At 63.8% G+C, this 55,353-nt stretch carries 54 protein-coding genes, 1 tRNA gene and 2 pseudogenes (2 of these 57 cut by a window edge); 39 read left to right on the top strand and 18 right to left on the bottom strand.

Features of this window, described 5'->3' with window-relative positions; genetic code table 11:
• Both PVZ77_RS17145 and PVZ77_RS17140 read right to left on the bottom strand, forming a co-directional pair.
• Positions 1-1,750, bottom strand: partial view of a ribonucleoside-diphosphate reductase subunit alpha gene (locus tag PVZ77_RS17145; protein WP_273807728.1) — the 5' portion only. It extends 1,166 nt beyond the left edge of the window; only the first 1,750 of its 2,916 coding nucleotides appear in the window; it begins with the start codon at positions 1,748-1,750; its stop codon lies beyond the left edge, outside the window.
• Positions 1,751-2,357: 607 nt separating this feature from the next.
• Positions 2,358-3,098: a 4'-phosphopantetheinyl transferase family protein gene (locus PVZ77_RS17140; protein ID WP_273807727.1), complete on the bottom strand. Its 741-nt coding sequence runs from the start codon at positions 3,096-3,098 to the stop codon at positions 2,358-2,360.
• Positions 3,099-3,474: 376 nt separating this feature from the next.
• On the opposite strand from PVZ77_RS17140, the gene PVZ77_RS17135 reads away from it, so the two are divergent.
• Positions 3,475-4,821 carry a dicarboxylate/amino acid:cation symporter gene (locus PVZ77_RS17135; RefSeq protein WP_273807726.1) on the top strand — a complete coding sequence of 449 codons (1,347 nt, stop codon included), beginning with the start codon at positions 3,475-3,477 and terminating at the stop codon, positions 4,819-4,821.
• A gap of 439 nt (positions 4,822-5,260) precedes the next feature.
• Here the strand turns inward: PVZ77_RS17135 and PVZ77_RS17130 are convergent, their stop codons facing one another.
• From PVZ77_RS17130 to fabA, 3 genes are all read right to left on the bottom strand, one after another.
• Positions 5,261-6,475 (bottom strand): sugar MFS transporter, encoded by a 1,215-nt coding sequence (locus tag PVZ77_RS17130; protein ID WP_273807724.1) that lies wholly within the window; start codon positions 6,473-6,475, stop codon positions 5,261-5,263.
• Between the two features lie 254 nt (positions 6,476-6,729).
• The gene (gene fabB, locus PVZ77_RS17125) at positions 6,730-7,947 is read right to left on the bottom strand and encodes a beta-ketoacyl-ACP synthase I (RefSeq protein ID WP_133862490.1); all 1,218 of its coding nucleotides are present in this window, start codon (positions 7,945-7,947) and stop codon (positions 6,730-6,732) included.
• A gap of 11 nt (positions 7,948-7,958) precedes the next feature.
• Entirely contained in the window at positions 7,959-8,474 is a 516-nt protein-coding gene (gene fabA / locus PVZ77_RS17120; protein ID WP_058761548.1) for a 3-hydroxyacyl-[acyl-carrier-protein] dehydratase FabA, read from the bottom strand.
• 233 nt (positions 8,475-8,707) lie between these two features.
• On the opposite strand from fabA, the gene PVZ77_RS17115 reads away from it, so the two are divergent.
• Genes PVZ77_RS17115 through PVZ77_RS17090 form a run of 6 tightly spaced genes read left to right on the top strand, consistent with a single transcriptional unit; the run spans position 8,708 to position 12,706 of the window.
• Complete coding sequence (locus PVZ77_RS17115) at positions 8,708-9,730, top strand: NAD(P)H-dependent glycerol-3-phosphate dehydrogenase (RefSeq protein ID WP_273807721.1); 1,023 nt, start codon at positions 8,708-8,710, stop codon at positions 9,728-9,730.
• Positions 9,731-9,761: 31 nt separating this feature from the next.
• Complete coding sequence (locus PVZ77_RS17110; protein WP_158891732.1) at positions 9,762-10,061, top strand: DUF4389 domain-containing protein; 300 nt, start codon at positions 9,762-9,764, stop codon at positions 10,059-10,061.
• Positions 10,058-10,513 (top strand): phosphohistidine phosphatase SixA, encoded by a 456-nt coding sequence (sixA, locus tag PVZ77_RS17105; protein ID WP_273807720.1) that lies wholly within the window; start codon positions 10,058-10,060, stop codon positions 10,511-10,513. Before PVZ77_RS17110 ends, sixA begins: the two co-directional genes overlap by 4 nt.
• A 20-nt stretch (positions 10,514-10,533) precedes the next feature.
• Positions 10,534-10,971 (top strand): hotdog fold thioesterase, encoded by a 438-nt coding sequence (locus tag PVZ77_RS17100; RefSeq protein WP_187979950.1) that lies wholly within the window; start codon positions 10,534-10,536, stop codon positions 10,969-10,971.
• Positions 10,972-11,008: 37 nt separating this feature from the next.
• The gene (locus tag PVZ77_RS17095; protein WP_273807719.1) at positions 11,009-11,890 is read left to right on the top strand and encodes an alpha/beta fold hydrolase; all 882 of its coding nucleotides are present in this window, start codon (positions 11,009-11,011) and stop codon (positions 11,888-11,890) included.
• Between the two features lie 6 nt (positions 11,891-11,896).
• On the top strand, positions 11,897-12,706 hold the full coding sequence (locus PVZ77_RS17090; protein WP_273807718.1) for a DUF4892 domain-containing protein: 810 nt from the start codon (positions 11,897-11,899) through the stop codon (positions 12,704-12,706).
• Here PVZ77_RS17090 and PVZ77_RS17085 read toward each other — a convergent pair.
• Complete coding sequence (locus PVZ77_RS17085) at positions 12,703-13,893, bottom strand: CynX/NimT family MFS transporter (protein WP_273807717.1); 1,191 nt, start codon at positions 13,891-13,893, stop codon at positions 12,703-12,705. The genes PVZ77_RS17090 and PVZ77_RS17085 overlap by 4 nt on opposite strands.
• 343 nt (positions 13,894-14,236) lie before the next feature.
• Between PVZ77_RS17085 and selD the strand changes: the two genes are divergently transcribed.
• The 5 genes and pseudogenes from selD to PVZ77_RS26130 all read left to right on the top strand — a co-directional run.
• Positions 14,237-15,271 (top strand): selenide, water dikinase SelD, encoded by a 1,035-nt coding sequence (gene selD / locus PVZ77_RS17080; protein ID WP_273807715.1) that lies wholly within the window; start codon positions 14,237-14,239, stop codon positions 15,269-15,271.
• Positions 15,271-16,371 (top strand): tRNA 2-selenouridine(34) synthase MnmH, encoded by a 1,101-nt coding sequence (gene mnmH, locus PVZ77_RS17075; protein WP_273807714.1) that lies wholly within the window; start codon positions 15,271-15,273, stop codon positions 16,369-16,371. The genes selD and mnmH overlap by 1 nt, the downstream gene beginning before the upstream one ends.
• A gap of 78 nt (positions 16,372-16,449) precedes the next feature.
• Positions 16,450-16,740: a hypothetical protein gene (locus PVZ77_RS17070; RefSeq protein ID WP_133862481.1), complete on the top strand. Its 291-nt coding sequence runs from the start codon at positions 16,450-16,452 to the stop codon at positions 16,738-16,740.
• A gap of 149 nt (positions 16,741-16,889) precedes the next feature.
• Positions 16,890-17,957 (top strand): annotated as a pseudogene (locus PVZ77_RS26135) (HAMP domain-containing protein); the annotation flags it as partial.
• Between the two features lie 369 nt (positions 17,958-18,326).
• Positions 18,327-18,848 (top strand): annotated as a pseudogene (locus PVZ77_RS26130) (methyl-accepting chemotaxis protein); the annotation flags it as partial.
• 9 nt (positions 18,849-18,857) lie between these two features.
• On the opposite strand, the gene PVZ77_RS17060 reads toward PVZ77_RS26130, so the two are convergent.
• Genes PVZ77_RS17060 through PVZ77_RS17045 form a run of 4 tightly spaced genes read right to left on the bottom strand, consistent with a single transcriptional unit; the run spans position 18,858 to position 22,332 of the window.
• Positions 18,858-19,592 (bottom strand): YciK family oxidoreductase, encoded by a 735-nt coding sequence (locus PVZ77_RS17060; protein WP_273807712.1) that lies wholly within the window; start codon positions 19,590-19,592, stop codon positions 18,858-18,860.
• An 8-nt stretch (positions 19,593-19,600) separates the two neighbouring features.
• Positions 19,601-20,272, bottom strand: a complete 672-nt coding sequence (gene mupP / locus PVZ77_RS17055) for an N-acetylmuramic acid 6-phosphate phosphatase MupP (protein ID WP_273807710.1) — start codon at positions 20,270-20,272, stop codon at positions 19,601-19,603.
• Between the two features lie 3 nt (positions 20,273-20,275).
• Positions 20,276-20,974: a bifunctional 2-polyprenyl-6-hydroxyphenol methylase/3-demethylubiquinol 3-O-methyltransferase UbiG gene (gene ubiG / locus PVZ77_RS17050; protein WP_059315629.1), complete on the bottom strand. Its 699-nt coding sequence runs from the start codon at positions 20,972-20,974 to the stop codon at positions 20,276-20,278.
• A gap of 32 nt (positions 20,975-21,006) precedes the next feature.
• A complete protein-coding gene (locus PVZ77_RS17045) occupies positions 21,007-22,332 on the bottom strand; it encodes a TRZ/ATZ family hydrolase (RefSeq protein ID WP_273807708.1) in 1,326 nt (441 codons plus the stop codon).
• A 118-nt stretch (positions 22,333-22,450) separates the two neighbouring features.
• Here PVZ77_RS17045 and mtnA point away from each other — a divergent pair, with 118 nt between their 5' ends.
• The 4 genes from mtnA to pheA all read left to right on the top strand — a co-directional run bounded on the left by mtnA (position 22,451) and on the right by pheA (position 28,777).
• Complete coding sequence (mtnA, locus tag PVZ77_RS17040; RefSeq protein ID WP_273807707.1) at positions 22,451-23,524, top strand: S-methyl-5-thioribose-1-phosphate isomerase; 1,074 nt, start codon at positions 22,451-22,453, stop codon at positions 23,522-23,524.
• 233 nt (positions 23,525-23,757) lie between these two features.
• Positions 23,758-26,595, top strand: coding sequence for a DNA gyrase subunit A (gyrA, locus tag PVZ77_RS17035; RefSeq protein ID WP_273807705.1), 2,838 nt, complete (start codon positions 23,758-23,760; stop codon positions 26,593-26,595).
• Positions 26,595-27,680, top strand: a complete 1,086-nt coding sequence (serC, locus tag PVZ77_RS17030) for a 3-phosphoserine/phosphohydroxythreonine transaminase (protein ID WP_273807703.1) — start codon at positions 26,595-26,597, stop codon at positions 27,678-27,680. Before gyrA ends, serC begins: the two co-directional genes overlap by 1 nt.
• Before the next feature lie 2 nt (positions 27,681-27,682).
• Positions 27,683-28,777, top strand: a complete 1,095-nt coding sequence (gene pheA, locus PVZ77_RS17025) for a prephenate dehydratase (RefSeq protein WP_158892948.1) — start codon at positions 27,683-27,685, stop codon at positions 28,775-28,777.
• 24 nt (positions 28,778-28,801) lie between these two features.
• On the opposite strand, the gene PVZ77_RS17020 is transcribed toward pheA, so the two are convergent.
• Entirely contained in the window at positions 28,802-29,278 is a 477-nt protein-coding gene (locus tag PVZ77_RS17020; RefSeq protein WP_273807702.1) for a DUF4124 domain-containing protein, read from the bottom strand.
• 288 nt (positions 29,279-29,566) lie between these two features.
• Here PVZ77_RS17020 and mgtE point away from each other — a divergent pair, with 288 nt between their 5' ends.
• Positions 29,567-31,012, top strand: a complete 1,446-nt coding sequence (mgtE, locus tag PVZ77_RS17015; protein ID WP_405046248.1) for a magnesium transporter — start codon at positions 29,567-29,569, stop codon at positions 31,010-31,012.
• Positions 31,013-31,062: 50 nt separating this feature from the next.
• On the opposite strand, the gene PVZ77_RS17010 is transcribed toward mgtE, so the two are convergent.
• The gene (locus PVZ77_RS17010) at positions 31,063-31,377 is read right to left on the bottom strand and encodes an Arc family DNA-binding protein (protein ID WP_007160462.1); all 315 of its coding nucleotides are present in this window, start codon (positions 31,375-31,377) and stop codon (positions 31,063-31,065) included.
• A 257-nt stretch (positions 31,378-31,634) separates the two neighbouring features.
• Here PVZ77_RS17010 and PVZ77_RS17005 point away from each other — a divergent pair.
• From PVZ77_RS17005 to PVZ77_RS16965, 9 genes are all read left to right on the top strand, one after another.
• Positions 31,635-31,711, top strand: a tRNA-Arg gene (locus PVZ77_RS17005).
• A gap of 245 nt (positions 31,712-31,956) precedes the next feature.
• Positions 31,957-32,979 carry a glycosyltransferase gene (locus PVZ77_RS17000; RefSeq protein ID WP_273807700.1) on the top strand — a complete coding sequence of 341 codons (1,023 nt, stop codon included), beginning with the start codon at positions 31,957-31,959 and terminating at the stop codon, positions 32,977-32,979.
• 47 nt (positions 32,980-33,026) lie between these two features.
• Entirely contained in the window at positions 33,027-34,091 is a 1,065-nt protein-coding gene (locus tag PVZ77_RS16995; RefSeq protein WP_443218016.1) for an FAD-dependent oxidoreductase, read from the top strand.
• Entirely contained in the window at positions 34,072-35,703 is a 1,632-nt protein-coding gene (locus PVZ77_RS16990; RefSeq protein ID WP_273807697.1) for a hypothetical protein, read from the top strand. Before PVZ77_RS16995 ends, PVZ77_RS16990 begins: the two co-directional genes overlap by 20 nt.
• 5 nt (positions 35,704-35,708) lie before the next feature.
• The gene (locus PVZ77_RS16985) at positions 35,709-36,497 is read left to right on the top strand and encodes an NAD(P)-dependent oxidoreductase (RefSeq protein ID WP_183629080.1); all 789 of its coding nucleotides are present in this window, start codon (positions 35,709-35,711) and stop codon (positions 36,495-36,497) included.
• Positions 36,497-37,330 carry a sugar phosphate isomerase/epimerase family protein gene (locus PVZ77_RS16980; RefSeq protein ID WP_273807696.1) on the top strand — a complete coding sequence of 278 codons (834 nt, stop codon included), beginning with the start codon at positions 36,497-36,499 and terminating at the stop codon, positions 37,328-37,330. Before PVZ77_RS16985 ends, PVZ77_RS16980 begins: the two co-directional genes overlap by 1 nt.
• Entirely contained in the window at positions 37,327-37,683 is a 357-nt protein-coding gene (locus PVZ77_RS16975; protein WP_027598043.1) for an SMR family transporter, read from the top strand. Before PVZ77_RS16980 ends, PVZ77_RS16975 begins: the two co-directional genes overlap by 4 nt.
• 13 nt (positions 37,684-37,696) lie before the next feature.
• Positions 37,697-38,545 (top strand): glycosyltransferase family 2 protein, encoded by an 849-nt coding sequence (locus PVZ77_RS16970; RefSeq protein ID WP_183629084.1) that lies wholly within the window; start codon positions 37,697-37,699, stop codon positions 38,543-38,545.
• Between the two features lie 44 nt (positions 38,546-38,589).
• Entirely contained in the window at positions 38,590-39,945 is a 1,356-nt protein-coding gene (locus PVZ77_RS16965) for an MFS transporter (protein ID WP_273807694.1), read from the top strand.
• A 42-nt stretch (positions 39,946-39,987) separates the two neighbouring features.
• Here PVZ77_RS16965 and PVZ77_RS16960 read toward each other — a convergent pair whose 3' ends face one another.
• The 4 genes from PVZ77_RS16960 to flgA form a co-directional block, all read right to left on the bottom strand.
• On the bottom strand, positions 39,988-40,722 hold the full coding sequence (locus PVZ77_RS16960) for a flagellar brake protein (RefSeq protein WP_183629094.1): 735 nt from the start codon (positions 40,720-40,722) through the stop codon (positions 39,988-39,990).
• Positions 40,723-40,810: 88 nt separating this feature from the next.
• Complete coding sequence (locus PVZ77_RS16955; RefSeq protein WP_208692069.1) at positions 40,811-41,281, bottom strand: flagella synthesis protein FlgN; 471 nt, start codon at positions 41,279-41,281, stop codon at positions 40,811-40,813.
• Between the two features lie 54 nt (positions 41,282-41,335).
• Positions 41,336-41,647 (bottom strand): flagellar biosynthesis anti-sigma factor FlgM, encoded by a 312-nt coding sequence (flgM, locus tag PVZ77_RS16950; protein ID WP_273807693.1) that lies wholly within the window; start codon positions 41,645-41,647, stop codon positions 41,336-41,338.
• Between the two features lie 164 nt (positions 41,648-41,811).
• Complete coding sequence (flgA, locus tag PVZ77_RS16945) at positions 41,812-42,540, bottom strand: flagellar basal body P-ring formation chaperone FlgA (protein ID WP_273808042.1); 729 nt, start codon at positions 42,538-42,540, stop codon at positions 41,812-41,814.
• Between the two features lie 99 nt (positions 42,541-42,639).
• On the opposite strand from flgA, the gene PVZ77_RS16940 reads away from it, so the two are divergent.
• Positions 42,640-43,572, top strand: a complete 933-nt coding sequence (locus PVZ77_RS16940) for a chemotaxis protein CheV (protein ID WP_044340938.1) — start codon at positions 42,640-42,642, stop codon at positions 43,570-43,572.
• Positions 43,573-43,614: 42 nt separating this feature from the next.
• Positions 43,615-44,442, top strand: coding sequence for a CheR family methyltransferase (cheR, locus tag PVZ77_RS16935; RefSeq protein ID WP_208692067.1), 828 nt, complete (start codon positions 43,615-43,617; stop codon positions 44,440-44,442).
• Positions 44,443-44,845: 403 nt separating this feature from the next.
• Here the strand turns inward: cheR and PVZ77_RS16930 are convergent, their stop codons facing one another.
• Entirely contained in the window at positions 44,846-45,193 is a 348-nt protein-coding gene (locus PVZ77_RS16930; protein ID WP_007159148.1) for a helix-turn-helix domain-containing protein, read from the bottom strand.
• 320 nt (positions 45,194-45,513) lie between these two features.
• Between PVZ77_RS16930 and PVZ77_RS16925 the strand changes: the two genes are divergently transcribed.
• Positions 45,514-45,789 (top strand): hypothetical protein, encoded by a 276-nt coding sequence (locus tag PVZ77_RS16925; protein WP_273807690.1) that lies wholly within the window; start codon positions 45,514-45,516, stop codon positions 45,787-45,789.
• Positions 45,790-45,836: 47 nt separating this feature from the next.
• Here the strand turns inward: PVZ77_RS16925 and PVZ77_RS16920 are convergent, their stop codons facing one another.
• Positions 45,837-46,949, bottom strand: coding sequence for an STY4528 family pathogenicity island replication protein (locus PVZ77_RS16920; RefSeq protein ID WP_273807688.1), 1,113 nt, complete (start codon positions 46,947-46,949; stop codon positions 45,837-45,839).
• 506 nt (positions 46,950-47,455) lie between these two features.
• Here PVZ77_RS16920 and PVZ77_RS16915 point away from each other — a divergent pair.
• From PVZ77_RS16915 to flgJ, 10 genes are all read left to right on the top strand, one after another.
• Positions 47,456-47,725: a hypothetical protein gene (locus tag PVZ77_RS16915; protein ID WP_273807687.1), complete on the top strand. Its 270-nt coding sequence runs from the start codon at positions 47,456-47,458 to the stop codon at positions 47,723-47,725.
• A 720-nt stretch (positions 47,726-48,445) separates the two neighbouring features.
• Positions 48,446-48,868, top strand: coding sequence for a flagellar basal body rod protein FlgB (flgB, locus tag PVZ77_RS16910; RefSeq protein ID WP_273807686.1), 423 nt, complete (start codon positions 48,446-48,448; stop codon positions 48,866-48,868).
• A 2-nt stretch (positions 48,869-48,870) separates the two neighbouring features.
• A complete protein-coding gene (gene flgC, locus PVZ77_RS16905; protein ID WP_273807685.1) occupies positions 48,871-49,308 on the top strand; it encodes a flagellar basal body rod protein FlgC in 438 nt (145 codons plus the stop codon).
• Positions 49,309-49,324: 16 nt separating this feature from the next.
• Entirely contained in the window at positions 49,325-50,047 is a 723-nt protein-coding gene (locus tag PVZ77_RS16900; protein ID WP_208692062.1) for a flagellar hook assembly protein FlgD, read from the top strand.
• 28 nt (positions 50,048-50,075) lie between these two features.
• The gene (gene flgE, locus PVZ77_RS16895) at positions 50,076-51,386 is read left to right on the top strand and encodes a flagellar hook protein FlgE (RefSeq protein WP_208692061.1); all 1,311 of its coding nucleotides are present in this window, start codon (positions 50,076-50,078) and stop codon (positions 51,384-51,386) included.
• A gap of 150 nt (positions 51,387-51,536) precedes the next feature.
• Complete coding sequence (locus PVZ77_RS16890; protein ID WP_208692060.1) at positions 51,537-52,277, top strand: flagellar basal body rod protein FlgF; 741 nt, start codon at positions 51,537-51,539, stop codon at positions 52,275-52,277.
• A gap of 46 nt (positions 52,278-52,323) precedes the next feature.
• Positions 52,324-53,109, top strand: coding sequence for a flagellar basal-body rod protein FlgG (gene flgG / locus PVZ77_RS16885; RefSeq protein ID WP_273807684.1), 786 nt, complete (start codon positions 52,324-52,326; stop codon positions 53,107-53,109).
• A 26-nt stretch (positions 53,110-53,135) separates the two neighbouring features.
• Complete coding sequence (gene flgH, locus PVZ77_RS16880) at positions 53,136-53,831, top strand: flagellar basal body L-ring protein FlgH (RefSeq protein ID WP_208692058.1); 696 nt, start codon at positions 53,136-53,138, stop codon at positions 53,829-53,831.
• A gap of 11 nt (positions 53,832-53,842) precedes the next feature.
• Positions 53,843-54,946 carry a flagellar basal body P-ring protein FlgI gene (locus PVZ77_RS16875; protein ID WP_208692057.1) on the top strand — a complete coding sequence of 368 codons (1,104 nt, stop codon included), beginning with the start codon at positions 53,843-53,845 and terminating at the stop codon, positions 54,944-54,946.
• Between the two features lie 13 nt (positions 54,947-54,959).
• Positions 54,960-55,353 carry the start of a flagellar assembly peptidoglycan hydrolase FlgJ gene (flgJ, locus tag PVZ77_RS16870; protein ID WP_273807683.1) on the top strand. It continues 878 nt past the right edge of the window, so only the first 394 of its 1,272 coding nucleotides appear in the window; its start codon is at positions 54,960-54,962; its stop codon lies beyond the right edge, outside the window.

Below are 55,353 nucleotides of genomic sequence, written 5' to 3'. Positions count from 1 at the left end.
GGTTGGAGCTGTGCACCACGCCCACGTGCTGCTGCGGGCTGCGCAGGTTGCACGGGTCCTTGAAGGTCAGCCACGGGTGGCCGGTCTCGAACAGCATGGACAGCATCTTGCGCCAGAGGTCCTTGGCCTTGATGGTCTTGTGCAGCTTGAGCTTGCCGTACTCGGTCAGGGCTTCGTAGTACTCGTAGCGCTCTTCGAAGGCCTTGCCGTAGAGGTCGTGCAGGTCGGGCACGTCGGCGGGGGAGAACAGGGTCCAGTTGCCATCCTCGAAGACGCGCTTCATGAACAGGTCGGGGATCCAGTTGGCGGTGTTCATGTCGTGGGTACGCCGACGGTCATCACCGGTGTTCTTGCGCAGCTCGAGGAATTCCTCGATGTCCAGGTGCCAGGTTTCCAGGTAAGCGCAGACCGCGCCCTTGCGCTTGCCACCCTGGTTGACCGCCACGGCGGTGTCGTTGACCACCTTGAGGAAGGGCACGACGCCCTGGCTCTTGCCGTTGGTGCCCTTGATGTAGGAGCCCAGGGCGCGCACCGGGGTCCAGTCGTTGCCCAGGCCGCCGGCGAACTTCGACAGCATGGCGTTATCGTGGATGGCGCCATAGATGCCGGACAGGTCATCGGGGACGGTGGTCAGGTAGCAGCTGGACAGCTGCGGACGCAGGGTGCCGGCGTTGAACAGCGTCGGGGTGGACGCCATGTAGTCGAAGCTGGCCAGCAGGTTGTAAAACTCGATGGCGCGGGCTTCCTTGTCCTTCTCCATGTGCGCAAGACCCATGGCCACGCGCATGAAGAACAGCTGCGGCAGCTCGAAGCGGGTGCCGTGGCTGTGCAGGAAGTAGCGGTCGTACAGGGTCTGCAGACCCAGGTAGGTGAACTGCTGGTCACGCTCGTGATCAATGGCGGCGCCCAGGCGCTCCAGGTCGAAGCTGGCCAGTTTCGGGTCCAGCAGCTCCAGCTCCACGCCCTTGGCGACGTAGGCAGGCAGGGCCTTGGCGTAGAGGTCGGCCATCTCGTGGTGGGTGGCGGATTCGGCGACGCCGAGGAAGCTCAGGCCTTCGGCGCGCAGGCTGTCCAGCAGCAGGCGGGCGGTGACGTAGGAGTAGTTGGGCTCACGCTCGACCAGGGTGCGGGCGGTCATCACCAGAGCGGTGTTGACGTCCTTCTCGGCCACGCCGTCGTACAGGTTCTTCAGCGTCTCCTTCTGGATCAACTCGCCGTTCACCTCTTCGAGGCCTTCGCAGGCTTCGGTGATGATGGTGTTCAGGCGGCCCATGTCCAGCGGCTGGGTGGTGCCGTCGGCCTTGGTCACGCGGATGCTCGGGTGCGGCTCGGCGATGTCGCTGACGGCGCCTTGCTTGCGCTCCTGGCTGCGGGCTTCACGATAGATCACGTAGCTGCGGGCAACCTTCTGCTCGCCAGCGCGCATCAGCGCCAGTTCGACCTGGTCCTGGATCTCCTCGATGTGGATGGTGCCACCGGAGGGCATGCGGCGCTTGAAGGTGCTGCTGACCTGGTCGGTGAGCTGCTTGACAGTGGTGTGGATGCGCGAGGAGGCCGCGGCGGTACCGCCTTCCACGGCGAGGAAAGCCTTGCTGATGGCCACGGTGATCTTGTCGTCGGTATAGGGGACGACGGTACCGTTGCGCTTGATGACGCGCAGTTGACCGGGGGCGGTGGCGCCCAGGTCCTGGCTGTCATCTTGCGCCGGGCGGCCCTGCTGGGCTTGCTCGCGGGTCAGGTCGGTGTGCATGCGGAACTCCCTTGATCGGAAAGAGGGGTCGTCGGCGAGCCGGCGATCCGGAAAAGTGTTGGTCTGGGCCTGCGCGACGACTGCCGATCGCGTCTTTACCCCTGAGGATTCCAACGAAAAGCCGTACTGTCGCCGATTCCCGAGGGAACCGGCGTTCGGGGTCAGGGACCCTGGAAATTCATGATTCGGGCAACAGGATAAGCCCTCCTCGCTAGGGAAGACAGTCTTGACAGAGGGGTGTTTCGCCGTCCCGGGTCATACCGACGAACTGCTATATATGGTGGTATGGGGGTGCAAGGGCCACTAGATGTCGCGTTTGTCACGTTTCCGGCTGTGGATAAGACGTGGATAAGCTGTTCGGGACTGGGGGGTATCCTGGGGGTGGTACCTGGCCAGTGCGCGTGAAGGCTGGGCTCAGAGCCGAGTGGTCAAATAACGTACAACCTGACAGGGCCGGTGAGACGAAAGCGTCAGGGGATATACCGGTTCGCTATGAACACCCTCTCCACCATAAGAAAACGTTCGATGGCCAGTGCGACGTTCTGCCCCGGCAGACGGCTATGCACCTGATCGACCAGAGAGCGCTTCCTCCATATGGCGTCATCTCTCAGTGACGAGGCGCGACCAGCGTCAACAGCCGATCTTCCTCGTCCAGGCGGAAGTGGCCGCGCAACGCGGTCCCGGCGGACCAGTGCGGCGACAGCGCGATCAGCAGCCGGAGATCGAAGGTACCGCTGGGATCCATCGTCAGGATCTCGGCGTCCTGGAAGAAGAACATCTGCCCGACCTGGGGATGCAGCGCCTTGAACAGACTCTCCTTGGCGGAAAAGGCCAGGGTGATGGCAAAGGCCTGCTGCCTTTCGTCCAGCGGCTGCAGGCGTTCCCGTTCGGCCGGGGTGAGGATCTGCTCGGCCAGGCGCAGGGCCTTGTCCGGTTCGAGCAGGGTTTCCACGTCCAGGCCAAGGCCCAGGTAGTCCCCTGCCTTGCCCGCCACGGCGGCTGCCCAGCCATGGCTATGGGTAATGGCACCCACCCAGCCGGACGGCCAGGCGGGCCCACGGTCCGTAGTGCGATGGCCGGGGACGACGGGGGTGCCGCTCAACTGGCGCAGGGCCTCGCGGGCGCAGAGACGACCGGCCAGGTATTCGGCCTGGCGCTTGGCCACGGCGCGGCGGATATTGTCCGGCGGCAGGGCGCCGAGGCGCAGGGCGTCGCGCTCGAAGCTCACCTGGGCGGGATCGAAGCGACAGTGCCGCAGGGCCAGGGCGCCGAGCTCGACCGCCAGGGGCGGCAGCGGCTCGGGTGGCGTGCAGCAGCCGGGCAGGTCGGAGGCGGGCAGGGCAGGCATCTCAGCCGACCACTCGGGGAGGACAGCAACGGATCACGACGGGCTCCGACGAAAAGGCGCGCAAAGAATAGCCGACTACCGACTCCGGCTGGCGGAAAACCGCCTCGGGCCCGGGGGGATTTCCGCCGGTTTCCGTCGGATGGCGGGGTTCCGCCCGCCGCTGGCAACTAGACTTTCGACTGAAAGGTGCATGAAAGCTGGCCCTTTGATTGCGCACCAGGATGTGGAACGGCGATTGCTTATATCAAGCCAGATGCTGGTGTCACCGTCGCACGGCCACCGGATCCACAACAAAAAGCTCTCAGGATGAGAGAGCCACTTTCAGTCAGTGCCCACTCAGACAGGACGTCAGGCAGTGGCCACAAGGGATCGAGCCATGACAGCAACCGTCGATACAACAACTACTACAGCTCCCGCGCCCAAGGTGCCCGTCAAGCAGCCGCTCTACAAGAGTCTCTACTTCCAGGTGATCCTGGCGATCGTCCTGGGTATCTTGCTCGGCCACTTCTATCCCCAGACCGGCGCTGCCATGAAGCCTCTGGGTGACGGTTTCATCAAGCTGATCAAGATGGTCATCGCACCCATCATCTTCTGTACCGTGGTGACCGGTATCGCCGGCATGCAGAACATGAAGGCCGTGGGCAAGACCGGCGGCATGGCGCTGCTGTACTTCGAGATCTTCTCCACCATCGCGCTGCTGATCGGCCTGATCGTGGTCAACATCGTCCAGCCGGGCGCCGGCATGAACGTCGACGTCAGCACCCTGGACACCAAGGGCATCGCGGCCTATGCCGCGGCCGCGGAAAAGCAGACCACCATCGATTTCCTGCTGAACATCATTCCCTCGACGGTCGTCAATGCCTTCGCTACCGGTGAGATCCTGCAGGTCCTGTTCTTCGCCGTGCTGTTCGGCTACGCCCTGCATCGCCTGGGCGAGACCGGTCAACTGGTGTTCAACTTCATCGACCGCATCTCCCACGTCTTCTTCAACATCATCAACGTCATCATGAAGCTCGCCCCCATCGGCGCCTTCGGTGCCATGGCGTTCACCATCGGCAAATACGGCGTCGGCACCCTGGTGCAGCTGGGCTACCTGATGGCCTGCTTCTACATCACCTGCCTGCTGTTCGTGCTGCTGGTGCTGGGCGCCGTGGCGCGCATGCACGGCTTCAGCATCCTCAAGTTCATCAAGTACATCCGTGAAGAACTGCTGATCGTGCTGGGTACCTCGTCTTCCGAGTCCGCCCTGCCACGCATGCTGACCAAGATGCAGAAGCTGGGCGCCGAGAAGTCGGTGGTTGGCCTGGTGATCCCCACCGGCTACTCCTTCAACCTCGACGGTACCGCCATCTACCTGACCATGGCCGCGGTGTTCATCGCCCAGGCCACCAATACCCAGATGGACATCACCCACCAGATCACCCTGCTGCTGGTGCTGCTGATCTCCTCCAAGGGCGCTGCGGGCGTCACCGGTAGCGGCTTCATCGTGCTGGCCGCCACCCTGTCCGCCGTCGGTCACGTACCGGTCGCCGGCCTGGCACTGATCCTGGGTATCGACCGCTTCATGTCCGAAGCCCGCGCCCTGACCAACCTGGTCGGCAACGGCGTGGCCTCCATCGTGGTCGCCAAGTGGTGCGGCCAGCTGGACGAGCAGACCCTGAAGACCGAACTCGCTCGCGGCCCGAACGCCGTCGAAGTCGAGGAAGCTCGCCAGACTGCCTGAGGCTGATGCAAGGGCCGCTCCTGGAGCGGTCCCTGCGGTCACTACCAGACGCCCGTATCGCAAGATGCGGGCGTTTTCTTTTGTGCCGGATTCGGAGCGGGGAGGGCGGCGGTGGCGTGCCTGGCCGAGAGTGCCGAGCGGTCAATCGACGGGGGCTCAGGGTGACGGCCAAGGCGTCAGGGCGGCAGCTCCATCACGGGTGGAGTGGCAGCCGGGCTACGGCGAAGGGCGGCAGGGCGCCCTGGGCGGGTCTTGCGAGCGCCCTCTTGCCGAAGGGCTGGTAGGGCTGAGGGAATGACTCGCGAGCGTCGGACGGGCGCGTACGACCCGCCAGGCAGCCTGGTCGCAGCCGGGTTGTCGAGGCAGAGGGATAGGAGGGGAAGCGGGTAGCGGCAGGGGGGGTGAAGCGCTGGCAGACCGCCAGCGCTTCGGGGGTGGATCAGCGACGCAGGGTGGGGCGATAGCCCATCACGCCGTAGAACAGGATGTAGAGGTAGCAGACCAGCGGGATCAGGAAGGAGGGCAGCAGGCCGATGGTGTCGGCGAAGTAGCCCTGGATGGCCGGCACCAGCGCGCCACCCACGATACCCATGCACAGCAGGCCCGAACCCTTGGAAGTGAACTTGCCCAGGCCCTTGAGCGCCAGGGAGAAGATCGTCGGGAACATGATGGAGTTGAAGAAGCCGATGGCCAGCAGCGCCCACATGGCGACCTTGCCACCCTGCAGCACGGCGATGGCCAGCAGTACGCCAATGGCAATGGCGTTGAAGGTCAGCACCAGGTTCGGCCGCACCTTGGTCATGATCACGCCGCCGATGAAGCGACCGATCATGGCGCCACCCCAGTACAGCGACAGGTACTTGGCGGCGGTGGCGGCGTTCAGGCCGGCCACGTCCGGGCTTTCCATCAGGCTCACCAGGTAGCTGCCGATGGAGACTTCCGCACCCACGTACATGAAGATGCCGACCACGCCGAGCAGCAGGTGGCGATAGGCCCAGACGCTGCTGGCGGTCAGGGCGTTTTCGTCAGTAGCGTTGTCCTGTTCGGTGTCCTTGATCTGCGGCAGGCGGAAGAGACCGATGATCACCGCCAGGGCCACCAGCATGCCGGCCAGGATCAGGTAGGGCAGCTGCACCGAGTGGGCGGCGGAGTCTTCACCGACCAGTGCCAGGATGGTCACCGCGCCCACCAGTGGGCCGACGGTGGTACCCAGGGAGTTGAAGGCCTGGGTCAGGTTCAGGCGCGAGGCCGCGGTTTCCGGCTTGCCGAGGATGGTGACATAGGGATTCGCTGCCACCTGCAGCACGGTGATACCGGCCGCCAGTACGAACAGGGCCGTCAGGAAGAAGCCATAGGACTGGGCTCCGGCTGCCGGGTAGAACAGCACGCAACCGACGCCGGCGGTAAGCAGGCCGACGATGATGCCCTTCTTGTAGCCCAGGCTTTCCACCAGGCGACCCGCTGGGAAGGACACGATGAAGTAGGCGGTGAAGAAGCAGAACTGGATCAGCGAGGCCTGCAGATAGCTGAGGGTGAAGACCGCCTTGAGGTGGGGAATGAGGATGTCGTTCAGCGAGGTGATCAGCCCCCACATGAAGAACAGCATGGTGAGGACGATCAAGGGTCCGCGGTAGCTCTGGTTTTGATTGTGCATTGGGGCTCCATGGGTACTACAGTTTCTTGTTTCTGTCCGGCATGTCCAGACAGCGCTGTCTATGGCGGCTGCGCAGACACAGCGAAGCGGCGCGAGATTAAGCTATTCACGCTGCTGAATCCATTCTTCCTGGAGGTTCGCAGGCGAAGTGCCGGCGCCTTCGACCGCAGGGCCTGTGACCGGTTCAGCCGGGCAGGGGGCAGAAATGAAAAACGGCGCCAGAGGCGCCGTTTGGGTCACACAAGCGAGGGCTATCAGCCCTGCCAGCGCTTCAGGACCAGGGTGGCGTTGGTGCCGCCGAAGCCGAAGCTGTTGCTCATGATGAGGTCCAGCTTGGCGTCTTCCTTGGTCTCGCGCAGGATCGGCAGGTCGGCGACCTCCGGATCCAGCTCGTCGATGTTGGCCGAGCCGGCGATGAAGTTGCCTTCCATCATCAGCATGCAGTAGATGGCCTCGTGGACACCGGCCGCGCCCAGGGAGTGACCGGACAGGCTCTTGGTGGAGCTGATGGCCGGAGCCTTGTCACCGAACACGGCGCGCACGCCCTTGATCTCGGCCACGTCGCCCACCGGGGTGGAGGTGCCGTGGGTGTTCAGGTAGTCGATCTCGCCATCGACGGTGGACAGCGCCTGCTGCATGCAGCGGATAGCGCCTTCGCCACTCGGGGCGACCATGTCGTAGCCATCGGAAGTCGCGCCGTAGCCGACGATCTCGGCGTAGATCTTGGCGCCACGGGCCAGGGCGTGCTCGAGTTCCTCGACCACCACCATGCCGCCGCCGCCGGCGATGACGAAACCGTCACGCTTGCTGTCGTAGGCACGGGAAGCCTTTTCCGGCGTCTCGTTGTAGTCGCTGGAGAGCGCGCCCATGGCATCGAACAGCATGCTCTGGGTCCAGTGCTCTTCCTCGCCGCCGCCAGCAAAGACGACGTCCTGCTTGCCGAGCTGGATCTGCTCCATGGCCAGGCCGATGCAGTGGGCGCTGGTGGCGCAGGCCGAGGCTACGGAGTAGTTCAGGCCCTTGATCTTAAAGGGGGTGGCCAGGCAGGCGGAAACCGTGCTGCTCATGGTCCGGGTCACGCGGTAGGGACCGACGCGCTTGACGCCCTTCTCGCGCAGGATGTCCAGGGCTTCCATCTGGTTGAAGGTGGAAGCGCCACCGGAACCGGCGATCAGGCCGGTACGGGGATTGGAAACCTGGTCTTCGGCCAGGCCGGAGTCCTTGATCGCCTGCTCCATCGCCAGATAGGCGTAGGCAGCGGCATCGCCGACGAAGCGCTTGACCTTGCGGTCGATCAATTCTTCGAGGTTCAGGTCGATGGAACCGGAAACCTGACTGCGCAGACCCATCTCGGCATATTCCGGATTGTGACGGATGCCGGCACGGCCTGCGCGCAGGTTGGCGGAAACGGTGTCTTTATCATTGCCCAGGCACGAAACGATACCCAGACCGGTAATGACGACGCGACGCATGCGAAAAGCCCTTAGAAGCTATCGGTGGAAGTGAACAGGCCAACGCGCAGACCTTCGGCGGAGTAGATCTCGCGGCCGTCCACGCTTACGGTGCCATCGGCGATGGCAAGAATCAGCGACCTGTTGATGGTGCGTTTGATATGGATATTGTAGGTGACCTTCTTGGCGGTCGGCAGTACCTGGCCGAAGAACTTCACTTCGCCAGAGCCCAGGGCGCGACCGCGACCCGGATTGCCCTGCCAGCCAAGGTAGAAACCAACCAGCTGCCACATGGCATCCAGGCCCAGGCAGCCCGGCATCACCGGGTCACCTTCGAAATGGCAGCCGAAGAACCAGAGGTCGGGACGGATATCGAGTTCCGCCACCAGTTCGCCCTTGCCGTATTTCCCGCCTACCTCACTGATATGCACGATCCGATCGATCATCAGCATGTTCGGTGCGGGCAATTGGGCATTGCCCGGACCGAAGAGCTCGCCACGGCTGCAGCGCAGCAAGTCTTCGTAGGTAAAGGCGTGTTGTTTGGTCATGCAAGCTCCTGTAGCTGGCCTAGGTCCAGGCTCTGGCGACTCCAATGGTCGCTCTGGGTATGGCTTCGTGTAGCAGTAGACTGCCGGGGCATGGGGAAAGTCACAGGCCAGCGCCCCGCTCGTTAACGGACCATTGTGCACTTTCCGCAGTCAATTCTCCATCCTGGGCCGCGCGAGCGGCTACCGTATACTGGCGACGAGGCCGCGCGATCGCGGTGAAGCCGAGAGTTTCGATGACAGTCCAATCCCCCATCGCCGTCCTGGGCGGCGGCAGTTTCGGTACCGCCCTGGCCAATCTGGTCGCCGAGAACGGGCTGCCGGTGCGCCTGTGGATGCGTGATCCGCAACAGGCCGAGACCATCCGTCGCGAGCGCGAGAATCCGCGCTATCTGAAGGGCATCAAGGTGCACGCCGCGGTCGAGGCCACCAGCGACCTGCAGGGCGCCATCCAGGGCTGCGAACTGATCCTGGTGGCGCTGCCGTCGAGCGCGCTGCGCCAGGCGCTGGCGCCCATCGCCCAGCAACTGGAAGGGCGTTTTCTGGTCAGCACCACCAAGGGCATCGAGGCGCATTCCTTCATGCTGATGAGCGAGATCCTCGCGGAAATCGTGCCGCGGGCGCGCATCGGCATCATCTCCGGGCCCAACCTCGCCCGCGAGATCGCCGAGCATCAGCTCACCGCCACGGTGGTGGCCAGCGAGGACGAAGCCGTGTGTCGGCAGGTCCAGGCGGCGCTGCACGGCCGTACCTTCCGCGTCTATGCCAGCGCCGACCGCCTCGGCGTGGAGCTGGCCGGTGCCCTGAAGAACGTCTACGCCATCATCGCCGGCATGGCCGCGGCCCTGGCGATGGGCGAGAACACCCGCAGCATGCTGATCACCCGGGCCCTGGCCGAGATGACCCGCTTCGCCGTGCAGCGTGGCGCCAATCCCATCACCTACCTGGGCCTGGCCGGGGTGGGGGACCTGATCGTGACCTGCTCGTCGGAGAAGAGCCGCAACTACCGCGTTGGCCATGCCCTCGGTCGGGGACTGACCCTGGACGAGGCGGTGGCGCAGATCGGCGAGACCGCCGAGGGCGTCAACACCCTGCGCGTGCTCAAGGAAAAAGCGGATGAGCTGGGCGTCTACATGCCCCTGGTCAACGGCCTCTATGCGATCCTGTTCGAGGGTCGCAGTCTGGGGCAGGTGATCGAGGCCCTGATGGGCGGTGAGCCCAAGACCGATGTCGATGTGGCGGACGCCCCTTTTAATTGAGCCGCTACACTGTCTGAAAAGAGGAATTCCCATGTCTCAACCCGAGCATTCCCGCGAGCTGCTGGGCCTGCGCCTGATCTGGATGCTGCTGTTCCTGTTCGTCTGGCTGGGTGCGCAGTACGTGCTGGCGGTGGTGGTATTGGTGCAACTGGTGGTGCGCCTGATCAAGGGCGAGGCCAATCCCGGGCTGATCGCCTTCGGCGCCGCCCTGGGCGCCTATCTGGCGCAGATCGTCCGCTTCGGCACCTTCGCCAGCGAAGTGAAGCCCTGGCCCTTCGCCGATTGGCCGGCCACCGCGCAACCCGACGACCGCTCCGCCACCGCGCCATGAGACTCTGGCTGCTGCGGCATGGCGAGGCCGAAGCGCGGGCGCCGAGCGACGAGGTGCGCGAGCTGACCGCGGCCGGTCGCGCCGAGGTGCTGCGCAGCGCCATGCAGCTGCAGAATGCAGAGCCGCGGCTCATCCTCGCCAGTCCCTACGTGCGCGCGCAGCAGACGGCGGCCCTGGTCCGGCAGCACCTGGGCTGGCCGGGCGAGGTGCGTAGCGTCGCCTGGGCCACGCCCGACGGCGAGCCGGAGCGCGCCCTGGCGGAACTGGCGCTCCTGGAGGTGGAGGAGCTGTTGCTGGTCACCCACAACCCCTTCGTCGGTGAACTGGCCGGCTGGTTGCTGCATGGTCATCGACAGGCACCGGTGCCGATGGGCACCGCCTCCCTGCTGTGCCTGGAAGCGCCGCTGCCCCTGGCTGGCGGTTTCGATCTGGTCAGTCGCTTCCACGGCTGACGCCCTTGCAAGGAACGTACATGAGCATCTGGCAGACCCTTCCGGATCCCGCGGACCTCGAGCGTGCGCTCGAGAACACCCTGGCCGAACACCTGGACATGCGCATCGAAGCCTGGGACGACAGCAGCCTGACCGCCAGCATGGTGGTCGACCGCCGCACCCATCAGCCCATGGGACTGCTGCATGGCGGCGCCTCGGTGGCCCTGGCGGAAACCGTCGGCTCGATCGCCAGCATGCTCTGCGTGGATCGCTCGCGCTTCTATTGCGTGGGTCAGGAAATCAATGCCAACCACCTGCGCGGCGTGCGGTCCGGGCGGGTGACGGCGGTAGCCCGGCCCCTGCACCTGGGGCGCAGCAGCCATGTCTGGGATATCCGCCTGAGCGATGAGGAGGGACGCCTGACCTGCGTCTCGCGCCTGACCGTGGCCGTGGTGCCGCTGCAACGGGACGCCTCCTAGCCATGGTCAGCGTCTGGCTGGCAGGGGAGGCCGGCGCATGACCGCCCAGGTGCAGGAGTTGCGTCTGGAGTTGCCTCATATCGAACTGAGCGCCCGGGTCTTCGGCCCGGAAGACGGCTATCCGGTGCTGGCGCTGCACGGCTGGCTCGACAATGCCATGACCTTCGCCCAGCTCGCCCCGCGGTTGCCGGGGCTGCGCATTGTCGCGCTGGATCTGCCGGGACACGGGCTGTCGGCACATCGCCCCGTGGGCGTCGGCTATGCCATCCAGGACTATGGGCTGGATGTGCTCGCCGCCGCTCGGCAACTGGGCTGGGACCGCTTCGGCCTGCTCGGGCATTCCATGGGGGCCATCGTTGGCGTCATCGCCGCCGCCGCCCTGCCGGAGCAGATCGAGCGCCTGGCGCTGATCGATGGCCTGCTGCCCTACACCACGCCGGCGGAGGAGGTCGCCGAGAAGCTGGGCAAGGCCTTGCTCGCCGAACTAGAAGTGCCCAATCGGCGCAAGCCGGTCTACGCCACAGTGGAAGATGCCGTGGCGGCGCGGTTGAAGGGCGCCCTGACGGTCAGTCGCGAAGCCGCCGAATTGCTTGCCGAGCGCGGCCTGATGGCGGTGCCCGGCGGCTACACCTGGCGCTCCGATCCGCGCTTGCGCCTGCCCAGCCGGATCCGCTTCACGCCGGAACAGGCCGCCGCCTGCCTGGGCGCCGTGCGCTGCCCGACGGCTCTGGTGGTGGCCACGGGCGGCCTGGTGGCGCCCCATGCCGAGGCCATGCGGCTGGCGCGGCAGCAGCCGAACGTCCGTCTTCATGAACTGCCGGGCGGGCACCATCTGCATCTGGACGATGCCGCGGGCGCCCAGGCCGTCGCAGATTGTTTCAATGCCTTCTTTGCCGCCGGCACCGGGCGCGACGAATAATGCGGCATGCCTAGCCGTCCGTTTTGCTCGCGCTTGCCCTCCGTTCGACGCTCTCTGCTGATCGGCCTGCTGTTGTCCACCGGGATGGCGCAGGCGGAGGTGTTGCCGGAGATCGCGCCCATGGATCATGCCCAGCTCGTGCGCGAAAGCGCACCGGCCAGCGCCGAACGTCTCTATCCACTGGGACCGGTCAGTCGCATTGGCGGTCGTCTGCGCCTGGAGGACTCGCTGCAGCTGGAAGGCCGGTTGCTGACCCAGACCTTCGAACTGGCCAGCGGCCATCCACCGCTGGCACGGCTGGACAGCGAGCGGCAGCGCCTGCAGCAGCAGGGCGCGACGCTGCTCTACTGGTGCGAGGGGCGTGATTGCGGCGCCAGCAATGTCATCGCCAACAACCTGCTGGGCGAGGCCATGCTCTATGGGCCGGATGATCAGCAGGGGCTGCTGGTGCTGCAGCTGGCGGAGCCGCAGACGGTGCTGACCCTCTATGGCATCACCCGTGGCAATCGTCGCGGCTACCTGCATGCCGAACGACTGCAGGCCGGCCAGCCTCTTCCTGAACTGTTGCCGAGCGCTGCTACCCTGCTCAAGGAATTGCAGCGCGACGGCCAGCTGCTCTTGCCCGCCCTGGAACGGGCGCCAGAGCAACCCTGGATCGCCCGCCTGGCGGCGGCCCTGGCGCTCAATGGCGACGTGGCGGTGACCCTCGGCGGCGACCAGGCCGCAGCCTGGCAGGGCGCCCTGCGCGAGGCGGGCATCCGCGCGCCGCGGCTGCAGACCGAAGCCGGTCGAGCCGCCGGGCTCTATCGCCGCTAGACGTCGTTGACGTAGCGGGTGCGTCCCGCACCCAGACCGAACAGCGTGGCCAGCACGGCGATCAGGGTAAAGAGCACGCCCATGGGCGCCCAGCCGTGGGTGGCGTCGTGGATGATGCCCACCAGCAGCGGACCGAGCGAGGCCAGGCTGTAGCCCGCGCCCTGGGCCATGCCCGACAGCCGCCCGGCGGTTTCCGCGTCCCGCGAGCGCAGCACCAGCAGGGCGAGCGCCAGGCTGAAGGTGCCGCCCTGGCCCAGGCCGAGGATCACCGCCCACAGCCAGAGGCTGCCGACGGGGGCGTACAGGCAGCCGAGTAAGCCGGCGAGGGTCAGACTCATCACCACCACGATGGCCAGGCGCTGGTCCTGGCCGCGGGTCGCCAGCCAGGGGGCGGTGAGGGCGCTGACCAGCTGGGTCATCACCGAGCCCGAGAGCATAAGGCCGGCCTGCACCATGCCCAGGCCGCGATCCATCAGCAGGGTGGGCAGCCAGCCGAAGACGATATAGGCCAGCGACGACTGCAAGCCCATGTAGAGGGTGATCTGCCAGGCCAGCCGATTGCGCCACAGCGAGCCACCAGCACCCCGCGTTGGCGCGGTCGTGGGCGCCTGGCGCAGCTGTGGCAGCCAGACCAGCAGGGCTGCCACAGCGACCAGTGCCCAGGCGGCGAGGGCGGGCTGCCAGTGGCCGTCGAAGGCTTCAGCAAGGGGCGCAGTAGCCCCGGCGGCCACGGCGGCGCCAATGCACAGCATCATGGTGTAGAGCCCCATCAGCTGGCCGGCCTGGGCGGGGAAATCGCGCTTGACCAGGGCCGGCAGCAGCACGCCAAGGATGCCGATGCAGGCGCCAGCGATCAGGCTGCCGAGAAACAGACCCAGGGGCGGCAGCAGGCTGCGCAGGACGATGCCACAGGCGAGCAGCGCCAGGATGGCGCCCAGGGTGCGTTCGCTGCCCCAGCGGCGCGCCAGACGCGGAGCCAGGGGGGCGAACAGCCCCAGGCAGAGCACCGGCAGGGTGGTGAGCAGGCCGATGGCACTGCTGGACAGGCCCGTGCTGGCCTCGATCTGCCGCAGCAGCGGCGCCAGGCTGGAGAGGGCCGGACGCAGGTTGAGGGCGATGAGCATGAGGCTGGCGAGCAGCAGGCCGCGTTGCCACGGCGTGAGATGGGAAGTCGCTGAGGAAGACATGAGTCCTGCTATGACCGGGGAAACCGCCAATGCTAGCGCACCCTGGCCATAACGCACGGCGCTTCCATTCGCTACCCTTAAACGGGAAAAAATAGTTGGCGGACCGGCTAAAAAATCGCCAGTTCGTCAATCGCCGCACCGCCGCTCGCTTGTCCGGGGTCAGCTGGAGGTTTTCCACGAGGTTATCCACAGCAACTGTGGATTACCCTTAGAAAACAGTCCTTTTGCTTTGGCGGGCGATCTGTTAGGCGCGGCCGGTGCCCGCCAGTAGACGGGCATTTGCTACTATTACGCCCCTTCGCGCTGCCTGTCGAACGAGCGCCACCGCTGAACCGGAGTAACGATGACCGATCCCATTCGCCTCACCCAATACAGCCACGGTGCCGGTTGTGGCTGCAAGATCGCCCCCAAGACCCTGGAGACCATCCTGGCCGGCAGCGGCGCCCAGCATCTGGATCCGCGGCTATGGGTGGGCAATGCCTCGCGCGATGATGCCGCGGTCTATGGGCTGGATGACGAGCGCGGGGTGGTCTCCACCACCGACTTCTTCATGCCCATCGTCGATGACCCCTTCGATTTCGGCCGCATCGCCGCCACCAACGCCATCAGCGACATCTATGCCATGGGCGGCGATCCGCTGCTGGCCATCGCCATCCTCGGCTGGCCGGTCAACGTGCTGCCGCCGGAAGTGGCGCGCGAGGTCATCGCCGGCGGCCGCCGCGTGTGCGACGAAGCCGGCATTCCCCTGGCTGGCGGCCATTCCATCGACGCCCCCGAGCCGATCTTCGGCCTAGCCGTCACCGGGATCGTGGAAAAGCGCCATCTCAAGCGCAATGACACCGCGACTCTGGGCAGCCGCCTCTATCTGACCAAGCCGCTGGGCATCGGCATCCTCACCACCGCCGAGAAGCGCGCCCTGCTGCGGCCCGAGGATCGCCATCTGGCGCGCGACACCATGTGCCAGCTCAATCGTCCTGGCAGTCGCTTCGGTCGGCTGGCCGGGGTCACGGCGATGACCGACGTCACCGGCTTCGGCCTGCTCGGCCACCTGGTGGAGATGGCCGACGGCAGTGGCCTCACCGCCGAACTCGACTTCGCCGCCATTCCCCGCCTCGAAGGGGTGGATTTCTACCTGCAGCAGGGCTGCGTGCCCGGCGGGACCGAGCGCAACTTCGACAGCTACGGCAGCCGCATCGCCCCGCTGGCCGAAGGGCGCCGCCAGCTGCTGTGCGATCCCCAGACCAGTGGCGGCCTGTTGGTGGCCGTCGCGCCGGAACGCGAGGCGGAATTTCTCGCCGTCGCCGCGGAGCTGGGCCTGGTCCTGCAACCCATAGGGCAACTGGTGGACCGGCGCGCCCATGCGGTCGAGGTGGCCTGATGAGCCAGCGTGAGGATGCCCGCGACCTGCAGGCGCTGTTCCTGAGCGATATTCCCCTGGTCGATGTCCGCGCCCCCGTGGAATTCGGCAAGGGCGCCTTTCCCCAGGCGACCAATCTGCCGCTGATGAATGACCTGGAGCGCCAGCGCGTCGGTACCCGCTACAAGCAGCAGGGTCAGCAGGCGGCGCTGCAACTGGGGCATCAGCTGGTGTCCGGGGCGGTGAAGGAGGCACGCATCCAGGCCTGGGCCGACTTCGCCCAGGCGCATCCCGAGGGCTATCTCTATTGCTTCCGCGGTGGCTTGCGCTCGCAGATCAGCCAGGAATGGCTGCGCAGCGAAGCCGGTATCGCCTATCCGCGGGTGGTGGGGGGCTACAAGGCCATGCGCACCTTCCTAATCGATACGCTGCAGCAGGCGCTCGCCGAGTGCGGCTTCGTGGTGGTGGGCGGCATGACCGGCACCGGCAAGACCGAAGTGGTGGCCCAGCTCGCTAACGCCGTCGATCTGGAGGGTCATGCCAACCACCGGGGCTCCAGTTTCGGCAAGCGCGCCACGCCGCAGCCGGGGCAGATCGATTTCGAGAACAGCCTGGCCATCGACCTGCTGCGGCGTCGCCATGCAGGGCAGGCGCAATTCGTGCTGGAAGACGAGTCGCGCCTGGTCGGTCGCTGCTCCGTGCCGCTGGAATTGCACCAGGGCATGCAGCAGTACCCCTTGGTCTGGCTGGAAGACAGCCGGGAAAACCGCATCGAGCGCATCCGGCGCGACTATGTCATCGACCTGGCAGCGGAATTCATCGGCCTGCACGGCCCCGAGCAGGGCTTCGCGCTGTTCGCCGAGCAGTTGCGCAAGAGTCTTTCCGGCATCGCCAAGCGTCTGGGCGGGGAACGCTTCCAGCGGCTCTCGGCCATCCTCGAGGACGCCCTGGCGGAACAGGAGCGTTCGGGCGACGTCGCGGCCCATCGTGGCTGGATCGAGGGACTGCTGGCGGAATACTACGACCCCATGTACGCCTATCAGCGCGAGAGCAAGGCCTCCCGGGTGATCTTCAGCGGTGATCAGGCCGCCGTGGTCGAATTTCTGCGCGACCGGCGCTGAACAGCCTCCGCGCTTGGCGGTCTACGCTGCGGTTATCCGGCCGTTCCGGCCGGCTGCAGGTCGCAAGGAGACCAAGAGATGAAAGCGAAACTGGTGCCTGTCCTGGCCGCCACACTGGCTGCCGTGGTACTCGCAGGCTGCTCGGGCAAGGTGGTCAATCGCGATAGCTGCGCCGCCCAGACCCGCTCCGCCTGGCAGGAGCTCGATCTGGCCAAGGCCGAAGGCTTTTCCGGTACGGTGAGCTATTCCAAGGCGCTGGCGCTGCTGTCCACCGCCAAGACGCAACAGCAGGTGGAGGCCTACACCGGCTGCGTGAAGAATGCCGAAAAGGCGAGCTTCTATATTCGCGAGTCCCGCGCCGGTCGTTGATCGGTCGTGCGGCTGGCAAACGGCCGCCATCCAAAGCGACGTCGGCATAACCGCGTGCGACGGATAGCGGCCCGTTAGCCCCCCAACCCCTCAAGAATCGGCTTCTGCGGACGACAGCGTCGGTAGAACTCATTCCGTTGGGGTGCCGTATGAAAGGGATTGCCCGCTATCGCCTGGCCAATTGGCGAACCGCGACCAAACTGGCCGTGGGCTTTGGCCTGGTGCTGCTGCTGACCCTGGTGGTGGCCTTGCAGGGCGGGCTCGCGCTCAAGGACGTGGAACATCGCTTCGGTTCCCTGCGCGACATGGCCGCGATCAACCGGCAGGTGATGCAGGTCCGCGCCCTGGAGCAGGGTTTTCGCCTCAGCGGCGAGGCGGCCCAGGCCGAGCACCTGCGGCAGGCGCTGCCGGCGGTACTCGATCACCTGGAGCAACTCGCGGCCGAGGTGGGCAGTGCCAACGCGGCCGATATCGACGCCGCCCGCGCGGCCACCCAGGCCTATGGCGCCGCCTTCGCCGACTATGAACGCCTCAACACCTCACGCCGTCTGGCGATGGAAGGGGCGGCCTTCCTCGTGGAGGGCGCGGCCAACAGCCTGGACATCCTCCAGTCCGGCCTGCTGGACGACGGCGCCTATGCCCTCAAGGACTCCGGCGGCAAGCAGGGCGCCGAACTCCTGACCCTGTCGCAACAGGTCGGCGAACTCTATCGCCTGATGCTCAAGAGCCTCGACGAAGCCCAGGCGCGGGCGAGCAAGAGCACGGTGGACGACCAGCCGCTACCGTCGGCCAGCGCCGCCCTCGAATTGTTGGCCAAGGTGGAGCCGCAACTGAGCGATCCGGCCTATTCCTCGGTCATCCAGGACGTCTCCACCAACATCAAGGAATTCATCCGCCGCTTGGGCGACTATGCCGCCGCCCTGGCCCAGGAGCAGGCCGCCGGCGCGCGCATGACCAGTCTGGCCGAGGCCGCCGTGCAGCGGGTCGATGCCCTCTATGGGCAACAGGAAACCGAGCTGCAGGCGATGATGACCAAGCGCCTGCTGACCATAGGCGGCGTGGCCCTGCTGGCGTTGATCGTCGGCACCCTGGCCGCGCTGATCATCACCCTGGCCATCGTCCGGCCGCTGCGCAAGGTGATCGCCGCTGCCGAACGTATCGCCCAGGGTCAGCTGGATGTAGAATTGACGGTGGATCGGGGCGACGAGATCGGCCAGCTGCAACGCTCCAGCGCCAGCATGGTGGCGGCACTGCGCGGCGTGGTCCTGCAGTTGCAGAGCGGTATCGGTCGGCTCGGCCAGTCCGCGGCCGCCCTGGCCCAGCAGGCGCGCGAGGCGCAGGTGGGCGTGACGCGCCAGCGGGAGGAAACCGATCAGGTGGCCGCGGCCATGGCCGAACTGGCCGCCACTGCCCAGGGCGTCGCCGCGGACGCGGACGCGGAAGCGGCTGCCGGTGCTGGCGATCAGGCCGAACGCCAGGTCAGCGATGGCCAGGCGGTGATCGGCCGCAGCCTGGCCGGTATCGAGAGTCTGGGGGTGGACGTCCGTGCGGCTGCCGAGCGGCTCCAGGGCGTGTCCCACGACAGCCAGGCGATCAGCAGCGTGCTCGACGTGATCAAGGCGGTAGCCGAGCAGACCAATCTGCTGGCGCTCAACGCGGCCATCGAGGCGGCGCGCGCCGGCGAACAGGGTCGTGGCTTCGCCGTGGTCGCCGACGAGGTCCGGGCGCTGGCGCGGCGTACCCAGCAGTCGAGCGTCGAGATCGAACAGCTCATCGTGGTGTTGCAGAAGGGCAGTGGCGAGGCGGTCGAGCGGATGCAGCAGAGCGAGACCCTGCTGGCCGGGACCCTGGGCAGTGCCGGTGACACGCGTCGCGCCTTTGCCGGCATCGCCACGGCGGTGGCCAGCATCCAGCAGAAGAACCAGCAGATCGCCGCGGCGGCGGTGCAGCAGCGAGGAGTGGCCGAAGAGGTCGCGGTCAATGTCACGCGCATTCGCGACGGCGCCGATCAATCCAGTCAGGCGATGGCGGCGACGGCCTCGGCCAGCCGCGAGCTGGCCGAGCTGGGTGACGAACTCTCGCGCCTGGTGCAGCGCTTCCACGTCTGACCGGACCTGTTACTGGGCGTTGAGCGCCTGGCCGGTGGTGCCCTGGCTGGCCGGGCCGAGCAGATAGAGATAGACCGGCAGGATGGCGTCCGCCGCGGGCACACGGTCCGGATCCTCCTCGGGATAGGCCGCCGCTCGCATGGCGGTACGGGTACCGCCCGGATTGACGCTGTTGACCCGGATACCGGCTTCTCCAAGCTCCTCGGCCCAGACCTGCATCAGCCCCTCGGTGGCGAACTTGGACACCGAATAGGCGCCCCAGCCGGCCCGGCCCTTGCGACCGACACTGCTGGAGGTGAAGACCACCGAAGCGTCACCGGCAGCCTTGAGCAGGGGCAGCAGGGCCTGGGTCAGGGCGAAGCCGGCCTGGACATTGACCTGCAGCACCTGCGCCAGGGCCGTGGCGGGCGTCTGTTCCAGCAGCACCCGCGGCCCCAGCAGGCCGGCGTTGTGCACCAGCCCGTCCAGACGACCATGACGTCGCTGCAGGCGTTCAGCGACGGCGGCATAGGCCGCCGCATCGGCCTGTTCGAGATCCAGCACCAGGGTTTCGGCCCGACCGCCGCTGGCCTGGATCTCCTGGCGCACCTGTTCCAGCGCCGCGGTGTCGCGACCCTGGAGGATGAGGGTAGCGCCCAGGGCGGCGCAGCCCTTGGCCAGGGCGGCGCCAATGCCGCGATTGGCACCGGTGACGAGGATGACACGGTCTTTGAGCAGCTCGGCCGGAGCTTGGTAGTCGAACATCTGAACCCCTAGCAGCCGCACAGTGCGCGATCGAGCAGCGCACGCAATTCCAGCGGATGGTCGATGACGGCGTCGGCACCCCAGTGCTCGGGATGGTCGTCCGGATGGATGTAGCCGTAGCGCGCCGCCACCGTCTTGCTGCCGGCGGCGCGGCCGGACTCGATGTCGCGCAGGTCGTCGCCGATGAACAGGGCGGTCTGGGGATCGACATCCAGTTGCCGGCAGGCCAGCAGCACCATCTCCGGGTCCGGCTTGCTGTGCGTGACGTGGTCCGGGCAGACCAGGCAGGCCGATCGCTCGGCCAGGCCCAGGCGCTGCATGATGGGCTCGGCGAAGCGCACCGGCTTGTTGGTCACCACGCCCCAGCGCAGCCGGGCGGCGTCGAGATCGCGCAGGATCTCCTCCATGCCGTCGAACAGCCGGGTATGGACCGCGCACTGCGTCTGGTAGCGCTCGAGGAATTCCAGGCGCAGCGGTTCGAGTTCGGCGCCCAGCGGATCGACCTCGAAGCCGGCCAGGATCATCGCCTTGGCACCGCCGGAGATGACGCCGCGCAGGCGGGCCTCGTCGGCCGCTGCCAGGCCCTGGTCCTGGCGCATGGCCTGGATGATGGCGATGAAGTCCGGCGCCGTGTCCAGCAGGGTGCCGTCCATGTCGAAAAGGACCGCTTGCAGACGCATGGCCTAGTCCTCGCGCTGGGTGCGCACCATGTAGTTCACCGTCACGTCGCCTTCCAGCTTGTATCTCTTGGTCAGCGGGTTGTAGGTGAGACCGATGACGTCACGCAGATTGAGGCCGGCGGCGCGGGCCCAGGCCCCCAGCTCCGAGGGGCGGATGAACTTGCGGAAATCGTGGGTGCCACGCGGCAGCAGGCGCAGCACGTATTCGGCGCCGACGATGGCGAACAGATAGGCCTTGGGGTTGCGGTTGATGGTGGAAAAGAACACCTGGCCGCCCGGCTTGACCAGGTCGTGGCAGGCCTTGATCACCGAGGAGGGATCCGGCACGTGTTCGAGCATCTCCAGGCAGGTCACGATGTCATAGGTGCCGGCGTGCTTGCGCGCGTGGTCCTCGGTGGTCTCCTGGATGTATTCCACCGGCACACCGGATTCCAGCTGGTGCAGCCGGGCCACCGCCAGGGGTGCCTCGGCCATGTCGATGCCGGTCACCTGGGCACCACGTTGCGCCATGGCTTCGCTGAGGATGCCGCCACCGCAACCGACGTCCAGCACCTTCTTGCCGGCCAGACCGGCGTGCTGGTCGATCCAGTTGACGCGCAGCGGGTTGATGTCGTGCAGCGGCTTGAATTCGCTCTCGCGGTCCCACCAGCGGTAGGCGAGGGCCTCGAACTTGGCGATCTCGGCGTTATCGACGTTGGACATGGTGTTCTCCAGAGGCAAGGGAGCAGGGCGCGTCAGGCGCCCTGCTGGATACGGGTGGCCCACTGCTGCGCATTGGCTATGAGTTCGGCCTCGTCCAGGCGCACGAGTTCGCTCTGGCGCAGCAGCGGCACGCCACCGACCCAGACGTCGCTGACGCGATCGCGGCCGGTGGCGTAGATGAGTTGCGAGACGGGGTCATAGAGCGGCTGCTGGGCGAGACCGCTGAGGTCGACGGCGGTCAGGTCGGCCGCCTTGCCGACTTCCAGCGAACCCAGGCAGCGCTCCAGGCCCAGGGCGCGGGCACCGTTCAGGGTGGCCATGCGCAACGCGCGGTGGGCATCCAGGGCGGTGGCCGAGCCGGCGACGGCCTTGGCCAGCAGCGCGGCGGTACGGGTTTCGCCGAGCAGGTCGAGATCGTTGTTGCTGGCCGCACCGTCGGTGCCGATGGCGACATTGACGCCGGCCTGCCAGAGGCGCTCCACCGGGCAGAAGCCGCTGGCCAGCTTGAGGTTGGACTCGGGGCTGTGGATGACGTGGCTGTTGGTCTCGACCAGGTTTTCCAGGTCCTCGTCGTCCACCTGGGTCATGTGCACGGCCTGGAAACGCGGGCCGAGCAGGCCCAGGCGCCGCAGCCGGCTGAGCGGCCGCTCGCCGGTCTGCTCCAGCGCCTGCTCCACCTCGAAGGCGGTCTCGTGCACGTGCATCTGGATCGGTGCCTGCAGCTGCTCGGCCAGCACCAGGATCTCTTCGAGCTTGGCGTCGGCCACGGTGTAGGGCGCATGGGGGCCGAAGGCCACGCTGATGCGCTCGTGCAGCTTCATGTCGTCGAACAGTTCCAGGCCCCGACGGATCATGTCATCGGCGGTACGGGCGCCCGGAATCGGGAAATCGAGGATCGGCAGGCAGACCTGGGCGCGCACCCCGGTGCGATGGATCGCCTCGCAGGCCACCTGGGGATAGAAGTACATGTCCGAGAAGCAGGTGATGCCGCCGCGGATCTGCTCGGCGATGGCCAGGGTGGTGCCGTCACGGACGAAATCCTCGTCGACCCAGCGCCCTTCGGCGGGCCAGATGTGATCCTGCAGCCAGGTCTGCAGCGGCAGGTCGTCGGCCATGCCGCGAAACAGCGTCATGGCGGCGTGGCCGTGGGCATTGATCAGCCCGGGAATCAGCACCTTGCCCGGCAGCTCCAGGGTCTCCTTGGCCGGATGACGCAAGGCCTCGCTGCGCGGCGCGAGCAGGGCGATGCAGCCGTCGCGCACGCCCAGGGCGTAATCGCGCAGGACCACCCCGGCCGGCTCCACCGGCACGATCCAGCTGGGGAGCAACAAGAGGTCCAGGGGCGCGGGGGTGGGCATCTGCGGCGGTTCCAAGAGGGGCGAGCCGGCAGTATAGCGGTCCTTGCGGCGCTACCGCTAAATCCGCACGCCGATGCCGGTATACTGGCGGGCTACAGATTCAGGTCGAGGAGAGATCATGCGAGAGCGTCTGCTGGCGGCGGAAAAGATCAAGGCGATCGAATGGCGGGACGGTGCCCTGCACCTGCTCGACCAGCGCCTGTTGCCGCTGCGCGAACACTGGGTCGCCTGTCACAGCGCCGCCGAGGTGGCCCAGGCTATCCGCGACATGCTGGTACGAGGCGCGCCGGCCATCGGCATCAGCGCCGCCTATGGCGTGGTGCTGGGTGCCCGGCAGCGCGCCGCGGCGGGCGAGGACTGGCAAGCGACCGTCAACGCCGACTTCGAACGGCTGGCCGCCTCGCGGCCCACCGCGGTCAATCTGTTCTGGGCGCTCAACCGGATGCGCGAGCGCCTGGCGCGCACCGCTGGGGAGGGCGCCCTGGCGGCGCTGGAAGCCGAGGCAATAGCCATCCACCTGAGCGACCGCGAAGCCAACCTGACCATGGCCCAGCTGGGCGTCGAGCTGATCCGCAAACACGACGCCAGCAAGCAGACCTTCCTTACCCACTGCAATACCGGCGCTCTGGCCACCGGCGGCTTCGGCACCGCCCTGGGCGTCCTGCGCGCGGCGCACCTGGACGGCCTGGTGGAATGCGTCCACGCCGACGAGACCCGCCCCTGGCTGCAGGGCTCGCGCCTGACCGCCTGGGAACTGGCCGGGGAGGGGATCCCGGTCAGCCTCAACGCCGATGCCGCCGCGGCGCACCTGATGAAGACGCGCAACGTCGCCTGGGTGATCGTCGGCGCCGATCGCATCACCGCCAATGGCGACGTAGCCAACAAGATCGGCACCTACAACCTGGCGGTCATCGCCATGCACCACGGGGTGCGCTTCATGGTAGTGGCGCCCAGCTCCACCATCGACATGAATCTCGCGTCCGGTGACGACATTCCCATCGAAGAGCGCGCCGGTCACGAGTTGCTGGAAGTGGGCGGGCAGCGCATCGCCGCCGGCGTGGAGGCCTTCAATCCGGTGTTCGACGTCACCCCGGCCGATCTTATCGATGCCATCGTCACCGAGCGTGGTGTAGTGGAGCGTCCGGACGCCAGGAAGATGGCCGAGCTGATGAATCGCCGACGCCTGCATTGAGGTGATCGCCAGGGGCGGATACATCCCTGAATGTGTTAGAATTTCGCTCTTTGCACAGGCTTTGTTCGAAAGCCCTCGGCAGGCGGTGATGCAGTGCCGAAAACCGGTTGGAGCGCCCCTTGCGCCGCCGGTGGCAGGCGCCGCCAGACGGGCTTTCGCCTCTCCTATATCAGGCTCGGCCGACGTGCGGACGAGCCCTAGCGCTTTTCAGATCAGAAGGAACCAGGCTTCTCATGGGTGAACTGGCCAAAGAAATCCTCCCGGTCAATATCGAAGACGAATTGCGGCAGTCGTATCTCGACTACGCGATGAGCGTCATCGTCGGCCGGGCCCTGCCGGATGTGCGCGACGGCCTCAAGCCGGTGCACCGGCGCGTGCTCTACGCCATGAGCGAGCTGGGCAACGACTGGAACAAGCCGTACAAGAAATCCGCCCGTGTGGTGGGTGACGTCATCGGTAAGTACCACCCCCACGGCGACACCGCCGTCTACGACACCATCGTGCGGATGGCGCAGCCCTTCTCGCTGCGCTACATGCTGGTGGACGGCCAGGGCAACTTCGGTTCGGTGGACGGCGACAACGCCGCGGCCATGCGTTACACCGAAGTGCGGATGTCCAAGCTCGCCCATGAACTGCTGGCCGACCTGGACAAGGAAACCGTCGACTGGGTGCCCAACTACGACGGCACCGAGCAGATCCCGGCGGTGATGCCCACGCGCATCCCCAACCTGCTGGTCAATGGTTCCAGCGGCATCGCGGTCGGCATGGCCACCAACATTCCGCCGCACAACCTCGGCGAAGTGATCGATGGCTGCCTGGCGCTGATCGAGAACAGCGAGCTGACCGTCGACGACCTGATGCAGTACATCCCCGGTCCGGACTTCCCGACCGCGGGCATCATCAACGGTCGTGCCGGCATCATCGAGGCCTATCGCACCGGTCGTGGGCGCATCTATGTGCGGGCCCGCGCCGAGGTCGAGGACATCGACAAGAGCGCCAATCGCCAGCAGATCGTCATCACCGAGCTGCCCTACCAGCTCAACAAGGCCCGGCTGATCGAGAAGATCGCCGAGCTGGTGAAAGAGAAGAAGATCGAAGGCATCACCGAACTGCGCGACGAGTCCGACAAGGACGGCATGCGCGTGGTCATCGAGCTGCGGCGCGGCGAAACCCCCGAGGTGGTGCTCAACAACCTCTATGCCCAGACCCAGCTGCAGACGGTGTTCGGCATCAACGTGGTGGCCCTGCTCGACGGCCAGCCGCGCACCCTGAACCTCAAGGAACTGCTGGAAGCCTTCATTCGCCACCGTCGCGAAGTCGTCACCCGGCGGACCGTCTACGAACTGCGCAAGGCGCGCGAGCGTGGCCACATTCTCGAAGGCCAGGCGGTCGCCCTGTCCAACATCGATCCGGTCATCGAGCTGATTAAGAGCTCGCCGACCCCGGCCGAAGCCAAGGAACGCCTGATCGCCACGCCCTGGGAGTCCAGTGCGGTACGCGAGATGGTCGAGCGCGCCGGCGCCGATTCCTGCCGTCCGGATGAACTGCCCGAGCAGTACGGTCTGCACGAAGGCAGGTACCACCTCTCGCCGGAACAGGCCCAGGCGATCCTCGACCTGCGCCTGCACCGCCTGACCGGCCTGGAGCACGAGAAGCTCATCGCCGAGTACCAGGAAATCCTGCTGCAGATCGGCGAGCTGATCCGCATCCTGACCAATCCCGAGCGGCTGATGGAAGTCATCCGCGAGGAGCTGGAAAAGGTCAAGGCCGAGTTCGGCGACAAGCGTCGTACCGAGATCATCGCCTCCCAGGTGGACCTGACCATCGCCGACCTCATCACCGAGGAAGACCGCGTCGTCACCATCTCCCATGGCGGCTACGCCAAGTCCCAGCCGCTGCACGCCTACCAGGCCCAGCGCCGGGGCGGTCGCGGCCGTTCGGCCTCGGCGGTCAAGGAAGAGGACTACATCGAACACCTGCTGGTCGCCAACAGCCATACCACCCTGCTGCTGTTCTCCAGCCTGGGCAAGGTCTACTGGAAGCGTACCTACGAGATTCCCGAGGCTTCCCGCGCCGCCCGTGGCCGGCCGCTGGTCAACCTGCTGCCGCTGGCCGAAGGCGAGCGCATCACCGCCATGCTGCCGGTCGATCTGGAAGCCGTGCGCCAGCAGGCGCCCATCGGTGAAGAAGAGCTGGGCGAGCAGGACGACAACCTGGACATCGAAGACGCCGTGCTGGTGGAAGACGACGTCGAGAGCGAAGGCGAAGGCGAGGAGGGCGAGCTCCTCGATGCCGGCCAGGACGAGCCCACCGGCGCCTACATCTTCATGGCCACCCGCAACGGCACCGTGAAGAAGACCCCGCTGGTGCAGTTCAGCCGTCCGCGCAGCAATGGCTTGATCGCGCTGAAGCTGGAGGAGGGCGACAGCCTGATCGCCGCCGCCATCACCGACGGTGCCCGCGAAGTCATGCTGTTCTCCGATGGCGGCAAGGTCATCCGCTTCAAGGAGCGCCATGTGCGCACCATGGGCCGTACCGCCCGCGGCGTGCGCGGCATGCGCCTGGCCGAAAGCCAGCGCCTGATTTCCATGCTGATCCCCGAGCCGGGCGCTGAGATCCTCACCGCCAGCCTCAACGGCTTCGGCAAGCGCACCGCCATGGCCGAATACCCGCAGCGCGGCCGCGGTGGCCAGGGCGTGATCGCCATGGTCATCAACGAGCGCAACGGTCCCCTGATCGGCGCCATCCAGGTGCTGGACGGCGAAGAGATCATGCTGATCTCCGACCAGGGCACCCTGGTGCGTACCCCGGTCGAAGGCATCTCCCGTACCGGCCGTAATACCCAGGGCGTCACCCTGATCAAGCTCGGCAAGGGCGAGAAGCTGGTGGGGCTGGAGCGGGTGCAGGAGCCTTCGGTGGACGAAGAGCTGCTGGATCACGAAGCCGAACTGGACGATGAGGTGCTCGACAAGGAGTTGCCGGTCGACAGCCACGAGCCGGACCAGGACGATGTGCTGCCCGGTGCCAGCGACGTACCGAGCGATGACCTTCCCAACGAGGATGACGAGTGATGAGCAAGCGTGCCTACAACTTCTGCGCCGGCCCGGCGGCCCTGCCTGAAGCTGTGCTGCGCCAGGCCCAGGCCGATCTGCTGGATTGGCAGGGCCGTGGCCTGTCGGTGATGGAGATGAGCCATCGCGGTGAAGACTTCACCGTCATCTCGAACCAGGCCGAGGCCGATCTGCGCGAGTTGCTGGGCGTCCCCGGCAACTACAAGGTGCTGTTCCTGCAGGGCGGCGCTAGTCTGCAATTCGCCCAGCTGGCGATGAACCTGATGCCCGAGGGTGGCACCGCCGACTACATCGACACCGGCATCTGGTCGCGCAAGGCCATCGAGCAGGCGCAGCACTATGGCACCGTCAATGTCGCCGCCAGCGCCAAGGGCTACGACTACTTCGCCATCCCGGGGCAGCACGAGTGGCAGCTGTCCAAGGATGCCGCCTACGTTCACTACACCCCCAACGAGACCATCGGCGGCCTGGAGTTCGACTGGATTCCGGACGTGGGCGATGTGCCCCTGGTGGCGGATGCCTCTTCCGACATCCTCTCGCGTCCGCTGGACGTCTCGCGCTTCGGGCTGATCTACGCCGGTGCGCAGAAGAACATCGGACCCAGCGGCCTGGTGGTGGTGATCGTCCGCGAAGACCTGCTGGGTCGCGCCCGTGCCGCCTGCCCGACGCTGCTGGACTACAAGGTCGAGGCCGACAACGGCTCCATGTACAACACTCCGGCAACCTTCTCCTGGTACCTGTCGGGGCTGGTGTTCAAGTGGCTGAAGGAGCAGGGTGGCCTGCCCGCCATGGAGCGCCTGAATCGCCAGAAGAAGGAGCTGCTGTACGGCTTCATCGACGCCAGCGACTTCTACAGCAACCCGATCGCCCACAACGACCGCTCCTGGATGAACGTACCCTTCCGCCTGGCGGACGAGCGTCTTGACAAGGCGTTCCTCGAGGGCGCCGAAGCACGTGGACTGCTGTATCTGCAGGGGCATCGTTCGGTGGGCGGCATGCGCGCCTCCATCTACAATGCCGTCACCCTGGAAGCCGTCCAGGTGCTGGTGAATTATCTGGCCGAATTCGAGAAGGAGCACGGCTGATCATGTCGGAACACGAGCTCAAGGCCCTGCGCCTGCGTATCGACAGTCTGGACGAACGCATCCAGGACCTGATCAGCGAGCGCGCTCGCTGCGCCCAGGACGTGGCACGGGTCAAGATGGGAACGCTGGCGGAAGGCGAAAAGCCCGTGTTCTACCGACCCGAGCGCGAGGCTCAGGTCCTCAAGCGGGTGATGGAGCGCAACGGCGGTCCGGTCCGTGACGAAGACATGGCGCGACTGTTCCGCGAGATCATGTCCTGCTGCCTGGCACTGGAAGAGCCGCTGCACGTGGCCTACCTCGGCCCGGAAGGCACCTTCTCCCAGGCCGCGGCGCTCAAGCACTTCGGCAAGGCCGTGGTGACCCGGCCCATGGCGGCCATCGACGAGGTGTTCCGCGAGGTCGCCGCCGGCGCCTCCCAGTTCGGCGTGGTGCCGGTGGAGAACTCCACCGAGGGTGCGGTCAACCACACCCTGGACAGCTTCCTCGAGCACAACCTGTCGATCTGCGGCGAGGTGGAACTGCGTATCCACCACCATCTGCTGATCGGCGAAAACACCAAGGCCGACAGCATCACCCGCATCTATTCCCATGCCCAGTCGCTGGCCCAGTGCCGCAAGTGGCTGGACTCCTATTACCCGAGCGTCGAGCGAGTGGCGGTGGCCAGCAACGCCGAAGCGGCGCGGCGGGTGAAGGGCGAGTGGAACAGCGCGGCCATCGCCGGCGACATGGCGGCCTCGCTCTATGGCCTGACCCCGGTTCAGCAGAAGATCGAGGACCGCCCGGACAACTCCACGCGCTTCCTCATCATCGGCAACCAGGACGTGCCGCCCAGTGGCGACGACAAGACCTCCATCATCGTCTCCATGCAGAACAAGCCGGGCGCCCTGCACGAGTTGCTGCTGCCCTTCCACACCAACAACATCGACCTCAGCCGGATCGAGACGCGGCCTTCGCGCAGCGGCAAGTGGACCTATGTCTTCTTCATCGATTTCCTCGGCCACCAGGCCGATCCGCTGATCCGCGATGTCCTGGAACGCCTGTCCACCGGTGCCGTGGCGCTCAAGGTACTGGGCTCCTACCCCCGCGCCGTGCTCTGACGGAGCAGCCGTTGGTTGCGGGCGTCAGCGCCGACGCACGCAACCATGCTCGTCGAAGGTCACCAGCCGCGTACGGTCCTTGCGCTGGCGCGCCTCGTAGTGATAACGGGGCAGGGCATCCAGCTGGGAAATCCGCTGCGGTTGCCCAAGGGCATTCTCCACGTCCGCCCGGCTCATGCCGACCTTGACCTGTCCGCGAATGATCGCCTGGCGCCTTGCGCTGGCGCTGAGCAGATCGCCACAGCCGTCCGTCTTGGCTGCCACCACCGTGGGCGTGCGCGAGACTTCCTTGCGGGGAGTGGCCTTGGGTTTCGCCATCAGCGTGGGCTTGGCACCGCCCGGACGGGGATTGTCGGCGCGCTGCAGCCGGCTGTCGCTGTCCGAGGCGCAGCCGCTGGCGGAAAAGGTGAGGTGGCCGTCGGTATCTTCGCAGCGATACACCGTGGCAGCCTGGACGGTGGTGCAACCCAGCAGCAGGCCGAGCACGAGCAGCTTTTTCATGGGACGTCCTCCTTGACGTAGGGGCTCAAGCTTAGCGAAGCCGGGGGCGTTCGGCGAGGGCCGGAAGTGTGCTCTCGTGGCCTTGCGGAAGCCTTGCAAATAGCTGTTTTGAAACCCTTTTGCCTTAGCACCTGCAAGCGGTCCGGTGTATCATCCCCGCCGTCAGCCCCGCCGGGGCAGTGGTTATCCCCCCTTATGGACTTACCCAGTCAATACTCAATCGCCTTTTTCGTCCCGTTGTTGAGTTAGGGTTCGTCGGTGCGCTCCGCCGGCGGGCCGGAGTGCGCTATGACCGTAGTGAACGAAGCAGAAATCAGAAAGCCCCACGAGACGCTGCAGGAGCGGCTCGCCCAGGTCGTGGAGTTGCTGGAGCGCTACGACCTCGCTGTCGAGGCGCGTGAAGACCAGGACCGCGCCCCCGTATCCCCCGCCGATATTCCCGAGGAAGGCCTCGAAGAGCTGCGTGCCCGCCTGGACGAGCTGCACCCGGCCGACGTCGCCTTCATCCTCGAAGCCTTGCCGCGGGAAGACCGCCTGACCGTCTGGGGTCTGGTCAAGACCGAGCGCGATGGCGAGATCCTGCTCGAAGTCTCGGACGCGGTCCGCGAGACCCTGATCGCCGACATGGACGACCAGGAAATCCTCGCGGTAGCCGGCCAGCTCGACGCCGACGAACTCGCCGACCTCGCGCCGGATCTGCCGCGCGATGTCGTTCACGAGCTCATGGACGCCCTCGACGCCCAGCAGCGCGAGCGAGTGCGCTCCGCGTTGTCCTACGAAGAGGATCAGGTCGGCGCGCTGATGGACTTCGAGATGGTGACCATCCGTGACGACGTCGCCCTGGAAGTGGTATTGCGCTACCTGCGGCGGCTGAAAGAGCTGCCCGACCACACCGACAAGCTGTTCGTGGTCGATAACGACAGCATCCTGAAGGGCGTCCTGCCGATCAAGCGCCTGCTGGTCAACGACCCGGAAAAGCTGGTGGTCGAGGTCATGGCCAAGGAGGCGGTGGCCTTCCATCCGGACGGAGACGCCTATGATGCGGCCCAGGCCTTCGAGCGCTACGACCTGGTTTCGGCGCCGGTGGTGGACAAGAACGGCAAGCTGATCGGTCGTCTCACCATCGACGAGATGGTCGACCTGATCCGCGAGGAAAGCGAAAGCGAAGTCCTCAACATGGCCGGTCTGCGCGAAGACGAAGACGTCTTCGCCTCGGTATGGAAATCGGTGGGCAATCGCTGGACCTGGCTGGCCACTAACCTCATCACGGCCTTCATCGCTTCGCGGGTCATCGGTCTCTTCGAGGGTTCGATTGAGAAGCTGGTGGCCCTGGCCGCACTCATGCCCATCGTGGCCGGTATCGGCGGCAACTCGGGCAACCAGGCCATCACCATGATCGTCCGCGCCATGGCGCTGGGGCAGATCAGTGTCACCAGCACCGCGCGACTGCTGCGCAAGGAAATGGGCGTCGCCCTGTGCAATGGCGTCATCTGGGGTGGGGTGATAGGGCTGGTGGCCTTCTATCTCTATAGCAGCTGGTCACTGGGCCTGGTGATGATGGGCGCCATGACCCTCAATCTGCTGCTGGCCGCCTTCATGGGGGTGTTGATTCCCATGACCCTGCAGCGCTTCGGCCGCGACCCGGCCATGGGGTCGAGCGTGCTGATCACCGCGGTGACCGACAGCGGCGGCTTCTTTATCTTCTTGGGGCTCGCCACCCTGTTCCTGATGTAGGACAGGGTAGGGGGCAACGGGCTACCCAGGGGCAGGGCAGCCCGACATCGTCAGGATGCGGCGTCGATGTCGTGGGCGATCAGCGAAATCAGGGCGTTCTGCTGCCGACCCGACAGTTGCCGAAAGCGCTGCAGCAACTCCCGCTCGCTGGCGGTGATCTCCGGACTGTCCAGGCGAAGCCCGGGCTCGTCGCCAAGGGCGCCCTCTTGCTGCAAGCTCTGCTCGAGACGCGCGATGATTTCGGAGTTCATGCTGCGATGATGGTTGCGGGCCACATCCGCAATGCGCTCTCGCATGCCCTCGGGCAGACGCACGACGAATTTGTCAGCGGTACGGCTTGAGTAGGATCTAATGGCCTGGGTCATTGAGGTACTTCATCTGGAGTCAAAAATCAGTGAAGGCGTTAGCCCTCGTCTCGTTCCGCTAGCACTCACGGCACCTTGGACTCTGTAACCACCTGTCCCTAGGTATCTGTTTTTATTGACGTCAATTTACCGACGTACACAACAAATTGCAAAGCTGCCGAAGAACTTCCTGTCTTTGCCCGTCCTTGCGCACAGCGGCGCTGCCGAACCGGTGCATGACAAACCTTCCGCTGCTCGTTACCATGAGCGCCTTTCCTGTCCCAGTAGCTCAATTGGATAGAGCATCCCCCTCCTAAGGGGAAGGTTGGTGGTTCGACCCCACTCTGGGACACCAGATTCCTTTCCAGTACCTCTCCTCGTGATCCGACGCCTTCAAGTGCCCTAGCCGAACCGTTACAGCAGTTTGGAGGATAGGGCAAAAACGGCGACCTTGTCCGACTTCCAGGCTCTTCCAGTAGCGATTTGTGGCTGTGATCACAGCATAGAGCAGCAGACGAAAACCTGCCGAATTTATCTGTACTCTCCGTTGGCTAACCGTCTGCATTGCTTGTATCTGGAGCGCCTCTGGAGGTTCGCGTCATGGCCTTTTATCCCGTCCTACTTTCAGTCGTGTTCGTCGTTCGTAATCAGGCTGCCGAGTTGCAGAGCGTCCTCGAACGCGCGGCAACTGTTATCGGTCCCTTGGTAAGTGACTACGAACTTATCATTGTCGATAACGCCTCCGCTGATGACAGCGTAGCGCGACTCAAACAACTCACCAGTATCACCGGCCTGCCCAATCTGCAGGTATATGCCCTGACCAAGGAAGTGGACTCCGATACCGCTGCCTGGGTGGGTCTGGAAAATGCGCTGGGTGACTTCGCGGTCGTCATAGATCCGGAAACCGATGACATCGCCTTCTTGCCTGACATGTTGCAACAGGCGGCCGGTGGCATCGACGTGGTGTTCGCCAACAATCAGCAGAAAGTTCGGCAGACCCTGTCCTACAGTCTGTGCTCCAGAGGTTTCAACAGCCTCTACCGGCGATTCAACGGGGTCGATCTGGCCAAGGATGCGCCCCAGTACCGCATGCTTAGCAAGAAGGTCATCAATTACATCCTGCGCCATCCCGCGCCGGCCTTGACCTACCGGCACCTGCCGGCGACGGCGGGCTTCTCCCGTACCAATCTCGAATACAGCATGCCGCCGCGCAGTGGCAAGCCCAAGCGGCTGTCCGGCAGCTTCGATCGCGGTGCCCGACTGCTGGTGTCCTCCACCCGCAAGCCCATGCGCATGGTCAGTTTCCTGTCCATCGTGGGCGCCTTGTCCAATCTGCTCTATTCCATCTACGTCATCGCCATCGGCCTGTTCAAGGATGACGTCGCACCGGGTTGGGTGACGATTTCATTACAGCAGTCCGGCATGTTCTTTCTCATTTCGCTGGTCCTGCTCGTGCTTGGCGAATATGTCCTGCAGTTGACCCACAGAGTCAACGAAGGGCCGCTCTACCATGTCGCCCAGGAGTTCACGAGCGCCGTCATGACGCGTCGTGACAAGCTCAATGTCGAAGTAGTGCAGGGTGGCAATGCCGCCAGACCGGCTACTCAATCCGGCATGGCGTGACAATCATGAGAGATGCGATCGTCATAGGCGGCGGATTTTACGGGGCCATGACGGCCCTGTATCTCATGCGCGTGAGGGGCTTTGCGAAAGTCACCCTGATCGAGCGGGAAGACGGGCTGTTGAAGCGTGCCTCTTATCACAATCAGGCACGTGTTCATAATGGCTACCACTATCCGCGCAGTTTCGTCACGGCCTTTCGCAGCCGGGTTAACTTGCCGCGCTTCTTGCGCGACTATCCCGATGTGGTAGTGCGGGACTTCACCAAGTTGTATGCCATTGCCCGCAACAACTCCAAGGTAACGGCCAAACAGTTCGAACGTTTCTGTCAGGGGATCGAGGCTTCCCTGCAGCCGGCGTCCGAAGAATTAAGTCGATTGTTCGACGATCGATTGATCGAGGCGGTGTATCTCACCGAAGAATATGCCTTCAACTCCGCCATACTCGCCGCGGAAGTAAGTCGCGAGCTCGATGCCGTCGGCGTCGAGGTGCGCCTCAAGAGTCGCGTGACGGCGATCCGCGGGGAAACGGGCGGGCTGGGTGTTGATGTGGTGGATGAAGCCGGAGGGCAGGAGGAGCTGCACGGCCGCTATCTCTTCAACTGTACCTACAGCGGCCTCAACCAGTACGGCGGCGACTTCCCCGGTACCGCCACCCGGTTGCGCCACGAGATCACCGAGATGGCCCTGGTGGAGATGCCTCCGGAGCTGCGCAACCTCGGCGTGACGGTCATGGACGGTCCGTTCTTTTCCATGATGCCGTTCCCGGCGCGCGGTCTGCACACCCTGTCCCATGTGCGTTATACCCCGCACCTGAACTGGGAAGACGCCAATGGCACCGATCCCTATGCACTGCTCGACGACTACGACCGTGCCTCGCGCGCGGACTGGATGGTCCGGGACGTGACCCGCTACATGTCGGCTGCGGCGCGGGTGGAGTATCGGGACTCGCTGTTCGAGGTGAAGACCATCCTGATGAAGAACGAAGGCGACGACGGCCGTCCCATCCTCTTCGAACAACATCCCCAGCTGCCCGGCTGCTATTCGATGCTGGGCGGCAAGATCGACAATATTTTCGATGCCCTGGAGCGCCTCGATGCCGAACCCTTCCACTGAAGCGACACCCAGGGGGGTGTCCGGCGTCGCCGGCTTCATCAGCGTTCTGGTCTTTTCCATCATCAATTTCTTTCTGTTCGGCAAGGGCGTCATCCTCGACCCCTTCCACCAGGGGGAATACTTCGCCACGCTGCCGACGCTGCTGCACAGTCAGCCGGGCGCGCATGCCTTCACCATCCATGGCGGGCTGGATTTCATCCCGGTGTGGCTGGCGGAGACTTGGTTCGGTGCCCAGCACACCTTCCTGGTGACCCAGATCCTCTATGGACTGTGCAACACCGGCGCGGCCCTGTTGCTATGGGGAACGGCCGTTTTGCTGTGCCCCGTGCCCAAGGGCCGCGCGCGCCTGATCCTGCTGGTCGCCGTGGGCGCCGTGGCGACCCAGGTGGTGGGCTATCGCGATCTCTTCCTGCTGCTGTCGCTGTTCCTCTTCTGTCTGCATCGCAAGGTGGAGACCACGCCGCGGCGATTGGTCTGCGAGGTGCTGTTGGGGCTGGCGGCCGGTTTCAACCTGTTCTGGTCCTATGACCGCGGGATCGCCGGGGTGCTGGCCATCGGCTCGGCCGTACTGCTCACGCTGCTCCTCCAGCGGCGCCATTTCCTCTCGCTGCTGAGCTTCGTGGCAACGGTTGGCTGGCTTGGCTTTGGTACCGATTTCTTCGCCCTGACCGATTACGTCAAGAACCTGACCTTCCTCCTGGAAACCTCCTCCCAGTGGGGCTATGGCCTGAATGCCCGGCCGCTGGCACTGAGCCTGCTGCTGGCGGTGCCTACGGCGCTGGCCGGTTTCGCGCTGATCCGTTGCCTGCCCTGGCCATGGCGCTGGAGCGAGGATCTGCCGCTGATCGGCGCCCTGGCGGTGCTGCTCGCGATCTTCTTCAAGATCGGGGTCAATCGCGCGGACTTCCAACACATCCAGATGGGCTTCTGGGTACCCCTGCTGAGCCTGCTCTATGCCGCCCGCCGGCAGCGGCTGGCACGCAACGGTGGCTGGGACATCTCGGCGCATCCGCGTGCGGCGGCCGCGGCCATCGCCGCCGCCGTGCTGATGGGACTGGTCGGACTTAATCCCTCGCCGTTCTTTGCGGTGCTGCTGGTCGGTGCGCTGCTGGCCTTCAGCCGACGCCTGCTGGTGCCGGCCCTGGCAGGGCTGCTGGTGCTGCTCGCCGCCTTCAACCTCTACAAGTCGCCGGTCGAGCGGGTGTGGGCCCAGGGGCTTGCCTGGGTGCCGGCCTTGACCGCCTTGCCGGATGACGCCGCCTTGGCGACGCCCGGGGTGCAATGGGCCTCGCAGCGCCTGCTGGAGAGCGGCGCCCACTGTGTGTTCGACCTGGCCAACAACGGGGTCATCAACGGGGTGACCGATCTGCCGGCCTGTACCAAGTACATCTATCCGGTCTATGCCACGCCGCCCTACGAGGCCGATCTGCTCAGCGATCTGCAGCATGCCGATCCGCCGGCGGTGGTGTATTCGACGACCTTCTGGTCATTCAACCTGAACAACATTTCCATGCACGACAAGTTTCCACGACTCAAGGCCTACCTGGACGAGCGTTATCCCGTCGAGGAGTGCCAACCGGACTATTGCCTGAGATTCAAGACCAAGGGGTGAGCAACATGAAGACCGACGCATTGATAGGGTACAGCGGCTTCGTGGGGTCGACGCTGCTCAAGCAGAAGGCCTTCGGCGCGCTGTTTCGCTCCACCAATATCGACCAGATCGGCGATCAGCCCTATGGCCAGGTGATCTGTGCCGGAGCGCCAGCGCAGAAGTGGATCGCCAATCGCGATCCCGCCGCCGATCGCGAGAAGATCGATGGCCTGATCGGTCATCTGTCGCGGATCCAGTGCGATTCCTTCGTGCTGATCAGCACCGTGGACGTCTTCAAGCAGCCGCTCGGGGTGGATGAGACCACCGCGGTGGACGAAGAGGGACTGCACGCCTATGGCGCCAATCGCTATCGACTGGAGCAGTTCGTCCGTGAGCATTTCGCCAATGCCCTGATCGTCCGCCTGCCGGGCCTGGTCGGTCCTGGCCTGCGCAAGAACGTGATCTACGACCTGCTCAACGACAACAACCTGCACGCGGTGGAAAGTCGCGGCGTCTTCCAGTTCTATCCGATGGTCAATCTCGGCTATGACATCCAGACCGCCCAGGCCGCGGGGCTGGACCTGGTGCACCTGACCGCCGAGCCCATCAGCGTGGCGGACATCGCCAGTCAGGGTTTCGGACGCGACTTCGGCAATACCCTGGAGGGTACGCCGGCGCGCTACGATTTCCGCAGCGTGCATGCCGAGGTCTTCGGCGGGCGTGACGGCTACCAGTACAGCGCGCGCGACACCCTGCTCGCGGTCCGCGCCTACGCCCAGTCGGAACCCCCGGTCATCAAGGCGGAGGGTCAGTGATGCGCATCGCCATCTCCAATATCGCCTGGGATCCGACCGATGACGCCATGGTCGCCGAGATCCTGCAGCAATACCGGGTGGATGCCATTGACATCGCGCCCGGCAAGTATTTCGCCGATCCCAAGACGGCCACCGCCCAGGACATCCAGGCGGTGCGTCAGCAGTGGCAGGCGCGCGGCATCGAGATCACCGGCATGCAGGCCTTGCTGTTCGGTACCACCGGACTCAACGTCTTCGGTGCCGACGACGTGCAGCGGGCGCTGCTGGCGCAGCTGGAAGGCGTCTGCCGGGTGGCCGAGGGACTGGGCGCGACGCGCCTGGTGTTCGGCTCGCCGCGCAATCGCGATCGCGCGGGGTTGAGTGACGACCAGGCCCTGGCACAGGCCCGGGATTTCTTCCGCCGCCTGGGCGATGTGGCCGCGGCGCACCGGGTGCAGATCTGCCTGGAGCCGAATCCGCCACGCTATGGCGCCAACTTCATGATCGACAGCGATTCCACCGCCGCCGTGGTACGGGCCGTGGAGCATCCGGCGATCCTCATGCAACTCGATACCGGTGCCCTGACCATCAACGAGGAAGACGCCGCCCGCGTCCTCGAAGAACATGCCGAACTGATCGGCCACGTCCATGCCAGCGAACCGGATCTGGTGACCCTGGGGGAGGGCGGTACCAATCACGAGGGCATCGCCTTCGCCCTGACCCGGCGGCTGCCCGAGCAGGTGGTCAGCATCGAGATGCTGCCGGCCAAGCAGGGCTCCAACCTGGCCGCGCTGGAGCGTGGCGTCCAGGTCGCGGTCAAGGCCTATCGCGACCTGCCGGAGGCTGCCGCATGAAGTGGCTGATCCTGATCCTGGGCATCGCGTCCAACGCCTCGGCGAGCGTGCTGGTGAAGCTGGCCATGCTGCCGCCGCGGCGCTTTCCCAGCCTGAGCGATCCCATGGCTGCGCTGGCCAACTGGCCGTTCTGGCTGGGGCTGTTCATGTATGGCCTGGCCTTTCTGCTGTACGCCGCCGCCCTCGCCAAGCTGCCGCTGAACGTGGCGCATCCGGTGCTGACGGCCGGGGCCATCGCCAGCGTCGCGCTGTTGTCGGTGGTGATCTTTCGCGAAGCCTTTCCCTGGACCACGGCGGCAGGCATCGTCCTGATCATCGCCGGCGTCGCCCTCATCACGGCCCGTGTCGGTTGAACCTGGAGGACCTATGACTACTGCAATTCCCGCCACCGAGCGTGCCCTCTGGCAGGTGCCCAGCTATTCGACGACCTTCTGGAACGGTCGCAGCCGTCCGCACTGCGTGGTGATCCCGGTCATCAACGAAGGCGAGCGGATTCTCAACCTCTTGCGGCGCATGGCGGCGGTCAGGATCGCCGACATCGCCGATGTCATCATCGTCGATGGCGGCAGCACCGACGGTTCGCTGGAGCCGCAACGGTTGCAGGAGCTGGGCGTCCGCGGGCTGCTGGTCAAGACCGCGCCGGGCAAGCTCAGCTCCCAGCTGCGCTGCGCCTATGCCTTCGTGCTCGACGAGGGTTACACCGGCATCGTGACCATCGACGGCAACGACAAGGACGATCCGGACGCCATCCCGCGCTTCATCGAAGCCATCGAGCAGGGCTACGACTTCGTTCAGGCCTCGCGCTTTCTGGCCGGCGGCGTGGCGGAGAACACCCCCAAGTCCCGCGACTTCGCCATTCGTTTCATCCATGCGCCCATGCTGAGCCTGGCCTCGGGTTTCCACTGGACCGACACCACCCAGGGTTTCCGCGCCTACAGCCGGGCCATGCTGCTGGATCCGCGCGTGGCGCCGTTCCGCGACGAGTTCACCACCTACGAGTTGCTGGCCTATCTTTCCTACCGGGTACCGAAATTGGGCTATCGCTGCGTGGAACTCCCCACCGTGCGGCGCTATCCGAAGGGCGAGGTACCCACCAAGATCAGCAGCGTCAGAGGTAATCTGTCGGTGCTGCAGGTACTGATGAAGGCCTGTGCAGGTCATTACAACCCACGCCTGGGCGAGGACGCCCAGCTGGCGGCGCAACGACGAAGCTGATTCCGTCGCGCTTGCCGGGTGTGCAAGAGACGATGGAGTAGGCAATGGTGCGTGTGCTGTCGGCGTTTCGCGGGCTTTATTTCGCGACGCTGTTGATGTTGATCGGGACCGGTCTGCTGAGTACCTATCTTGGTCTGCGACTGGCCGCCGATCAGGTGCAGGGACTCTGGGTCGGTGCCCTGACCGCCGCCTATTACGCGGGACTGGTGATAGGCGGCAAGCTGGGGCATCGGTTGATCGCCAAGGTTGGCCATATCCGCGCCTATGTGACCTGCGCCGGGGTGGTCGGCGCCGCGGTGCTGGGCATCGGCCTGCTGCCCTGGCTGCCGATGTGGCTGGCACTCAGGGTGCTGATCGGCATGGGCATGATGTGCCAGTACATGGTGCTGGAGAGCTGGCTCAACGAGCAGGCCGGCCCTGGCGAGCGGGGCAAGGTCTTTTCCGGCTACATGACCGCCTCCTACCTCGGCCTGGCGTTGGGTCAGGTGGTCCTGGTGCTCTCGCCTGATCTCGGCGTCGACAAGCTGATGCTGGTCGCCATCTGCTATGCCCTGTGCCTGGTGCCGGTGGCGGTCACCGGCAAGATCCACCCGGCACCGCTCAAGCCGGCGCCCTTGGAACCCACCTTCTTTATCCAGCGGATTCCCCAGTCGTTGACGACGACCCTGGTCGCGGGTCTGGTGATCGGCTCCTTCTATGGCCTGGCGCCTCTCTACGCCAGCGCCCAGAGCCTGCCCACCGAGCGCATCGGCCTGTTCATGGCGTGTTGCATCTTCGCCGGACTGATCGCCCAGTGGCCGATCGGCTGGCTGTCGGATCGGCATGATCGCAGCTGGCTGATCCGGGTGGTCGCCATCGCCCTGACCCTGGCAGCCCTGCCACTGGCCGTGCTGCCGCATGTGCCGCCGGTGGTGCTGCTGCCGCTCGGCCTTATCGCTAGCCTGCTGCAATTCGTGCTCTATCCCCTGGCGGTGGCGCTATCCAATGACCATATCGAAGGGGAACGTCGGGTATCCCTGAGCGCCATGCTGCTGGTGACCTTTGGCATCGGTGCCTGTATCGGTCCACTGGTGGTGGGTGCGCTGATGAATCTGGTCGGACCCAACATGCTCTATGCCTTCGTCGTGCTCTGCGGTGCGATCCTGATCTGGCGCATCCGTCCGGATGCGGTCACGGGCAAGCACCTCGTCGACGAGGCGCCACTGAGCCACGTGCAGATGCCCGAAGGGTCGACCAGCTCGCCGCTGGCAGCGGCCCTGGATCCGCGTGTCGACAGCCAGGTCGTGCAGGAGCAGATGCACACTGAGCCGGTCGTCGAGGAGGAACCTGCCGAGGAGGGGAGACCTCTGCAGGAAGAGATCGAGTTCCCGCAGAACCCGCCTGGATCCAAGGCGAACTGAGCGGTTGGGGAGGGCGTCCAGTAGCCGTGGGCGCCCGATCGGTCACTCGAACCGGCGGTTTTCCCGCTGCAGCTGATAGATGAAGCGCTCGATCTGGCGTTGGGCCGCGCCCGTCAGGCTGTTGAAGCAGACGCCGACGTCGCTGAATTCCATGCGCTCCGGACAGGCCACGTGGCGAATGGTCACCGGGGTATTGATGGTCCCGATGGGCAGCTCGGCGCTAAAGCTCTGTACCTGTTGCCCCGGTTGCAGCAGATGGGTGACGTTACCAGGGAAACGCAGCTTGCAGCCCGTGGCCGACAGGTCGATCAGTTGGCCTCGCAACTGGATCGGGCTGTTGCCCTGGCTCAGCTCCGCCGTGGCCGGCTGGGCCAGCAGCAGCTTGACCCGATAGGCATTGCGTCGCTGGTGATAGGTGAGTTCGGTGGGCAGGCCGATCCAGTAGCAACGATTGCCATCCAGCTCGCTGAACTCGACCGGATGATCGATCTGCCAGGTGACCTTGATGCCTTCGTGAAAGCTGTCCACCCGGAACGACTGGCCCTGTTCGAGCAGGCGTTCGGCTTCGCGCGGAATGAATTCGTCCAGTGCGATCCGCCCCTTGGCCTCGTCGATCTCGACGACAAAGCTCTGGAATTGCTGCCCCTGGCGATTGAAGGTGATCCGCAGCGGAATATGCTGCTGTTGCGCCGGCCGCAGGCAGGCCAGGATCTCGCCCTTGGAGCGATAGACCTGGGGTGGCTGAGCGGCATTGTCGCTAGCGGAAGAGCCTTGCACCTGGAAACTCCTGTAGACAGCGGTCAGCAAGAATACTGGCTAAACGCCATCTGTACAGCGAAAAAAGCTGGCATGAGAATGTCCGTGATTAAGCCGAGCTCAGCGGACGCTGATAGCCGCTGCGGGTTTGGCTGCCGCGACTGTTGTAGAGCGCGGGCGCCGAACTGCTGCCTTGCAGGAGGTTGAGCACCCGCGAAGTGCCTATCTGGCTGGCCTGGATGATCTGGCCATTACGGACATTGCGCTGCTTGCAGGCCTCGATCAACTCGCTCAGGCGCGCGGAAGCCGCCAGTAGCGCCTGACCTTCGTCCTGGCCGGCGGCGTACTGCTGCAAGCCGGCGAGATCATTGCTCAAGCTGGCCGAGCGAAGCAGAGCAGAGCGATGCTGGGCATGCTGATCGAGCTGTTTGAGTAGGATCTGCTTGCCACCGAGCAGACTTTCCAGCGCGACGAGGTCGCGTTGTGCGAGGGCTTGGAACTCCTCTTCGAGGAGCGCCAGCAACTGGTCGGCAAGCTCGACATCGTTAAGGGTAATGGCGAGGAGCGGCGTGACGGGCATGGCTCGGAATCTCTTGATTAATGTTTCTCACCAGGTCCGCCCGACGTCATAGCCTCAGGACTCGAAGGCGAGCAGCTTATCGGCGACCTTTTGGTTATCGACTTTGTAGGAGCCATCGGCGATAGCCTGCTTAAGGCGACTGACCTTGTCGCTGTCGACCACCGGCAGATCCTTCAGCCCGGCGGTCAAGGAATTCAGCTGCTGAGCCGCGGGACTCAGGTTCACCGATTCGCCTAACTTCTGGCTGGTGGCTGTGGAGGTGACATCCTTGCTTTCCAGGCTGACACCGTCTTTCGGGGCCGAGGCGCTACGGGTGCTGATGCCTGACGTCGATGTTGAGTTCAGGCGATTGATGTCTATAGCCATTCGTGAAATTCCTCGGGATGTATCGCTCACATGTCCGGTTTATCGGCCCGCTGGGCGGAAACTTTAGCCGTAGACCTGTGCAGCGGTTCACATCTTTGGACAGGGTCTCTTCTAGTCGTTCGAAGCGCTTGGATGACTAGAAGTTACTCCTTTATCACGTCGAGCTAAAGAGCAACCTCGACTTGACCCTGATCGACCACGCGCCCCCGTATCACCCGGTTGGAGCTCAAATTACGGATGCGGATCTCCTCGTCCTTGGCACCGTCGGCGAGGGCCTCGCCCTGCATGCGAATGCTGAAAGACGAGGTGCGGGCATTGATTACCACCTGTTCGCCTTTGTGAACGAGTTCGGCCTGTTCGAGATAGGCCGGTGCCAGGGGCTGATCGCTCATCACCTGGCGCTTGAGCTTAGCACCAAGCACCGTCTCTAGGCTGGTCAGGTAGCCCTGGCCAAGGTTACCAACGTCACGCTCCACGAGCGCCACGTTGCTGTTGTCCAGTAGGGCTCCGCGCATCAGGGGCTGGAGGGCGACAACTATCGGTCGGTATAGCTTGACCTGGGCGGGCACGAATACGGTCCACGGACTGGAGCCCTCGCAGCGAACCTTGATGTTGATACGACCGACGGGAGTCGGTTCGCCCTGCTGAGTAAGCGTCAGAGGTTTGTCGCACTCTGCCAAACGCAAGCGTGGGTCGATCGTCTTAACCTGGGTTTCATGGCGAGCGTTGAGGCTGGTATCCAGTAAATATTCCTGTACCCGTTCCTCAAGAAAACTTTCGACAGCGCCGATAAGTTCGTCAGGTGAAGTGTAGGCGTCTTCCGCAAAGGCTCTGCTTTGCAGACAGCAGAGTAGGGTCAGGAGGCCAAGGGTCAGTCTTCGAGCTAGAGTCATGGTCGGAAACACGTCGCTGCGATCTTTGTGATAAACCCATAAGCAAGCCCCGTGCCGCGTTGTGATAACCCGCTCGTGGGCATTTAAAGGAGTCATCTAATGGCTGGTGTATTGGACGCAGTCAACCAACGTACCCAACTGGTGGGCCAGAACCGTCTGGAACTGCTCCTGTTCCGCCTGGACGGCTCGCAGCTCTACGGCATCAACGTTTTCAAAGTGAAGGAGGTGCTGCAGTGCCCCAAACTCACCGTGATGCCCAAATCGAGTCCGGTGGTACGGGGCGTGGCCAGCATTCGTGGCGGCACCTTTCCCATCATCGACCTGGCCATGGCCACCGGTCGTCGTGGGCTGGAAGACATCAACAACTGCTTCGTGATCATCACTGAGTACAATACCAAGGTGCAGGGCTTCCTGGTGCGCTCGGTGGAGCGAATCGTCAACATGAACTGGGAAGGCATTAACCCGCCGCCCAAGGGCACCGGTCGTGATCACTACCTGACCGCCGTCACTCGGGTCGACAACCAGCTCGTCGAGATCATCGACGTGGAAAAGATCCTCTCCGAAGTCGCACCGTCGGTCGAGACCGTGTCAGCCGGTGTCATCAGCGAAGTGGTACAGGCCAAGGCCGTCACTAAGCGCGTCCTGATCGTCGACGACTCGTCGGTGGCCCGCAAGCAGGTGAGCCGCTGCCTGGAAACCGTCGGGGTTGAGGTCATCTCCCTCAACGACGGTCGCCAGGCCTTGAATTTCCTTCAGGCGATGGTGGCTGAAGGTAAGCGTCCGGAAGAAGAATTGCTGATGATCATTTCCGACATCGAGATGCCGGAAATGGATGGCTACACTCTGACGGCAGAAATCCGTCATGATTCGCGGATGCAGAAAGTGCATATACTGCTGCATACCTCCTTGTCCGGCGTCTTCAACCAGGCGATGGTCAAGAAGGTCGGTGCGGACGACTTCCTGGCCAAGTTCCGTCCCGATGATCTTGCCTCCCGGGTAGCCGAGCGCATCAATGCGGTCGACAGTCACTAGGTGAAGGCGTCTCTATCCCGGTATCCAGAAGGCGGAGCGGCAGTGTCAGCAGTCAACGCGGATTTTGTGCTTTTTCGTGATTTCCTCGAGAAATCCAGCGGGATCCTGCTCGGTGACAACAAGCAGTACCTCGTCTCCAGTCGGCTCAACAAGCTGATGGAGACCGAGGGGATCAAGACGTTGTCGGAGCTGGTGCAGCGCATCCAGATGCAGCCCCGTGGCGGTCTGCGGGAAAAGGTCATCGATGCGATGACGACCAATGAAACCCTTTGGTTTCGCGACACCTATCCCTTCGAGGTGCTCAAGAACCGCCTCTTGCCGGAGTTGACCAAGAACACCTTCGGCCAGCGCCTACGGGTCTGGTCGGCGGCCTGCTCCTCGGGTCAGGAACCCTATTCGCTGTCCATGACCATGGACGAATTCGAGCGGAGCGCGGCAGGGCAGGGGCGTGGCGGCATGCAGATCGTGGCGACCGATCTGTCTGGCGCCATTCTCACCGCTGCCAAGTCCGGCGAGTACGATTCGCTGGCGATCGGCCGGGGGCTATCCCAGGAGCGCTTGCAGCGCTACTTCGACGTGCTCCAGCCGAATCGCTGGGCGGTCAAGCCGGCGATTCGCAGCCGTATCGAATTCCGTGCGCTGAATCTGCTGGACAGCTACGCCAGCCTCGGCAAGTTCGACATGGTGTTCTGCCGCAATGTGCTGATCTACTTCTCCGCCGAGGTGAAGAAAGACATTCTCACGCGCATCCATGGCACCCTCAAGCCGGGCGGCTATCTGTTCCTAGGTGCCTCCGAGGCCCTCAACGGCCTGCCGGATCTCTACCAGATGGTGCAGTGCAATCCGGGCATCATTTACAAGGCCAAATAAGCGGTTGTTGATGGGCGGCCGCAAAAGCTGAAGTGTAGCATGGGCAAAGTAGCGCCATGCCATAGAACTATGGCATGGCGCTCTAGCATTGATCTGGTGGCTTTGTTGCTTCAAGATCCCCTAGCCACCTAGTCTCAAACGTAGCCTCAAAATCTTCACGCGGGCTGGACATTGGTTGCCGATGTCACGAAGGGTGAGGAACTGACGCAATTTAAACGGCGGGGATTGGTAGCGCTAAATTATCTAACTGCGATGAGCAGGTTTGAACGTCTCGCTTATGCACTGTATTGCTGGCATCCAGTTACAAAAGTCGGGCTTGTTCTAGGGCTGCACGCTCGCAGGCAGAAGTGCGGAACGCGCGTATTAGGCCATGGTGTCAAAATCAGAGAACTCTGTCGCTCACTCAACCGCGTCCCAGTCGCTGAATCAGACTTTCAAGCAACTCCATGACCAGTTGGCGATCCTCGGCGCTGAGGGTAGCCAGGCGTGTTTCGAGATGTCGCGCTTGATCCTGAGGCCGGGCACTTGCCTCGGTCAGCAGGTCCGCTGCTTCACAGCCGAATACCTCCGCCAGGGACAATAAGCGCTCGATGTTAGGCATGACCAAACCGCGCTCGATGCGCGATACCGCCTCGTTGCCTATCCCCAATCGTTCGGCGATCTGCTCTTGGGTGAACCCGCAGCGAATGCGCTGCCGAGCAATAGCTCGCCCCACCAGACCTGCCAATGCCGCCGTATCGTACTCAGCCATGACGCCCTCCCTTCAGCCTCAATGGTCGAGCGACACCCTGTTGACATGAAGAGCTATCTAGGTTGAATATCAACCTTATAGGTTGTCTTGCTGAAGCTTGCCTAGCCGCTCTTGGGCAGTTAGTTGGGGAGTCCGGAATCCTCCTGGTCACCCAGGACAAGGCTGGTCCGGCACCTTGGGCGGCAGCGCTTTTAAGGCTGCCGCTTAGGCTGAAGTCCCTCCAAGCCATCGAGTGCAGGCTGAAATGCTTAGCAACCTGACCGGACAGGATTGATTAATCGCCCCCAAACGGACGTCAGGAAAATCGAGGTATACGCATCATGATGCACACCAAGAACAGTCGTCTCTATTCGCTTCCTCGGAAAGGTATCGACGCCAGCCACCTCGCAAGCGACGTGTCGGGCCTTTCAGATGACATCGAACTGTGCTTTTCCATACTGAAGGACCTACTCGATCAGCTTGACGCCAGCACCCTGGAAACAGATTCGCTTCGCGCCACGATTATCAAGATGACTGCGCAAGATCTGTTGGATGAGATGGTCATCATCCATCGCCGCAGCAAAAGCATTACGAACGCCTCCGCACTGGGCCTATGAGCAGTCCAAGCCCGCAGCGTGGCTCAATCATTCTTAAGTCACCACGACTAGCGTTCTTCGCTGCGCTGCTCGGACTGAGCTTTGATGTCGTCGAGCACACGCGACACCCTGACAGGCATGTTGAGCATCTTGCGAAGCGTCGCAATGTGGTTTTCAGCGACTTCGGGCGTTGAGCGCTTTGCGGGGGCTACTCGATGTGCCGGGCGTGGACGATGGTCCATGCCGAGGTCTTTGTTCGCCACGGTCTGCACTGCCGGCCTGTCCCGCAATGCATAGGGCCGGAAACCTCCCGACTGCACGCGTCTGATCAAGCCAAAGGCATAGGCCACTACGTTGCGTATGCCGCCGCTACGGTGTCTGGCCTCCAGTTCTGCCAACACCTGCTGACGCTGCTCCAGCGCCAACTCATCAAGTCCAGTCAGAAGCTCTTGCAACTGCTTTTCATCAACTCCCGCAAGACAGGATGGAAGCGGAGTGCTGCCCTCTGTGCTTTCGACCTCTGAGGGATACGTACGTACTTTATACGTCTTACTACTGTACGTACTGTATTGGCCAATTGGTTTGTCGTGGACCTCATCGGTCTGTGGCAGACCGGTATGGCCTATGCCAGACCCCATATGTACCGCCTCGGAGCTAGAGCTCCCAAAGTCACCGGGGCTGGGAGCTCCATTAGCCTGCCCATCGTCCCTGCGCTGCTCTTGCTCGAACACCTGACTTAGATGCTGCGCGATCCGCTGGATCGGATGGCCTGTCTCGTAAAGGCACGCCTGCAATAGGCGGGCAAGCGTCTGGTCGGCAGTGCATGCCTGATCAAACGCTAAGGCACGCTCATGCGCCCTGTAGCGCTCGCTCATCATCTTGCCTGTCATGGGGTCACGCTGCACACCGACCAGCGTGATCCATCCCGTCAGGCGCAGCACTTTCAGAACGCGGCGCGCCGTCTCATAGCCCGCCCGCTGTCCTAACGGCGTGGTATTGAGATAGCGGCGTAGCTGGCTCAGACTCGTAAGCGAACTGATGCCATCAGGGCCGCTGAGCATGCGCAAGACCTGCCACCCATTGCGCTCCAGCGGAGTCAGTCGCGGATCTACCAGCAGCGCAGTAGGCGTCGTGAACCAATCATTTGATGCGTAGCGCTCGTGTGCGGAATAGCTTGCCATTTCCTCTCCCCTACCAAGGCCTTTCGGCTGCCAGGCGAGTCTCTTTGGCACCAACTGGTCTGTCCCGGATAAATCCGATTTGGCCCGTTACCGTATTTCTGTTGCATACCAATTGGTCTGCCGTAGACCAACCAAGATAAGTCTTAGGTAGCTAGCGTTGCCCCGGGTTGCTAGGGCGCGTTCCAAAGCGTTAAATTTGCATCGTCGTGGTCAATCCCACGACCGGGTGTGACAACCCGATTCGTTCGAGGCGCGGTAGCGCTGTAGCTAGACCACATCTGTGGTTTTCTATGGCGGGCCGTGTGGGGCAGGCTTTTGCCTGGCCGGTTCCCTCGGACGCCGGTTTGTCACCCCCTCACGGTCCGCCTCCCATCACCGAGTGACAACGGCGGGTGGCGGCTCCTTAATCGTCTGAGGAGCAGTTATAATGCCTGTATCTCCTTTTAAGCCCGAGCTCCGCCTCGGCGCTACCTGCATGCCATGTACTCCTCCAACGGAGGTGTGCCATGGCTGAGAAGAAGCCCTCTGTCCTTCCGTTCCCGAGCAAGCCAATCTCGCTTAACCAAATGTATCTTTCCACTCGGTCCATCGAAGCAGATGCAAATCTTCGTGCGTCAATGCTAGGTGATCTACTGGTTCAGTTGGCAGAGTGTGGTTCTGGCCACCCTGAAGAGCTCCGACTAAAGATTGCCTGTAATGTTGCTCAAGAGTTGCTGGACGAAATGGTCACGCTCTACCGTCAGGCACTATCTGATGTACGCCACAATAGTCCCTAGCAAATACGTAATGTTCGACTGCTCGCGGTCTTTGGTCTAAGTTCTTCTTTGCAATGGTGGGCAGTAGTCTGCCATTGCATTGATAGAAACTGCACGCAGTCAAAGAGTTCTTTTGTTACTCTCCCAGTTCTCGTGGCGGCGCGGAGCACTCATAGTCGATGAGTATTCTTTTTGAGGCCATAGATCGGGCGCTCTATTAGGTGATTTTCCAAGGATTTACTTGGACTGCTCACGCTCTGTTTACGGCCGTTTTCGAGTGCAGTTGGCGGAAACATTGAATTTTATTTTAGCTACCCGCTTATCATGAAAGGGCGTCTCTTAGAGGCTGTCGTGTTTCCCGTGTGCTCTATTAGATACCTAGGAGTGCCTAGAGCACACTAAGTGTCTCCAATGAGTATTATAAAGAGACATGCTCGAAAATCACGGCCTAAATATCGATCGTTACGAGAGTTTTTGCGCTTGTGTTAGGCAATTAGACATTTGGCAGCTGTCTGGGGGAATCCGAGGTAACCCTACGGCGTTCAGAGCTGAACTATTCACGTGTTTTGCGCCAAAGTTTTGCCGCGCCCGATCCCAAAGCCGGCAAAGGCGGCGGAAAAACCTTGCCGCTTGCCGTCGTTCTAACTGCCGCGTTGCTCTAAGGCCTTGATTTATATGGATTCTGGAAGCTGGCACGGGCCTTGCTAAATCGCCTGCAAGCCACGTCAAAGGTCTCTCGACATGAGCATCAATTTCGACAAAGCACTCGGGTTGCATGAGCAGGCGCTGAATTTCCGTTCGCAGCGCGCCGAGGTGTTGGGCAACAACCTGGCCAATGCTGATACCCCCGGCTACAAGGCGCGGGATCTGGACTTCAGTGCGGTGCTGGCCGAACAGGCGGCCAAGGGTACTGCCGGATCCGCCAGGCACTATCAGCTCGAGACCACCAACAGCCGGCACATCGCCGCCGAAGGCTTCGACATGGGCATGGGCGACGCGGCGCTGAAGTACCGCATTCCTAGCCAGCCATCGGTCGACCAGAACACCGTGGATGCCCAGGTCGAGCAGGCCAACTACGCCGAGAACTCCATGAACTTTCAGGCCAGCTTCACGCTGCTCAATAGCAAGTTCAAGGGGCTGATGTCAGCCATCAAGGGGGAATAACCATGTCCTTGAGTTCGTTGTTCAACATCGCCGGTAGCGCGATGAGCGCCCAGAACGTCCGTCTCAACACCGTGGCCAGCAACATGGCCAACGCCGAGTCGGTTGCTTCCAGCGTCGACCAGACCTACAAGGCTCGCCATCCCGTGTTCGCTGCCCAGCTCAGCGAGGCCCAGGGCGGCTCCTCGCTGTTCGATGACCAGGGCCAGGCCGGGGTCGGGGTGGAAGTGAAGGGCATCGTCGAGGATAAGAGCGAAGTGCAGAAGCGCTACGAACCCAACCACCCTATGGCGGACAAGGACGGCTACGTGTACTACCCGAACGTGAACGTGGTGGAGGAAATGGCCGACATGATCTCGGCCAGTCGCGCCTTCCAGACCAACGCGGAAATGATGAATACCGCCAAACAGATGATGCAGAAGGTGCTGACCCTGGGTCAGTAATCGCTAGGGAATTGAAATGACCACCACCTCTTCCACCACGAGTTCCAGCTCGCTGCTGTCGTCGGCGCTGGCCAACAGCAAGGTATCGAGCAGCTCGGCGACGTCCAGCGGTGCGACCACCTCGGGTAGTACCACCAGCAGCCTCGGGAAGAACGACTTCCTGAAGCTGCTGGTCACCCAGCTCAACAACCAGAACCCGTTGAATCCCCAGGACAACACCGAGTTCGTCGCGCAGTTGGCGCAGTTCAGCAGCGTCGAGTCGCTGCAGAACCTCAACACCTCGGTGGACTCCATTGTCAGCAACTACAACTCGTCCCAGGCGCTCCAGGCTTCCTCCCTGGTAGGGCGCTCGGTGATTTCCGCCGGCAGCTCGGCAGTGGTCGATACCACCGCCGGCATGACCGGCAGCGTGGTGCTGCCGTCGTCCGGCAGTGATCTCTCGGTGGGTGTCTACAACAGCGCCGGCTCCCTGGTCGACACCATACCCTTGGACGCCAAGAGTGCCGGCACCCATTCCTTCAGTTGGGATGGCAAGGACAGCTCCGGCCAGACACTGGCCTCCGGGACCTACACCTTCAAAGCCACGGCCGCCATCGGCGGTACCTCCACCGCGTTGACGACCTACCTGCCGAATACCGTGAGCAGCGTGACGCTGGGCACCAGCGGCGGCGACATGACCCTCAACCTCGCCGACGGCACCAATGTCGCCTTGGCGAATGTCAAGACCATAGGCCAGTGAGCCGGCACCGCCGGACAGGAGTAACACCATGAGCTTCAATGTCGGCCTCAGTGGCCTGAATGCCGCCGCCACCGATCTCAGCGTGACCGGCAACAACATCGCCAACGTAGGCACCACGGGCTTCAAGTCGTCGCGCGCCGAGTTCGCCGATGTCTATTCTAGTTCCATGTATCTGGGGTCCAGCGCCAATCAGCCGGGTGCCGGCGTGCGTACCGCGGCCGTCGCTCAGCAGTTCACTCAGGGCAACGTGACCAGCACGGGCAATGCCCTGGACCTGGCGATCAACGGCGGCGGCTTCTTCGTGATGAACAACAATGGCTCGAATCTCTATTCGCGAGACGGGACATTCAAGACCGATGCCAACGGTTTCGTCGTGAACAACTCCGGCTACAACCTGCGTGGCTACGCCGCGGACAGTGATGGCAACGTGATCAGCGGCATCGCGTCAAACTTGAAGATCGACACCACCAACCAGGCGCCCAAGGCGACAACCAAGGACACCGAGGTATTGAGCCTCAACTCCTCGGCTACGGTCCCTACCACCACGACGTTCAGTCCCAGCGATGCCACGAGTTTCAACAACTCGACGTCCACCAGCATCTACGACTCTCAGGGCAACGCCCATACCTTGACGTATTACTTCGCCAAGACCGACACCAATACCTGGAACATGTACAGCCTGGTCGACGGTCGCAACCCGGCCGACCCGACGTCCACCACGCCGCTGAGCAACACCCTGACGTTCGACAGCACCGGCAAGCTCGGCGCCAGCGGTGGCACAGGCCTCACTGTCACCAGCACCGGCAAGTTCGCGCTGAACAACTGGGTGCCGGCCACCGTGACCAACAGCTCGACGACGCCCGCGACCTATGGCGCCAACGGCGCGTCCGCGTCCACTACCGGCATCGCCATCGACCTGAGCAGCACCACGCAGACGGCGACTCCCTTTGCGGTGACCAGCAAATCCCAGGACGGCTACACCACCGGCCAGCTGTCGGGCCTGTCCATCGATACCGAAGGCAAGCTCTACGCTAGCTTCACCAACAGCCAGTCCAAGGTGATCGGCCAGGTGATCCTGGCCAGTTTCACCAACAACCAGGGCCTGACCCCGATGGGCAGCAACAACTTCGCCCAGTCGTCCACCTCCGGCCAGGCCGTGGTCGGCACGCCGGCCTCCGGTACGCTGGGAACCCTGACCTCCGGTTCGCTGGAAGCCTCCAATGTCGATCTCAGTACCCAGTTGGTCAATCTGATCGTGGCCCAGCGTAATTACCAGGCCAACGCCAAGACCATCGAGACGGAAAACACACTGTCGCAGACGATCATTCAGATCCGTTAACGGTTCTTTGACGGTCGTCCTGGAAAAGCCCTCCTTGCGAGGGCTTTTTTTTAACTAAATCAATGGATTGGCAAGAGTGGCACGTGCCTTGCTCAGAGGGTCTGGACAGTTTCAGGCCTGTGGCGATGTTGATCGCCTCGCGAGGACGATATGGACCGACTGCTTTATCTCGCCATGACTGGCGCCAGCCAGAACACCATGGCCATCCAGGCGCATTCCAACAACCTGGCCAACATCTCCACCAGTGGTTTCCGTCGTGATTTCGAGCAGGCGCGCTCGATGCAGACCTTCGGCGAGAGCTATCCCTCGCGGGTGTACTCCATGAGCGAGCGACCGGGGACCGACTTCACCCCGGGCACCCTGCAGGAAACCGGTCGGGACCTCGACGTGGCCATTCAGGGCAATGGCTGGATCGCGGTGCAGGGCGCCGACGGCAAAGAGGCCTATGTGCGTACCAGCAGCCTCAAGGTGGATGCCCTAGGGATGCTGCGCACTGGCAATGATTTGCCGGTACTCGGCAATGGCGGGCCGATCGCCGTGCCGCCCAACCAGCAGATCGAGATCGGTCAGGACGGCTCCATCACCGTCCGTGGCGCCGGGGAAAACACCAACGCCCTGGCGGTCGTCGACCGCATCAAGCTGGTCAAGCCGGATCCGAAGACACTCGAGAAGGGCCTGGACGGCACCATCCGCACCAAGGATGGCAAGCCCGCTGCGGCGGATGCCAGCGTGCAGGTGGTGTCCGGTTTCACCGAGTCGAGCAACGTCAGTGCGGTGGAGGAGATGACCTCGATTCTCTCCCTATCGAAGCAGTTCGAACTGCAGATCAAGATGATGAAATCCGCCGAGGACAACGATGCGTCCATGGCAAAGGTTTTGCAATTCAGCTGATTGAACGCTGTTGACGCCTGATTCCCGGCGTCGAAGGAGAAAAACGATGATATCCGCCCTTTATGTCGCCAAGACCGGCCTGGCCGCTCAGGACACCAACCTGACGACCATCTCCAACAACCTGGCCAACGTCTCGACGACCGGTTTCAAGCGCGACCGCGCCGAATTCCAGGACCTGCTCTATCAGATCCGTCGCCAACCCGGCGCGCAGTCCACCCAGGACAGCGAGCTGCCCTCGGGTCTGCAGCTGGGTACCGGCGTGCGGATCGTCGGCACGCAGAAAACCTTTACCCAAGGCACGCTGCAGACCACCGAGCAGCCTCTGGACATGGCCATCAACGGCCACGGTTTCTTCCAGGTCCAGATGCCCGATGGCACCACCAACTACACCCGTGACGGCACCTTCCACCTGAACGCCGATGGCCAGATCGTCACCGCCAACGGCTTTCCGGTGCAGCCGGCAATCACGGTTCCGGCCGATACCCAGACGTTCACCGTGGGCCAGGACGGTACCGTCTCCGTGACCCAGGCCGGCGCCTCGACGGTGACCACCATCGGCACCATCCAGACCGCCCAGTTCGTCAACCCGGGTGGCCTGCAGGCCATGGGCAACAACCTGTTCTCCGAGACCACTAGCAGCGGCGCGCCCCAGGTCGGCACGCCGGGCAACAACGGCTTGGGCACCATCCAGCAGAACACCCTGGAAACCTCCAACGTAAGCACCGTGGAAGAGATGGTGAACATGATTACCACCCAGCGCGCCTACGAGATGAACTCCAAGGTCATTTCCACCGCCGATCAGATGCTCGGCTTCATCACCCAGAACCTGTAATCGCTTTCCCTGCGAGGTAGCGCTCCATGAATCGTCTCTTTGCCGTCGCGCCGCTGTTCGGAGCGCTCGTTCTCGCAGGATGCGTAGCCCCGGCCGCCAAGCCGGACGACCCCTACTACTCTCCCGTGCTGCCACGCACCCCGGTGCCGGCGGCGCAGAACAATGGCGCCATCTTCCAGTCGGGCTTCGAGCAGAATCTCTACACCGATCGCAAGGCCTTCCGCATCGGCGACATCATCACCATCTCCCTGCAGGAGAAGACCCAGGCCAGCAAGAACGCCAGTTCCGACATCGCCAAGAACAGCAAGGCGACCCTCGGTCTCACGTCGCTGTTCGGCGCCAAGCCGTCGATTCCCAATCCGCTGTCCGATGGTGACCTCAGCCTGGACGCCGGCTATTCGGGGGCGCGCTCCAACACTGGCAAGTCGACCGCGGCCCAGGGCAACAGCCTGACCGGCTCCCTGACCGTGACCATCGCCGAGGTGCTGCCCAACGGCATCCTGGTGGTGCGAGGCGAGAAATGGCTGACGCTCAATACCGGCAACGAGCTGATGCGTATCCAGGGCATGGTGCGCGCCGACGACATCGCTACCGACAACACCGTGCTTTCCACCCGGGTGGCCGATGCACGGATCACCTACTCGGGGACCGGCTCCTTCGCCGATGCGAGCCAGCCGGGCTGGTTGAGCCAGTTCTTCGGCAGCGCCCTGATGCCGTTCTGAGGATGATCGTCATGCGCAAGACTCTGTTCGGCGTGTTCGCCCTGCTGCTGGCAATGCCCTTCGCCCAGGCTGAACGTCTCAAGGACATCGCCAATATCCAAGGCGTGCGGACCAACCAGCTGATCGGCTACGGCCTGGTGGTAGGCCTGCCTGGGACAGGCGACCAGACCACCCAGACGCCTTTCACCATTCAGACCTTCAACAACATGCTGGCGCAGTTCGGCATCAAGGTGCCGGCAGGAACGAGCTCGGCCCAGCTCAAGAACGTGGCGGCGGTCTCCATCCATGCAGACCTGCCGGCCTTCGCCAAGCCTGGCCAGACCATCGATATCACCGTGGCCTCCATCGGCAACTCCAAGAGCCTGAGAGGCGGCAGCCTGCTGCTGTCTCCGCTGAAGGGGATCGATGGCCAGATCTATGCCATCGCCCAGGGCAACCTGGTCGTCGGTGGTTTTGACGCCGAAGGCCGCGATGGCTCGAAGATTACCGTCAACGTTCCGTCGGCGGGTCGCATTCCCAACGGCGCCACTGTCGAGCGGCCGGTACCGAGCGGCTTCGACCAGGGCAACAGCATCACGCTGGACCTGAAGCGCAGCGACTTCACCACGGCCAAGCGAGTGGTCGACAAGATCAACGAGACACTTGGCGCGGGTGTTGCATCAGCTGTTGATGCCGGATCGATTCGTGTCACGGCGCCGGTCGATCCTGGCCAGCGCGTGGACTACCTGTCGATCCTGGAGAACATGGAGGTGGATCCGGGGCAGGCGGTGGCGAAGGTCATCGTCAACTCGCGAACCGGGACCATCGTCATTGGCCAGAACGTCAAGGTTTCGCCGGCGGCGGTGACCCAGGGCAGCCTGACCGTGACCATCAGCGAGGACCCCCAGGTGAGCCAACCCAATCCCTTGTCGGGTGGGCAGACGGTGGTGACTCCCCAGTCGACCGTCAAGGCCAAGCAGGAGGCCAAGCCGATGTTCAAGTTCGGTCCGGGCACCACGCTGGACGAGATCGTGAGGGCGGTGAATCAGGTGGGCGCTGCGCCCAGCGACCTGGTGGCCATTCTCGAAGCGTTGAAACAGGCTGGCGCGCTGCAGGCCGACCTGATCGTAATCTGATGGAGTAATGGCGATGACGGCACGTCTGGGCGGGACCTTCGATTCGGTGGATTCCGGTGCCTATACCGACCTGAATCGACTGAACAATCTCAAGAACGGGGCTGATCGCGATGGCGAAGGCAACGTGCGCAAGGTCGCTCAGGAATTCGAGTCGGTGTTCCTGAACCAGATGCTCAAGTCGATGCGCTCGGCCAATGAGGTACTCGCCCAGGACAGCCCGTTCAACAGCCAGACCACCAAGCAGTTCCAGGACATGTACGATCAGCAGCTGTCGGTCAACCTCGCCAAGAACGGCGGCGGCATCGGCCTGGCCGACATGATGACCCGGAGCATGCTCAAGGATGCCGGCAAGACCCCGTCGACCGAGGTCGCGGCCACCAAGACCGCCACCCCGGCGACGGCCGCCA

The sequence above is a fragment of the Pseudomonas sp. SHLD1 genome (assembly GCF_028640935.1).
Classification (GTDB): Bacteria; Pseudomonadota; Gammaproteobacteria; order Pseudomonadales; family Pseudomonadaceae; genus Chryseomonas; species Chryseomonas aestiva.
Note: the sequence above shows the minus strand (reverse complement) of the source record. Positions and strands in the feature narration are given on the sequence as shown.

Bases quoted from the DNA above. Each gene is read 5' to 3' on its own strand.
- PVZ77_RS17140 (WP_273807727.1), bottom strand. From the start codon at position 3,098: ATGCCTGCCCTGCCCGCCTCCGACCTGCCCGGCTGCTGCACGCCACCC.
- PVZ77_RS17135 (WP_273807726.1), top strand. From the start codon at position 3,475: ATGACAGCAACCGTCGATACAACAACTACTACAGCTCCCGCGCCCAAG.
- PVZ77_RS17130 (WP_273807724.1), bottom strand. From the start codon at position 6,475: ATGCACAATCAAAACCAGAGCTACCGCGGACCCTTGATCGTCCTCACC.
- fabB (WP_133862490.1), bottom strand. From the start codon at position 7,947: ATGCGTCGCGTCGTCATTACCGGTCTGGGTATCGTTTCGTGCCTGGGC.
- fabA (WP_058761548.1), bottom strand. From the start codon at position 8,474: ATGACCAAACAACACGCCTTTACCTACGAAGACTTGCTGCGCTGCAGC.
- PVZ77_RS17115 (WP_273807721.1), top strand. From the start codon at position 8,708: ATGACAGTCCAATCCCCCATCGCCGTCCTGGGCGGCGGCAGTTTCGGT.
- PVZ77_RS17110 (WP_158891732.1), top strand. From the start codon at position 9,762: ATGTCTCAACCCGAGCATTCCCGCGAGCTGCTGGGCCTGCGCCTGATC.
- sixA (WP_273807720.1), top strand. From the start codon at position 10,058: ATGAGACTCTGGCTGCTGCGGCATGGCGAGGCCGAAGCGCGGGCGCCG.
- PVZ77_RS17100 (WP_187979950.1), top strand. From the start codon at position 10,534: ATGAGCATCTGGCAGACCCTTCCGGATCCCGCGGACCTCGAGCGTGCG.
- PVZ77_RS17095 (WP_273807719.1), top strand. From the start codon at position 11,009: ATGACCGCCCAGGTGCAGGAGTTGCGTCTGGAGTTGCCTCATATCGAA.
- PVZ77_RS17090 (WP_273807718.1), top strand. From the start codon at position 11,897: ATGCCTAGCCGTCCGTTTTGCTCGCGCTTGCCCTCCGTTCGACGCTCT.
- PVZ77_RS17085 (WP_273807717.1), bottom strand. From the start codon at position 13,893: ATGTCTTCCTCAGCGACTTCCCATCTCACGCCGTGGCAACGCGGCCTG.
- selD (WP_273807715.1), top strand. From the start codon at position 14,237: ATGACCGATCCCATTCGCCTCACCCAATACAGCCACGGTGCCGGTTGT.
- mnmH (WP_273807714.1), top strand. From the start codon at position 15,271: ATGAGCCAGCGTGAGGATGCCCGCGACCTGCAGGCGCTGTTCCTGAGC.
- PVZ77_RS17070 (WP_133862481.1), top strand. From the start codon at position 16,450: ATGAAAGCGAAACTGGTGCCTGTCCTGGCCGCCACACTGGCTGCCGTG.
- PVZ77_RS17060 (WP_273807712.1), bottom strand. From the start codon at position 19,592: ATGTTCGACTACCAAGCTCCGGCCGAGCTGCTCAAAGACCGTGTCATC.
- mupP (WP_273807710.1), bottom strand. From the start codon at position 20,272: ATGCGTCTGCAAGCGGTCCTTTTCGACATGGACGGCACCCTGCTGGAC.
- ubiG (WP_059315629.1), bottom strand. From the start codon at position 20,974: ATGTCCAACGTCGATAACGCCGAGATCGCCAAGTTCGAGGCCCTCGCC.
- PVZ77_RS17045 (WP_273807708.1), bottom strand. From the start codon at position 22,332: ATGCCCACCCCCGCGCCCCTGGACCTCTTGTTGCTCCCCAGCTGGATC.
- mtnA (WP_273807707.1), top strand. From the start codon at position 22,451: ATGCGAGAGCGTCTGCTGGCGGCGGAAAAGATCAAGGCGATCGAATGG.
- gyrA (WP_273807705.1), top strand. From the start codon at position 23,758: ATGGGTGAACTGGCCAAAGAAATCCTCCCGGTCAATATCGAAGACGAA.
- serC (WP_273807703.1), top strand. From the start codon at position 26,595: ATGAGCAAGCGTGCCTACAACTTCTGCGCCGGCCCGGCGGCCCTGCCT.
- pheA (WP_158892948.1), top strand. From the start codon at position 27,683: ATGTCGGAACACGAGCTCAAGGCCCTGCGCCTGCGTATCGACAGTCTG.
- PVZ77_RS17020 (WP_273807702.1), bottom strand. From the start codon at position 29,278: ATGAAAAAGCTGCTCGTGCTCGGCCTGCTGCTGGGTTGCACCACCGTC.
- mgtE (WP_405046248.1), top strand. From the start codon at position 29,567: ATGACCGTAGTGAACGAAGCAGAAATCAGAAAGCCCCACGAGACGCTG.
- PVZ77_RS17010 (WP_007160462.1), bottom strand. From the start codon at position 31,377: ATGACCCAGGCCATTAGATCCTACTCAAGCCGTACCGCTGACAAATTC.
- PVZ77_RS17000 (WP_273807700.1), top strand. From the start codon at position 31,957: ATGGCCTTTTATCCCGTCCTACTTTCAGTCGTGTTCGTCGTTCGTAAT.
- PVZ77_RS16995 (WP_443218016.1), top strand. From the start codon at position 33,027: ATGACGGCCCTGTATCTCATGCGCGTGAGGGGCTTTGCGAAAGTCACC.
- PVZ77_RS16990 (WP_273807697.1), top strand. From the start codon at position 34,072: ATGCCGAACCCTTCCACTGAAGCGACACCCAGGGGGGTGTCCGGCGTC.
- PVZ77_RS16985 (WP_183629080.1), top strand. From the start codon at position 35,709: ATGAAGACCGACGCATTGATAGGGTACAGCGGCTTCGTGGGGTCGACG.
- PVZ77_RS16980 (WP_273807696.1), top strand. From the start codon at position 36,497: ATGCGCATCGCCATCTCCAATATCGCCTGGGATCCGACCGATGACGCC.
- PVZ77_RS16975 (WP_027598043.1), top strand. From the start codon at position 37,327: ATGAAGTGGCTGATCCTGATCCTGGGCATCGCGTCCAACGCCTCGGCG.
- PVZ77_RS16970 (WP_183629084.1), top strand. From the start codon at position 37,697: ATGACTACTGCAATTCCCGCCACCGAGCGTGCCCTCTGGCAGGTGCCC.
- PVZ77_RS16965 (WP_273807694.1), top strand. From the start codon at position 38,590: ATGGTGCGTGTGCTGTCGGCGTTTCGCGGGCTTTATTTCGCGACGCTG.
- PVZ77_RS16955 (WP_208692069.1), bottom strand. From the start codon at position 41,281: ATGCCCGTCACGCCGCTCCTCGCCATTACCCTTAACGATGTCGAGCTT.
- flgM (WP_273807693.1), bottom strand. From the start codon at position 41,647: ATGGCTATAGACATCAATCGCCTGAACTCAACATCGACGTCAGGCATC.
- flgA (WP_273808042.1), bottom strand. From the start codon at position 42,540: ATGACTCTAGCTCGAAGACTGACCCTTGGCCTCCTGACCCTACTCTGC.
- PVZ77_RS16940 (WP_044340938.1), top strand. From the start codon at position 42,640: ATGGCTGGTGTATTGGACGCAGTCAACCAACGTACCCAACTGGTGGGC.
- PVZ77_RS16930 (WP_007159148.1), bottom strand. From the start codon at position 45,193: ATGGCTGAGTACGATACGGCGGCATTGGCAGGTCTGGTGGGGCGAGCT.
- PVZ77_RS16925 (WP_273807690.1), top strand. From the start codon at position 45,514: ATGATGCACACCAAGAACAGTCGTCTCTATTCGCTTCCTCGGAAAGGT.
- PVZ77_RS16920 (WP_273807688.1), bottom strand. From the start codon at position 46,949: ATGGCAAGCTATTCCGCACACGAGCGCTACGCATCAAATGATTGGTTC.
- PVZ77_RS16915 (WP_273807687.1), top strand. From the start codon at position 47,456: ATGGCTGAGAAGAAGCCCTCTGTCCTTCCGTTCCCGAGCAAGCCAATC.
- flgB (WP_273807686.1), top strand. From the start codon at position 48,446: ATGAGCATCAATTTCGACAAAGCACTCGGGTTGCATGAGCAGGCGCTG.
- flgC (WP_273807685.1), top strand. From the start codon at position 48,871: ATGTCCTTGAGTTCGTTGTTCAACATCGCCGGTAGCGCGATGAGCGCC.
- PVZ77_RS16900 (WP_208692062.1), top strand. From the start codon at position 49,325: ATGACCACCACCTCTTCCACCACGAGTTCCAGCTCGCTGCTGTCGTCG.
- flgE (WP_208692061.1), top strand. From the start codon at position 50,076: ATGAGCTTCAATGTCGGCCTCAGTGGCCTGAATGCCGCCGCCACCGAT.
- PVZ77_RS16890 (WP_208692060.1), top strand. From the start codon at position 51,537: ATGGACCGACTGCTTTATCTCGCCATGACTGGCGCCAGCCAGAACACC.
- flgG (WP_273807684.1), top strand. From the start codon at position 52,324: ATGATATCCGCCCTTTATGTCGCCAAGACCGGCCTGGCCGCTCAGGAC.
- flgH (WP_208692058.1), top strand. From the start codon at position 53,136: ATGAATCGTCTCTTTGCCGTCGCGCCGCTGTTCGGAGCGCTCGTTCTC.
- PVZ77_RS16875 (WP_208692057.1), top strand. From the start codon at position 53,843: ATGCGCAAGACTCTGTTCGGCGTGTTCGCCCTGCTGCTGGCAATGCCC.